General features: G+C 54.5%; 46 protein-coding genes and 2 pseudogenes (1 of these 48 running past the window's edge). 25 read left to right on the top strand and 23 right to left on the bottom strand.

Going from position 1 to position 57671, the window contains the following annotated elements:
- The 3 genes in view from AACY30_RS26575 to AACY30_RS26565 are tightly spaced (at most 15 nt apart) and all read right to left on the bottom strand, a layout consistent with a single transcriptional unit that may run on beyond the window.
- Positions 1–383, bottom strand: the start of a protein-coding gene (locus tag AACY30_RS26575; RefSeq protein ID WP_339541394.1) for a Gldg family protein. Its footprint begins 1348 nt before the window's first position; only the first 383 of its 1731 coding nucleotides appear in the window; it begins with the start codon at positions 381–383; its stop codon lies beyond the left edge, outside the window.
- A 15-nt stretch (positions 384–398) separates the two neighbouring features.
- Entirely contained in the window at positions 399–1124 is a 726-nt protein-coding gene (locus tag AACY30_RS26570; protein WP_339541393.1) for an ABC transporter permease, read from the bottom strand.
- On the bottom strand, positions 1121–2047 hold the full coding sequence (locus AACY30_RS26565; protein WP_339541397.1) for an ABC transporter ATP-binding protein: 927 nt from the start codon (positions 2045–2047) through the stop codon (positions 1121–1123). Before AACY30_RS26565 ends, AACY30_RS26570 begins: the two co-directional genes overlap by 4 nt.
- A gap of 220 nt (positions 2048–2267) precedes the next feature.
- Between AACY30_RS26565 and AACY30_RS26560 the strand changes: the two genes are divergently transcribed.
- The 3 genes and pseudogenes from AACY30_RS26560 to AACY30_RS26550 all read left to right on the top strand — a co-directional run bounded on the left by AACY30_RS26560 (position 2268) and on the right by AACY30_RS26550 (position 5596).
- Complete coding sequence (locus AACY30_RS26560) at positions 2268–3251, top strand: hypothetical protein (protein ID WP_339470443.1); 984 nt, start codon at positions 2268–2270, stop codon at positions 3249–3251.
- A 112-nt stretch (positions 3252–3363) separates the two neighbouring features.
- Positions 3364–3507: pseudogene (gene greB, locus AACY30_RS26555) on the top strand (transcription elongation factor GreB); the annotation flags it as partial.
- Between the two features lie 868 nt (positions 3508–4375).
- The gene (locus AACY30_RS26550; RefSeq protein ID WP_339541392.1) at positions 4376–5596 is read left to right on the top strand and encodes a hypothetical protein; all 1221 of its coding nucleotides are present in this window, start codon (positions 4376–4378) and stop codon (positions 5594–5596) included.
- 217 nt (positions 5597–5813) lie between these two features.
- Here the strand turns inward: AACY30_RS26550 and AACY30_RS26545 are convergent, their stop codons facing one another.
- Positions 5814–6854 (bottom strand): TauD/TfdA family dioxygenase, encoded by a 1041-nt coding sequence (locus AACY30_RS26545; protein WP_339541391.1) that lies wholly within the window; start codon positions 6852–6854, stop codon positions 5814–5816.
- 90 nt (positions 6855–6944) lie between these two features.
- Here AACY30_RS26545 and AACY30_RS26540 point away from each other — a divergent pair, with 90 nt between their 5' ends.
- From AACY30_RS26540 to AACY30_RS26530, 3 genes are all read left to right on the top strand, one after another.
- Positions 6945–8189 carry a hypothetical protein gene (locus tag AACY30_RS26540; RefSeq protein ID WP_339541390.1) on the top strand — a complete coding sequence of 415 codons (1245 nt, stop codon included), beginning with the start codon at positions 6945–6947 and terminating at the stop codon, positions 8187–8189.
- A 1-nt stretch (position 8190) separates the two neighbouring features.
- Positions 8191–11520, top strand: a complete 3330-nt coding sequence (locus tag AACY30_RS26535) for a UvrD-helicase domain-containing protein (protein ID WP_339541389.1) — start codon at positions 8191–8193, stop codon at positions 11518–11520.
- A gap of 82 nt (positions 11521–11602) precedes the next feature.
- Positions 11603–13048, top strand: a complete 1446-nt coding sequence (locus AACY30_RS26530) for a hypothetical protein (protein ID WP_339541388.1) — start codon at positions 11603–11605, stop codon at positions 13046–13048.
- Positions 13049–13942: 894 nt separating this feature from the next.
- On the opposite strand, the gene AACY30_RS26525 is transcribed toward AACY30_RS26530, so the two are convergent.
- The gene (locus AACY30_RS26525) at positions 13943–15499 is read right to left on the bottom strand and encodes a caspase family protein (protein ID WP_339541387.1); all 1557 of its coding nucleotides are present in this window, start codon (positions 15497–15499) and stop codon (positions 13943–13945) included.
- Between the two features lie 219 nt (positions 15500–15718).
- Complete coding sequence (locus AACY30_RS26520; RefSeq protein ID WP_339541386.1) at positions 15719–16174, bottom strand: helix-turn-helix domain-containing protein; 456 nt, start codon at positions 16172–16174, stop codon at positions 15719–15721.
- 225 nt (positions 16175–16399) lie between these two features.
- Here AACY30_RS26520 and AACY30_RS26515 point away from each other — a divergent pair, with 225 nt between their 5' ends.
- From AACY30_RS26515 to AACY30_RS26495, 5 genes are all read left to right on the top strand, one after another.
- Positions 16400–17131, top strand: a complete 732-nt coding sequence (locus AACY30_RS26515; RefSeq protein ID WP_057008419.1) for a metallophosphoesterase — start codon at positions 16400–16402, stop codon at positions 17129–17131.
- A gap of 17 nt (positions 17132–17148) precedes the next feature.
- A complete protein-coding gene (locus tag AACY30_RS26510) occupies positions 17149–17415 on the top strand; it encodes a hypothetical protein (protein ID WP_057008418.1) in 267 nt (88 codons plus the stop codon).
- A 218-nt stretch (positions 17416–17633) separates the two neighbouring features.
- Complete coding sequence (locus tag AACY30_RS26505; RefSeq protein WP_339541385.1) at positions 17634–18131, top strand: hypothetical protein; 498 nt, start codon at positions 17634–17636, stop codon at positions 18129–18131.
- Positions 18132–18206: 75 nt separating this feature from the next.
- Positions 18207–18836, top strand: coding sequence for an HAD family hydrolase (locus AACY30_RS26500; protein WP_057008416.1), 630 nt, complete (start codon positions 18207–18209; stop codon positions 18834–18836).
- 89 nt (positions 18837–18925) lie between these two features.
- The gene (locus AACY30_RS26495) at positions 18926–19309 is read left to right on the top strand and encodes an MbcA/ParS/Xre antitoxin family protein (protein ID WP_339541384.1); all 384 of its coding nucleotides are present in this window, start codon (positions 18926–18928) and stop codon (positions 19307–19309) included.
- Positions 19310–19358: 49 nt separating this feature from the next.
- Here AACY30_RS26495 and AACY30_RS26490 read toward each other — a convergent pair whose 3' ends face one another.
- Positions 19359–19988 carry a hypothetical protein gene (locus AACY30_RS26490; RefSeq protein ID WP_339541383.1) on the bottom strand — a complete coding sequence of 210 codons (630 nt, stop codon included), beginning with the start codon at positions 19986–19988 and terminating at the stop codon, positions 19359–19361.
- Between the two features lie 333 nt (positions 19989–20321).
- On the opposite strand from AACY30_RS26490, the gene AACY30_RS26485 reads away from it, so the two are divergent.
- Both AACY30_RS26485 and AACY30_RS26480 read left to right on the top strand, forming a co-directional pair.
- A complete protein-coding gene (locus tag AACY30_RS26485) occupies positions 20322–22949 on the top strand; it encodes an AAA family ATPase (RefSeq protein WP_339541382.1) in 2628 nt (875 codons plus the stop codon).
- A gap of 327 nt (positions 22950–23276) precedes the next feature.
- Positions 23277–23621 (top strand): hypothetical protein, encoded by a 345-nt coding sequence (locus AACY30_RS26480; RefSeq protein ID WP_151318898.1) that lies wholly within the window; start codon positions 23277–23279, stop codon positions 23619–23621.
- Positions 23622–23682: 61 nt separating this feature from the next.
- Here the strand turns inward: AACY30_RS26480 and AACY30_RS26475 are convergent, their stop codons facing one another.
- From AACY30_RS26475 to AACY30_RS26435, 9 genes are all read right to left on the bottom strand, one after another.
- Positions 23683–24735 (bottom strand): restriction endonuclease, encoded by a 1053-nt coding sequence (locus tag AACY30_RS26475; RefSeq protein WP_339541381.1) that lies wholly within the window; start codon positions 24733–24735, stop codon positions 23683–23685.
- Positions 24736–24858: 123 nt separating this feature from the next.
- Complete coding sequence (locus AACY30_RS26470; RefSeq protein WP_339541380.1) at positions 24859–27762, bottom strand: UvrD-helicase domain-containing protein; 2904 nt, start codon at positions 27760–27762, stop codon at positions 24859–24861.
- Between the two features lie 561 nt (positions 27763–28323).
- A complete protein-coding gene (locus AACY30_RS26465) occupies positions 28324–31020 on the bottom strand; it encodes an ATP-binding protein (protein WP_339541379.1) in 2697 nt (898 codons plus the stop codon).
- 238 nt (positions 31021–31258) lie between these two features.
- Positions 31259–31831 carry a DUF2971 domain-containing protein gene (locus AACY30_RS26460; RefSeq protein ID WP_339541378.1) on the bottom strand — a complete coding sequence of 191 codons (573 nt, stop codon included), beginning with the start codon at positions 31829–31831 and terminating at the stop codon, positions 31259–31261.
- Positions 31832–31901: 70 nt separating this feature from the next.
- Positions 31902–32390, bottom strand: a complete 489-nt coding sequence (gene greB, locus AACY30_RS26455) for a transcription elongation factor GreB (protein ID WP_339541377.1) — start codon at positions 32388–32390, stop codon at positions 31902–31904.
- Between the two features lie 247 nt (positions 32391–32637).
- On the bottom strand, positions 32638–33228 hold the full coding sequence (gene gmtX, locus AACY30_RS26450) for a gamma-mobile-trio protein GmtX (RefSeq protein WP_069665359.1): 591 nt from the start codon (positions 33226–33228) through the stop codon (positions 32638–32640).
- On the bottom strand, positions 33225–38726 hold the full coding sequence (locus AACY30_RS26445; RefSeq protein WP_339541376.1) for a VPA1269 family protein: 5502 nt from the start codon (positions 38724–38726) through the stop codon (positions 33225–33227). The genes gmtX and AACY30_RS26445 overlap by 4 nt, the downstream gene beginning before the upstream one ends.
- Before the next feature lie 63 nt (positions 38727–38789).
- A complete protein-coding gene (gene gmtY / locus AACY30_RS26440) occupies positions 38790–40181 on the bottom strand; it encodes a gamma-mobile-trio recombinase GmtY (RefSeq protein WP_339541375.1) in 1392 nt (463 codons plus the stop codon).
- 679 nt (positions 40182–40860) lie between these two features.
- Positions 40861–42023, bottom strand: a protein-coding gene (locus AACY30_RS26435; protein ID WP_339541374.1) for an IS3 family transposase whose coding sequence is annotated in 2 segments (ribosomal slippage) — positions 40861–41771 and positions 41771–42023 — 1164 coding nt in all. Because the reading frame shifts where the segments join, the coding sequence is not laid out codon by codon here.
- Positions 42024–42189: 166 nt separating this feature from the next.
- Here AACY30_RS26435 and greB (AACY30_RS26430) point away from each other — a divergent pair.
- Positions 42190–42522 (top strand): annotated as a pseudogene (gene greB, locus AACY30_RS26430) (transcription elongation factor GreB); the annotation flags it as partial.
- A gap of 137 nt (positions 42523–42659) precedes the next feature.
- On the opposite strand, the gene AACY30_RS26425 reads toward greB (AACY30_RS26430), so the two are convergent.
- Together AACY30_RS26425 and AACY30_RS26420 are read right to left on the bottom strand one after the other, a co-directional pair.
- Positions 42660–45170 carry an ABC transporter permease gene (locus AACY30_RS26425; RefSeq protein ID WP_339541373.1) on the bottom strand — a complete coding sequence of 837 codons (2511 nt, stop codon included), beginning with the start codon at positions 45168–45170 and terminating at the stop codon, positions 42660–42662.
- Positions 45170–45853 (bottom strand): ABC transporter ATP-binding protein, encoded by a 684-nt coding sequence (locus AACY30_RS26420; RefSeq protein ID WP_005786391.1) that lies wholly within the window; start codon positions 45851–45853, stop codon positions 45170–45172. Before AACY30_RS26420 ends, AACY30_RS26425 begins: the two co-directional genes overlap by 1 nt.
- Before the next feature lie 10 nt (positions 45854–45863).
- Between AACY30_RS26420 and AACY30_RS26415 the strand changes: the two genes are divergently transcribed.
- From AACY30_RS26415 to AACY30_RS26405, 3 genes are all read left to right on the top strand, one after another.
- Positions 45864–46469: an arylesterase gene (locus tag AACY30_RS26415; RefSeq protein ID WP_339541372.1), complete on the top strand. Its 606-nt coding sequence runs from the start codon at positions 45864–45866 to the stop codon at positions 46467–46469.
- Positions 46470–46527: 58 nt separating this feature from the next.
- On the top strand, positions 46528–46821 hold the full coding sequence (locus AACY30_RS26410) for a hypothetical protein (RefSeq protein WP_065872740.1): 294 nt from the start codon (positions 46528–46530) through the stop codon (positions 46819–46821).
- A gap of 72 nt (positions 46822–46893) precedes the next feature.
- Positions 46894–47862, top strand: a complete 969-nt coding sequence (locus tag AACY30_RS26405) for a L,D-transpeptidase family protein (RefSeq protein ID WP_339437445.1) — start codon at positions 46894–46896, stop codon at positions 47860–47862.
- A gap of 134 nt (positions 47863–47996) precedes the next feature.
- Here the strand turns inward: AACY30_RS26405 and oprI are convergent, their stop codons facing one another.
- The gene (gene oprI, locus AACY30_RS26400; RefSeq protein WP_003172710.1) at positions 47997–48248 is read right to left on the bottom strand and encodes an outer membrane lipoprotei OprI; all 252 of its coding nucleotides are present in this window, start codon (positions 48246–48248) and stop codon (positions 47997–47999) included.
- A 611-nt stretch (positions 48249–48859) separates the two neighbouring features.
- Here oprI and AACY30_RS26395 point away from each other — a divergent pair.
- A complete protein-coding gene (locus tag AACY30_RS26395) occupies positions 48860–49141 on the top strand; it encodes a GNAT family N-acetyltransferase (protein WP_049709309.1) in 282 nt (93 codons plus the stop codon).
- Positions 49142–49205: 64 nt separating this feature from the next.
- On the opposite strand, the gene AACY30_RS26390 is transcribed toward AACY30_RS26395, so the two are convergent.
- Both AACY30_RS26390 and AACY30_RS26385 read right to left on the bottom strand, forming a co-directional pair.
- On the bottom strand, positions 49206–50282 hold the full coding sequence (locus AACY30_RS26390; RefSeq protein WP_016975370.1) for a 3-deoxy-7-phosphoheptulonate synthase: 1077 nt from the start codon (positions 50280–50282) through the stop codon (positions 49206–49208).
- Between the two features lie 131 nt (positions 50283–50413).
- Positions 50414–50848, bottom strand: coding sequence for a PilZ domain-containing protein (locus tag AACY30_RS26385; protein WP_339470440.1), 435 nt, complete (start codon positions 50846–50848; stop codon positions 50414–50416).
- On the opposite strand from AACY30_RS26385, the gene AACY30_RS26380 reads away from it, so the two are divergent.
- The 5 genes from AACY30_RS26380 (at position 50847) to cysB (ending at position 54754) form a co-directional block, all read left to right on the top strand.
- The gene (locus tag AACY30_RS26380) at positions 50847–51233 is read left to right on the top strand and encodes a thioredoxin (RefSeq protein ID WP_339414780.1); all 387 of its coding nucleotides are present in this window, start codon (positions 50847–50849) and stop codon (positions 51231–51233) included. The genes AACY30_RS26385 and AACY30_RS26380 overlap by 2 nt on opposite strands.
- Positions 51230–52183 (top strand): putative 2-dehydropantoate 2-reductase, encoded by a 954-nt coding sequence (locus AACY30_RS26375; protein ID WP_339541371.1) that lies wholly within the window; start codon positions 51230–51232, stop codon positions 52181–52183. The genes AACY30_RS26380 and AACY30_RS26375 overlap by 4 nt, the downstream gene beginning before the upstream one ends.
- Positions 52184–52198: 15 nt before the next feature.
- Positions 52199–53104, top strand: coding sequence for a 5'-nucleotidase (locus AACY30_RS26370; protein ID WP_339541370.1), 906 nt, complete (start codon positions 52199–52201; stop codon positions 53102–53104).
- Positions 53105–53176: 72 nt separating this feature from the next.
- A complete protein-coding gene (locus AACY30_RS26365) occupies positions 53177–53677 on the top strand; it encodes a universal stress protein (protein WP_049709304.1) in 501 nt (166 codons plus the stop codon).
- A 102-nt stretch (positions 53678–53779) separates the two neighbouring features.
- On the top strand, positions 53780–54754 hold the full coding sequence (gene cysB / locus AACY30_RS26360) for an HTH-type transcriptional regulator CysB (protein WP_339414776.1): 975 nt from the start codon (positions 53780–53782) through the stop codon (positions 54752–54754).
- A gap of 5 nt (positions 54755–54759) precedes the next feature.
- Here the strand turns inward: cysB and AACY30_RS26355 are convergent, their stop codons facing one another.
- Both AACY30_RS26355 and AACY30_RS26350 read right to left on the bottom strand, forming a co-directional pair.
- Positions 54760–55242, bottom strand: a complete 483-nt coding sequence (locus AACY30_RS26355; protein WP_339470437.1) for a GreA/GreB family elongation factor — start codon at positions 55240–55242, stop codon at positions 54760–54762.
- A gap of 5 nt (positions 55243–55247) precedes the next feature.
- Positions 55248–55616: a hypothetical protein gene (locus tag AACY30_RS26350; protein WP_339470436.1), complete on the bottom strand. Its 369-nt coding sequence runs from the start codon at positions 55614–55616 to the stop codon at positions 55248–55250.
- Between the two features lie 132 nt (positions 55617–55748).
- On the opposite strand from AACY30_RS26350, the gene earP reads away from it, so the two are divergent.
- Together earP and AACY30_RS26340 are read left to right on the top strand one after the other, a co-directional pair.
- Positions 55749–56882: an elongation factor P maturation arginine rhamnosyltransferase EarP gene (earP, locus tag AACY30_RS26345; protein WP_339541369.1), complete on the top strand. Its 1134-nt coding sequence runs from the start codon at positions 55749–55751 to the stop codon at positions 56880–56882.
- 49 nt (positions 56883–56931) lie between these two features.
- Positions 56932–57504: an elongation factor P gene (locus tag AACY30_RS26340; RefSeq protein WP_003172723.1), complete on the top strand. Its 573-nt coding sequence runs from the start codon at positions 56932–56934 to the stop codon at positions 57502–57504.
- The last annotated feature ends 167 nt before the right edge of the window (positions 57505–57671 follow it).

Raw genomic sequence — 57671 nt, 5'->3', positions numbered from 1 at the left:
CCGAGAAACCCAGCGGTGTGGTCGAGTCCGGATAGCCGCGCTTTGTAGGCGTCCTCGGAAAAAGGTGCAGGTTCAATAAGGTGCAGGTTAATCATGCCATTGGCTGTTTTTTCGTACGCCTTGAGCAGTTCCTCAATACGCTTGCTGTAGCGTTGCACGGCGTAGCTTCTTTTCGCGTCGTTGTTCGAGTTGAAGTAATACAGGTCGACGGGGCTTTCCAATATGGTAACTAGATGTTGTGCTGAAGACGATAAAGTGTGGATTTTTTGTTGAGAAAGATCCCACTGGATATCAGGAAGTTTACCTATCCAAACCAGATTGAACGCCAGGAAAAGTAACAAGGTGACGGTGAGTGTCATGCCGGTGCGCAGAGTGGACCGCATTAAGGGTTTCCCTTCTCAGCTGTGTTTGTAGTTGAGTGTGACGGTCGCCGCAGCGAGAAAGGCGAGGATCATGCTAATGAAGTAAAGCGTGTCGCGAAGTGTAAGTTTTCCATCATCAATACTGCTGAATCGTAAAGCCGGGCTGAGGGTGGCCAGGCTGTCGATCAACCCTATCGGGGCTTGGTGCTCAAGCGCATCCAATACAGTAGAGAGTCCACTGGTTGTCAGCAGCAAGACAAGGGTCAGTATGAAAATGACAGTGCGCTGGCATACAAAAGTGCAAATAAAGCAGCCGGCGGACAGGTAGCTACCCGCGAGCAGCCAACTCGCTAAAAATTGTGAAGCAATAACGCTGTTGTCCGCGCTGCCCAAGGAGTTGGCAATGATGACGAGAGGAAACATCAGGAGCAGCGTTGTGCCTGCGACGAGCCAGGCGGCGAGGAATTTCCCGATAACCCATTCAAGGGTCGTGATGGGCATGGTTTTCATCACGCCGAAAAAACCTGCATTGGCCTCATCCGACCATAGTTGCGTGGCCAGGGCGGGAATCAACAATAAGTACAGCCAGGGATGGAACTGAAAAAAGACCTGCAAGTCGTTGTGGTTTTGTTCCGGCCACGAGCTTACGTACATGCCCAATGTCACTGACAGTATCAGGAAGGTCGCAATGCTCAGGTAAATACTGGGCGTGCAGGCAAAGCTGGCAAGTTGACGCTTTAAAATGACAGGCAATAGTTTCAAAGAGACGCCTCCTGGCTCAACTGCTGGACTACATCATTGAGGCGCCCTGGTTCCAGGTTCAGTGAGTTGATTTTCCAGCGACGACTGGCAATCAGCGTGTTGATATGGGGATAGATGGTGTGCCCCGGCATGGCGAGAACGGTCACCGTGCCGGGTGCATGCCGATGCTCTTCGATGCCTGCCACGCCTGGCAGTACGGCGAGGGCCAGCAGATCCAACGGGGCGTCCGCAGCAAGTGTGACGGCCTGGAAGTGACGGGAGTCGCGCTGTAGATCGGGCAGTGGGGTATCGGCCACCAGGCGACCGCCGGCTATGACCAACGCGCGTGTACACAATTGGGACAATTCATCGCAATGACGAGAGGCGATGATCACTGTCATTTCTTGCGTCAGTGATTGGATAAGCGCCCTGAAGGTATGTTTCTGATCAGGTGCGAACCCTTCCGTTGGCTCATCCAGCAGTAACAGGGCTGGACCATGCAGGATGGCTTGGGCAATAGCGACTTTGCGTTTCCAGGCAATGGAGAGCGCGTCGAGGGGGGCATTGAGCACCGGAAACAGTTCCAGTCGTGCAACAACGTGTTCCAACCGTGCGCGCTTTTCGGCGCCATGGAGGCCGCGAACGGCCGCGATAAAACCAAGGAATGTATTGACGGACATTGTTGGATGGCCGAGGTCTTTGGACAGTTGGTAGCCGACGAGTTTTCTCGCTTTAAGTGCATGGGTTTGAGTATTGAAGCCCTGGATATTTATATAACCGCTGGACGGCTGGGTCGAACCGGCTATTAGATTGAGCAGGGCTGTTTTGACCGTATGATCCTCTCCGAATAAACCCAGGCATTCTTGTGACGGGGCGCTAAATGAAAAGTCGCTTATTAGAGTTGTGTTACCCGTGTGTTTTGTCAGATTGCTTATTTCGATCATGTTTTTACCGAATAAGTTTGGCATGACGTAGGGGGCGTGAAAAAAGGGTACGGGTAATGACCGTTTTTGGGAACGCCGATAACTATTAATAAGACAAGTCCTACGTGCGGGGCAGTCAAGCCACTGAAACAATGTGTTGTGTTTTAAAAACGTCAAATTTTCGAATGTTTATTTGTTGTTTATGTAAACTTTCTGCCCCGCATAATGAGGCCTGAATGCCATGATGCTGCTACGTACCCTTGTGCTTGAACGCGACGGTCAAGATGCTCCGGTTAACGGTGCGCTGCTCTGTGGGTTTGCTGTAGGTCAGACGGCGTGCAACTTTCTTGTTTACAGTTTGGATGAGGAGGTAGAGCCGGGAAGTTCCAGGGTCTATATCGCGGCCTTGCGTAAGAAGCTTGATCGGTATTTCCTGGGCGGGGTCGAGTCCAAGGAAGATTTGCAGGTGGCCTTACATGTTTTTAAGCAAATACTGACATTGGCCGCTTCGGGGGTTAAGGCGGGCGGCGTTACTGAGACCCAGGTGCCCTATCATTTTGTTGATTTGAAAGGTTGCAAGCTGCCGCCCGCCAGGCCCGAGGATCATCACTCGGTGATCATCAAGAAAGCGCTGGTGATGAAAGTGATCACCCTGGGCATGTCGGCATCGACACTGCCGGCTATCGAGAGTGCTTCATTGATCGTGCCGTCCATTCGTTTTTCGTCGCAAATGAGCTCCCCGGCCAAAGGGGCAGGCCCCTCAGAGCCACCCCGGCCGATGCATGAACATCTGGTTGAGGAGCCCCTGCCAGCTTCCGTCGAAACGCCCGTGGTCATGGCGCCGCCGCCACCTGCAATCCCACGGGCACCCGTTGCGCCGGCACAACCGCAACCCCCTGCGTCAGGTGACCACAGTACGTTGTTCGAAGTGGACAGTACGTTGACCAACCTTGCCCGTGTCGCCCAGGAGCTGACCCAGCAAAAACTCGCGGCAATCGAGCAGGAGACGGCACTTGAGCAATGGCAGGCGCGGTTGCAGCAGGGGCAAAGCCAGTTGGACGAGAAGGTTCGAGAACTGGAACAACGCACCGCTCAATTGCATGATCAGTCGCTTGCGGTCAGCCAGAGGACCGAAGCCCTGAAGGTGATGACGTCGCAGGTGGCGGGCCTGCGGCAAAGCCTGAGAGGCATGCTGCTTGAGCTGGATCGGGCGTTGGATAGCTAGACTGGCCTGGCTACTTTCCCGCGTTCATTTATCATCAACGCCAGCCAGCCAACGCCGGGGCTGAAACCCAGGCGTATCGGCACCTATGGACATTGCCTGGGGATGCAAGCGTTTGAGTACCAAGCTGATTACCAAAGAAGGCCATGAAGCGCTGAAGAAGGAGCTGGATTACCTCTGGCGTGAGAAGCGCCCGGACACCACGCGCAAAGTGACGTGGGCGGCCTCGCTGGGGGACCGTAGCGAAAACGCCGATTATCTCGAAACTCCCCTCAGGCGGTACTGAAACCAACTGCACCCCTTACCTCTCTTGGCCTCCAGTTTCAGTACCGGTACCAAATCACTAGTACTGAAACGATAGGCGTTTTCCATCTTCGATCAGCTAGATTCTGGTGCGAGATCCGAGATGCTGGGCGGTGACGTCGACGATCAATACAGTCAGCAGAGGGAGATTGACGTCGCTCGTGAGAATGAAATTTTTGCCTTGATCTTTGTTCGCAAAATGCGACTTTAGGAGGCTAGAGATGGCTCCGTCATCCCGCCAAGAAAATGACAGGTATTTGAGAGCGATGGTGTCCCGGACGCGAGGCGTGAGGATTTCCTATCCCACTGCTGCATGCAAAATTTCATTTGCGGCCAGCGTAAGGCTGGCACGTTTTTTGTGCGAGACTGTAAACCCTCGATCCCAAGGCATTACAACCGGTAATTTTTCATACTATCTAGACCCTCCCTGCAACTCCTACTCCCTGAAACGGCGAAAAAGTAATCAACTCCTCTCGTGATCATGAGTTTCCAAGCGAGGTTGCCCTCGCTGCCTCGACCCAATCTCCACAAACTATGTACTATGTACTAACAGTTCCAGCACCCCATTAACTATTACCAGGCTCTCGTGAACGTAATCGCTCAGGGGTACCCCAGGAGCGTATTGCCAGAATAGCTCCAAGCGCTCACTCAGGCAGGCATGGTTCACCCCAGTGAAAATGGTTCATCAAAGAGTAGGTTGGTACCCAACGCCCTCTATGTGTTTCAAAGAGCTCTACCAGTGCGCGCAATACAGACCAAAATTTATCGAGTCATGCATTGATTTTTGCAATAAAATTCTAGGGATTTAAAAGGCTTGAATGGTTATGAAGGAAGCAGAACTGCAGGACGCTGTGGTAAGAATATTGCAAGATCAAGATCTCGCGAGTCGTATAACCAATCTGGGCTATTTCAGGGGTCGAAAGAAAGGCAGCAGGCCAGGCTATAGAGAGTACTCCTATAGAAATATTCTGACAGACCGCTATGACTCGTCAGTTATTTGGATTTGCGATAGATTTGCGAAGTGGGATATTTCTTTGGTGGGGGGTATCAATCCCACCAATATATCGCTGGATAAATCAGATCGACTTTATCCAGATATCATAGCTTACGATGAGTGTAAAAATTTTTTCTTATTCGAGTTGAAAGTTGGATCAAAAACTGAACGGGAAGCGGTGACTGAGCTTTTTGCATATGTTTTTGAACTCCGTACTCTCATGCCGACATTAAATAATCATGAGATATCACTGATAATTATAAGTGATGAATTCGGCGTCTTGCTTTCGCATGCTGTACTACAGGTTTTGAGTTTTTTTGGAATGAAGGTCTTGTGTCTCAGACCGAAAAATAAAATATACTTAAACTTTGAAATCGTTGATCCACTAAAATCCCTAGGGATGAAAGACTATAGGCTGTCGGATAAAGCAATTTCCGTTTATTCTCTTAGTCTATATCAGCATAAGAAAGTCAGTATAAAAGCAAATGAAAATATCGAGATGATTCTCAAAGTCGTCGACGACATGCTGTTGGATAGAGCTAATAGACTCGGGTCAAATGGCTTTTATTTCCTGCATAAAAATGAATACACAGAAAATACATGTGGCCCGGTCGCTACGTACTTTATAACCATCGGTCTGCTTGATCCGTTCAAGCTATTAGATGTGCCATCCTTGCTATCGAGGAAAACCAATATTTCTTCTTTTTTACTCGACATAGCAAGCGACCATGATAGCCATCTTCAGAATCATTTTTATGAACTGGTGAGCGAGGCGGAGCAGTTTCTTAAAAAATTTTACCATGTCACATATGAAACGCCTGCATCCTATCGTCAATTTTCAAGGGCGTTTGAGTCATGGCAAAATGTAAGTGCTGTTTCTTGCAATGTTTGGGGTGAGTTTGGAGAGTTTGTCAGGGAGATATTGTATTCGAATAAAACTGGAGAGGATTTTTTCAATGAGGAACTCGATCACACCAATCCGTTTTGCCTCTGGGAAGCACTGGAGGTAGTGTTTTCGGGTAGCAATGGTATAGATTTTGATGACTCATAAGTTCATGGTCTTTAGAGAAAAGCAGGTTGCTGCAAATATCATCAATGTATATGAACGTTAAGGAATATAGCTGATGCCATTGGCTTGAGGTTTCTACAAAGTCTCGGTGTGCGAACGGCGGCGATTAGCTTCATCAGGATTTCGTATTGAGTTTAGACGTCTAACCCTTTCGCTTCGAAAGGATGCGGGATGCCACACACAGCATCCCGCGCCCAAATCACGGGTAGAGCTTGAAGGAACTATCGGGATAGCGCTGGTCAGCCCGTAGCTTCCGGGTATCCAGGCCGTAGGTACGCAGCAGCCACCGTGAGTCACCACCTGCCTCGCCGCCTACTACGCCGCGCCCATGCAGCCCAATGCGATTGTTTACGAGCAGGATATCGCCAGGCGCAATGACCACCGACGCGGAGCATTCCTGGCAGGCCTGCTCGAAGCGCGTTATCGCTTGGCTCGCAAGCTCGGAGTCAAAATCGGTTTCCGACGCACTGTGGCTGTAGCGAATCCAATATCCATCCTCGGTTTCGAACAGCATTTGGATGCCAGCCATTACCTCCAGCAGCGGACTGTCCTTGCCGAAGAGTTTGCGCAGCCCACGCTTGAAGGTTTTCTGAGGGCGTAGGATGTACTGAGGCTTCGTCAGCTCATTGATCTCCTCGCTTGTCAGCCTCTGCAGGACAGCAGAGAGTGGCATGACCGTGGTGGTAGTGCCGTAAGGATTACGAAGACCACTCAGGCAAACAAAGTCAGGGGAAGGGGCTACGCGCTCGTCAAATTCATGCGGCAGGCCGCGAACCGGGAATGAAACCCCGTCGGTATGGCCGCGCATATCGCCCTTGGACTTTTCCGCAAAGTCATCATCGCCCGGAAGCACTACAAGGTTCACAAATAGGTGGCCATCGTTTTCGGAGCCATAAGAAATGGTGTCCGTATTGAGCGCGGCAAGACAGACCACCGCGCTGGCCCTGGCGGCCACGGTAGTGGGAACGTCAGGCACGGGAATGAAAGCAGTTGGCGTTCCTGGCAGATCGTGAATTTCAAAGACACCGCGCAGATGAATCAACGGATTCGCCCAAGCGCTGTGCTGGAGGTCGTACAGGTCGACGTTGACCTCCGTGAGAGCAGCGATGACTTGGGGTAGCAGGTGCGCGCCAAGCTCAACCGGATTGTCGAGCGCTGCGAGGCAGGATTCGAGCGAATTATCGTACATCCATTGGCTCACTGAATCTCGGATAGCCCTGGAAAAATAAGCGTCGATCAATTGTGTCCCTACCATCGCGAGTGATATAAAGATGATATACAAGCGCCTTCTGGCGCGCCACTGCTTCCGTCACGATGCCCAGAGTCTACCATGAAACGTAATGTCAATTTGCCGTCTCCAGCCCTCAACGCTCCGCTTAGGGCGTGGTCGGATTACCTGGGATGGGTGTCTGCGACAGCGGATTTTCAGATGGTAGGGGGCGCTTGTCAGTGTACGGTTGCTGCGCCGGAGGGGCAGATCCTACAGGTGCAGGCGGCGACCCCAGATCTTCTTGCCAAGCAGGTCATGGCCGCCCTGACTGCCAACTTGGTGGTTCCGCCGACCATTAATGGTTCAGCACTATCATCCCTTCAAGATGCACCGAAGCACCACCCGAACCTGCAATCGAAACAACAGCAACTGCAGCAAGGTAAGTCAGGGCGGGACGAACCCAAGCCCTTGATTCCAGAAGGTCTACAAACCCAAGCGTCGCCACAGGAGGTGTCTATGCGCAGTCATTATGAACCCGCTTTGCCTCGTGCATCGCAGGCGCCGCGATCTGCATCCGTGACCGGCACCAAGGGCACATTGCAGACGGTAGGCGTATATGTGCCGGTCGCTATGCATGAAGCGCTTAAGGCCGTTGCGGAGAAGAAGAGCAAGAAATTCTCAGTGCTCGTTCGAGAGATGGTCGAAAGTGGCTACGAGCGTTTTGAGGATGCGATCGAAAAGCGTAGTGGGAGAAAGGTGCTCGACGGCTATGAGCAGAAGGTGGCGAGCTATGATGGCCAGTCCGAACAATGGATGGCCCGACTTGATCGCAAGCTCAGTCTGGAGCTCAAGTTGACCGCGAAAGAATACGGACGGTCGGCTTCTCAAATCGTGGGTGGGATATTGGCTGAGGAGCTTTCTCATTGTCCACAAGTCCAGACGGTTGCTTCATCCCTCCCTGCCACTGCCCAGGCAGTCTCTACTACTGCTGCCCGAGTAATCCCTGATCCAACTGAAGTGGCACGTGCTCAAGCCGAGATTGCAGGCCTTGTGGGCCCTAAAGCCAACGAGCTGGCCAATCACCTAGGCCTTCCCGGCAAGCGAAGATTGGTCAACGAGGTGCTGGTTGGGATAGTTCGTGCACCGGGTGTCTTGATGAGAAATGTCGCCGAGTATTTCCAGGTTTCGCCAGAAGCGATGAATGAAGCGGTGAGTCTGAATTTCCGTCAGCTAGCGGCACCTTCCTTTAAAGCGCCCAACGGCCAACCAAGGGTGCTAAAAGAGCCTGTTTCTTGGGAGGAGGCGGTGAAAGCGCTCCACTTACCTCATGACGAAGAGGCGCAACTGTTGGCCTTAGGAGACTGATATGAATCCTTTCGACCGTGCACGAATTCAGGCCATCAATGCACGGGCGAAACTCATCGCTGCGTGCGGTGAACAGTATCCGACCAGCCAGCAACTGATCGACGTTGCTGAAGCGACGTTAGGCATTGCGATCGAGTGGGTGGCTCCCGATGACTATGTGTTGGGTGAAGCCGATGCGCTTCTACAGCGGTCTATGCGCACCATCCTGATTCGTGATGACGTTCGACCTGAGGCGAAGGCTTATCTGTTGGCCCACGAATTGGGCCACTGGTATCTCGACTCACCCCAGCCCGCTCGTGGTACTTCTACAGTGTCTTTTATCGCCGACCCCGACGATGAAACTAATACCACCACTGCTATTAGCAACCCCAGCAGCACCAGTCCCGGAAGTGCGGTGGTGGAGGGGTATGGCGCATGGGAGCGCAATGAGCTCCAAGCAAACGTCTTTGCGCGAGAGCTGTTGTTACCCAGGACGGCGGCCAGGGCATTGTGGTCAGCAGGATGGCGTTCTCGATTGGTAGCGACGCACTTTCTGTTGCCGCTAGAAGTCGTAAGGCAGCAATTGGCTGACGCGCTGCTGCTCCCGGATGTCCCTCCAGTTCCTCCGGCTCCCGCACATCCCCCGAGCGATGCCCAGCGTCTTGCGGCTGAGGCCCCAGAGAAGTTTGTCAATGTGGTTGCGGGCCCTGGAACCGGTAAGACCACGACGTTGGTACACCGAGTAGCCCATTTGATCGCCATTGGGGTTCCCGCCAATAGAATTTTGGTGATGACCTTTACCAACCGCGCCGCCCAGGAGCTTGTAGAACGGTTGACGGCAGCCAATGTTCCGAATGCTTCACAGGTATGGGCTGGCACCTTCCATTCGTTCGGACTTGAGCTCCTGCGAAAGCACAACCTTCTCTTCGGTCTGCCACCTCAGATCAAGATCGCTGACACTCTGCAGCAAGTCAGGATGATGGTCGAAAAACTGCCCACCTTGCAGCTCGAATATTTCTTCAGGTTGAGCAACCCGTATGACTGGTTGCCTGATGTGTTGAGGATCATCCATCGTCTGAAAGAAGAATTGGTCACCCCGGACGAATACGCTGCGATCGTTCGAGCATTGCCGGCGGTTGAGCCTGATGTTGAGCGAGAGCGGAACGACATAGTGACCCTCTACAAGGCCTACGAAGCTGTACTACGGCGGGAAGGGTGGGTGGACTATGCAGACCTTCTGGTTCGACCCACCGTGCAGGCTCGTGATGATCGTGCGTCTTTGGCGGCTTTCCTAGAACAGTACGATCACGTCTTGGTGGATGAGTACCAGGACGTCAATCATGTGATGATCGAGTTCGTCAAAAAAATCGGATCGCCGCAACGTTGCCTGTGGGTCGTCGGTGATATTCGTCAGGCTATTCATCATTGGCGTGGTGCGTCGATCCAAAGTTTGCTCAAGTTTGACGAGGCGTACGTTGCTAGAGGACAGGCCGCCTCAATCAGGCGATACAGCTTGGACATCAACCGGCGCAGCTCTCCAGAGATTCTTCGTCTTGTTGAACGGGCTGGAACCGACCATGTGCTGCAGCCACTCGTGCCCCTGGATCCTGTATCACCTTCACGCTCCGTCACCGGGGTTATGCCAGCTTTACTCCACACCCAAAGGGATGCTCAGAGCAGTGTCATCGTCAGCGAGATTGCTCAGTGTCGAGCCGCAGGGTACTCGTACGGCAGTCAGGGCATCATCAGCTCAACGAATGCCCAAGTAGACAAGCTTGCCCAAGATATCGAGGCTGCTGGCATTCCTGTGTTGCACCTTGGTGAGTTGAACCAGAGGGCTGAAGTCAAAGAGTTCATGTGCCTGATGCAACTGCTGACGCAGCGCTCGCCTGGGGCGCTCCTTGGCTTGTTCAGACGTGCAAACTTACGGATGTCGGCAGCAGACATCGAAGTGCTGACGAACCAGTCCAAGCTAGGTTTCAACCACCAGCGTGGTCGTTGGCTGAGCCGTCCCACTGCAGTCCTCTCGGCGCAAGGGCAGCAGGTTGTCCAGGAGTTGAGTGACTTGTTGGAAGGGGCTACGCGAAGTTCTCGCCCTTGGGTTTTTGTCTGTGACCTGCTGTTTGAAAAAGGCTTTGGGTTGGAGTCGCTGGCTGACCAGTCTGCTGCTGCGCAGATCAATCGCCTGGCGTTGTGGCAATTCCTCTACGGGGTTCGCAACAGCGATGGTGTAGGTAGCCAGGCGACGTTATCGAAGTTTTTGGTCAGAGAAGATTTTCGGCGGTATATCGGGCAACGATCAGCGGAGCGCGCGCTTCCACCCGAGGCGGCTGCGATCGACGCTGTGAGGCTCATGACCGTCCATGGCAGCAAAGGACTTGAGTTCGACGTCGTGCACATGGCCAACGTTGAAAAGACCAAGTTTGGCGCAGAGGCATCGCCACGTTTTGATGAGCGCCAGGCGTTGCTGCTGCCCCCTGAAGCGCTACACAGCACGCAAGCCCTGCGGCTCCAAGGTGAGGCCATCGAGCGGAACAATCTGTTGTACGTTGGCCTGTCTAGGGCGAAAGATCGGTTGAAGGTCTACGGCGGCACTGACGCAGCGACGATTCCCGATCCCTTGCGTGATCCTTCAGTAATTCCTGCCAGCGTCGCGCGAGCCTCTGTTCCAGTAGCGGCGCCTGTTTCGCGCGTACCCATGACACCACCTGTGGCGATGACCTTCGCTGCCCTTGATGGGTTCATGACCTGCTCCCTGCAGTATCACTATGCCCAAGAATTGAATCTTCCCATCGAACAGGATTTGGATGTCTCAATTCGGGCTCGTCGAGCAGTGTTGGCAGGGCTTGAATACTTCTACCGGGATGGAATGAAGACCGATGAAGCCTTCCTGCAAGCTTGGGGCGAGAAGTCGCTGCCGACATGGGAGGAGGACAAGATGCTGATGGAGCACGCTTGGATCGCCTTCAATCGAGGTGCTTCATGGCAGCCGGGTAGCGCGTCTTACGTTCCCGAAACAACTGCCAGCGTGAATGGCCAGGCCATTACCATGCCCTGGATGCTTCGCGAGGCGAGTGGTGATGTGATTTGGCTGCGAACGGGAGTTGGCCTCAGTGCTGTAGCGCGAAATGTTCGACCCATCCTGGAGAACTTGGGAGGCAGACGTTGCAACCGAATTTCAATTCATTCGCTCGTCACGGGGCTTTCTGAAGACGCAGTTCCGTCTGCCAGAGCGAGCACTACAAATGTGTTTAAGTCGATCGGCGCATTGCGTGCTGGTGAGCGCAAAGCAACCCGAGGCAAACACTGCAATCGATGCGCCTATTCGACGATTTGTGCTCAGAGGCACTGATTCGAATGTTGCACATAGATGTGCTTAGCCCCTTTTTTCTTAGGTGGTGAGTTGGGAGTTTGACTAAGGTTTTCCAAGACTTATGAGAGCTTTCTGGGTGGCTCTCATTTTTTTAAAATTAATAGCAAGTTTTATATCTGGTAGCTTTATTATGGGCAGAATTTTTGCGACGTCAAATGAGTTGGGTTACTTCGATTTTTACACAAATCTTATAGAGATAAGAAACTACACGGCGCCTGCTAAGAGTGTCCTGGAGGAGGCGCTGAGAGAGACACTCCCGAACAAGTGGGATGAGTATTGGCCCGTGCGGGTTAATTTCCGGTCTCTAGTGGTACATGAGGCTACTCATTTTAATGATTGTGTAACAACATCGTGGGGCTTGGAATTTTTATTCAGAAAGTTAAATCTGATGAAAAGGATTTCAGAGGGTTTGAGCGTTGAGCAGGCTTTGTCCGTATTCTATTTGAACGTATCCGAGTTGCGGTCTCACAAGGAGCTGCTGGAGCTGGGTGAGTTCCAGCTTTCCCGAACGACATCTATGACTCATGAGGTAGTTGTGGATGATCGATTTGGGCCGCTAATATTTGTTATTTATAATTGCGGTGATGAGGTTATTCAAAAAGTCCCGCTTAGTATGTTGGCTGTTCTTGAGGCTAATGCTCTTGCTAATGAGACGCTAGTCAAAATAGTTGCAGCCGAAGCCCTTGAGGCTTGCTCAGAAAAAGATGAGTATCTTGATGAAGTGAATAGGGACTTTCAAAAAATACTGGATGATAAGGAACGTTCAGAATACACAGTGCTGATATCTCTGGTAAAGCTCCACTTTAGGGAGCTTACGCTGAGGGAGCAACTAGTGTTCACTGCTACGCTTTGTCGTTTTACTTTGGATGTAAATATGATTGCATGCTCTGCTATAAGTTCGTATATCGAGAGATTTTTTTTGAACGAATATGCGGGCGCGACACTCTCTCAGGATATGCGGAGGGAAGGGTCGAGGGCAGTGATTTTTTTCAAAACGGCACTATTTATTTATGGGTGGATGCAGACCTCTAACTACTCAACTCGTGTCCATGTCCTTAAGCTTCTAAAAACGAATCCACTGGCTGTCATATTGAAGTTCTGGGCTTCACGTGTTAATGGTTTTTTGATGCATTATGGGATGACTGATAGTTTTATGTTCTCAAGCTCTCTTAAAAATATAACCGAGTTATCCAGCGCAATTGATGAAGAAATTATACGTTCGTGTAGTTTGTATAATCGAAGTGTTTTGAGTGAGCGGCCACTAGGGGTTTGTGACCTTTCAGAGGTTCGGCTCCTTGATGTGTTTCTCTCGGATGAGACTGAGATCTGTGTCCCTAATCGGGTTGATTTTAGTATTTCTGATTATTTGATTGGCAATGTTGATATATTTAATAAGACAGAGGAATACTGTAGGTTGGCGGTTTCTAAGTTCTTTATGCGGCCTGAGGATTTTATTCTTCATGTCAGTTCTCTGGAGGATTTTGGGGAAGAGCCTGAGTTGCATTGAGGTTTCTTATGGTTCGCTTTGAGTGAGTGGTTTATGGAGCGCTTGAGCAGATATAGGCATCGTCTCGGTAAACGAGTGAGTAGCTGCGTATGTAATCAAGTTCAAGGAAGTCAAGTTCAGGCCAATAGTTTTCATACTTAGCGTAGTCAAGTTTTGTGCCAGCTTGCGCTCCGCAGGCGTGAGGTGGCTCCAGGCGAGCGCCATTCGTGCATCCCATCGTTTAGCGTTCAGGAGTGCTTCGCTCTGAATCTTGTTTAATCCGAGATTTAACATGTCAGCAAAAAAATTTTGCCTTCCAAGAATAAGAGTTGTTTGGAACGCCGTAAGCGACAAAATCCGCCATGCTATAGGCCAGACCAATGCGCTGAAAACGGATCGGTTGATTGATTCAGTTTTGCTCGTCGTGTGATTTGCGGAAAAATTTGCTGAGTGGTCAATGTCAACTGAAAGGGGTAGAGAGTGTGTCATCAGCTAGTACCTAAATTCCTTATTGTTATAGTTAAATGATGTCACGGCGTAGAGATCGCGGCGATACTCAGAGCTTTTGACGGCGCTGGTCTTTGAGGTATGTCGGCTTTACCAAGGCGCGAGGGCATTCCCTTTACCTCTATATGCAGTGATTGCCCGGACGACATAGTGTTCACGCCCAGCTTCGGAAATGAGTTGACTGGGCGCAACTAGGATTTTCTGGATAGTTGCCTAGGTTGGACGGCACTCGCATTGCTCTGCGACATATAATATCGTACAGAGCCTAGAGCTGTACGCAGTGCGTTCCAGCTGGCTCCGCAGACCCTAGGCCTTAAGGCGGAGCCCCGCAGGTATCGAGCGGAGCTGCATGTCCCCGACTGCAAGAGAGATTCAAAAAGCCATGCGAGCAGCGGATTGCGAGGATCTCTATTTTAATGGCGCCTCAAGCATAGGACTCGGCTTAGCATTGCCAAGCTGGAAATGCTTCACACCATCTAAAATATCCAGTGCATCAGCTCCAGCAATTTGAATCTCTAGCCTATGCCGCCTCAGATCAAAGGTGAACGCCGCTTCCCCCGTGGAGTATGTGACGCGCATGGTTCTGTCGTCATCATCAATTTCACCTCCGTGAGCATCACGGACGTCCTCCAGGCTGTCCACGAGGTCATCGAAGGAGAGCTTCAGTCGAGCGAAATCAATCACTAGATGATCAAAGTCACGGTCGAAGATATCTTCGATGGCTTCTCGGTGATTGTGCCATCCATCCCTGAGCTGCAGAGTCCTATAGATCACAAACTCCGAGTGATCCTCAGGATTTTGTCCGCTGTTAACCGAATACCTGAAGTACTCGTGCGCTACATCGCCGGCACCGTAGTCTTCACCTTTTTGCACGTCTTTTCGGCGCGCACCGAATGCAGCTATCGTTGCTTGATAAATTTCCTGTATTTCTTCCTTGATTTGTGTGTCTAGCAGCGTTCTGCAAAATTTATCAGCGGATTCGGAAAAGCCGATTGGCTCGCGGTATTTGGAACTAAATCCGGCTAGAGAGCGAATTCGGCCCGTCTCAGCGCTCTCCAAAAATTCAGTATTGTTCTGGAAGATGATCTTCGCCAGTACGTCGCTGGCAGGAGCAGTCGCGATGGAAGGCTCCTCAATATAACGAATGCGAAAGCTACCGCTACCAGAAAGTATTGCCTGAGGTGTTTGGGAAGCCTTGATCGTCATTTCATGCGTGATGTACCGGCGTACCTCGTACTGCAGATAGTCACGAAGACTAGCATCTGTGAGCCATCTGTCACGTAGAGCGCCGTCGGCTCGTCCTTCCAAGGCTTCCAGCAAAAAATGAGTCCAAATACCGTGACCTAATGGCTGAGCCGGGTATGATTTTTCCTGAGGGGAGCAGGAGAGGAACACACCACAGTACCAGTTGCCGTCTAGGAAATTCTCGACTTCCAGCGGCTCAAGATTTGAAATTACGTCGCGACAATTGATCACCTGCGCGAAGTTTGCTGCGCATGCGTCGACAAAGATAAGAGCCTGGCTGCACTCGCTTGCCTCCAAGTGCTCAAGCAAATCAGATTGTAGACTTAAGGTAGTACCTTCAAAGTTGAAACGGTTGGTATCGAACGCACTTAGTCGGTTCTGTCCGGCGCCATGGAAGCCATGCCCGGCATAATAGAAGATGAAAAGTTCATCCTCTTCGAGATTTTGAATGGTATAGCTCACCGCTTGAAGCGCCGACAGCGTTGCGTCTTCATCTTTGATTACGTCGAGGTGAAGGATTTCAGCCGGATAAATCTGGCGAAGCGCGGCAGCGAAGCCATCTGCATCGGCATGCGCAAAATCTACAACCGGCAATTCATCCCTACGATAGTTTTCGAGGGCGACCACGACCGCAGTAACACGCTTCGGTGCTCCGCCAGAGCAAATCTCAGTAGTCTCAATGGCCTTCCCAGCAGATCTTCCCGTAACCTTCTTACCCATCCTTGCTCCCTCCGCAAGCGAGAACCGCCTGACTTTGATAATTGCCAACCCTGCTGCGGGCCAAACTAAGACATGCTAGCGATTAGCTTTCTTTTGCTCAATCGTCGTGGCGGCATGTGCTGCCCCGGCCTTCCTCTACTTGGCTGACCTACTGTCAAGTTGACGCTTCGTTGAGTCCCTACGGACATTCGGGTGCAACGCCGCGCCATGTCGCGAGCATCAAGACAATTTCTTCAGGCGATTACTGACAGTCTGACGAGAAACGCCCAGTATCCTCGCCACCTCGGCCTGACTAAAGCCCTGATCAATCAACTCCCTGATCTGCGCTCTCAGCTCCAAGGACGCTGCCACCACCGGATGCGTCCTTTTAGAAGGCAAGGGCGGTATTTCACTACCGAGCAATCCGGTTGACTCAAGGTCTCGCACAAGCTGATCAACAACCTGTCGGGGCGTTTGTCCTCGCTCTGCAGCGTACGCCAGTGCCAGCAAGGTCAGCGGGTCCACTCCTAGTGCCTTTGCAAGCTCATGACTCACGTCCAGCGTTACTGATCGAGTGCCTGCTTCCAACCGGCTGACATAGCTAGGGTCGACTGCGTCTGCTAGCTCCCGCTGCGAAATCTCTCCTCGCGTACGAAGCAATTGCAGAGCTGCGGCATAGGCGGTACGAAGCGACATTGACGTTCCTGGCAAACGCAACGATATGCTGAATTTGCTCTGTCACATGCAAGTGTCTATAGTCATCGTCTGTCTCGTTTGAGGTGGCGGCCTTGCCTGCATGCTGCTGCCTCAAGCGGTTCTTCAATATATGCAAAAGTCGAAATTCAGTCCGGCAGCGATAGAGCCAGTTCCTGGCTGGGCTAACCGTACCGGCAGTAGCACGACCTGAAAGGCCTACCAGGAATGAAAGTACTGATCTACAGCGACCTTCACATCGAGTTCACGCCTTTCGATCCGCCAGATGTTGCCGCTGATCTTGTCGTGCTCGCCGGCGACATCGGTATCCAAGCAAGAGGTGTTTTGTGGGCAAACGAGACATTCAAAAGCAAGGTGATCTACTGCGCCGGCAACCATGAGCACTACAAGGGCAACATCGACCGTACGGTCGAAAAGATGAAGGCCGCAGCCGCTGTCAATGTCCATGTGATGGAGAACGAATCTGTGATTGTGGGCAATGTGCGGTTCTTGGTTGCAACGGCGTGGACGGATTTCGGTAGCACTGGCGACGCGGTCGCAGCGAGCATGACGTGCGCCCGCGAGATGAACGACTTCAAAGTGATCAGGGCCGACTCCAATTATCGGCGCCTACGGCCAGCCGATGTGATTGCCAAGAACGCAGCCAGCAAGGATTTTCTCAGTCGAGAACTGAGCAAGCCGTTTCCTGGTAAGAGCTTCGTTGTAACACATCACTGCCCAATACCTGAAGTGGCGGGTGACGAACATGATGGGCATGTCAGTGCCGCCTACTTCAACAGATGGCATGGGTTGGTCGAGCAAGCGGATTTCTGGGCATTTGGTCACACGCACCACTCGATCGACAGGGTGCTGGGTGGGTGCCGCTTACTGTCAAACCAGCGCGGGTATCCGCAGGAACAATGCGGGTTCGATCCTTGCAAAATCATTGAAATCGTTTGATGAGTGGAGAGTAGTGAGTGTGTGAATTGACCGAGTTCCCCGTGCGGGTTGTGCGAGCGACCGTGATCGAGTGGGGCGTGACTATCGATGCATATCTTTTGGACGCCGCGATGGTGGGTAACCGCTACACCGGCCTGGTGTATCAAGATCTCTCTGGGGTCAACGCAGACGGCATGACTGTAGTGACACCTGAAGTTCGGTCTGTCCGTCAGCAGGGCGGTTTTACTCTGGTGCGTAGTCTAGGTGGCCACGATCATTACGTGATCGTATCCAAGCTTTCGTAGATCGGGGCAGGGCCTGAACCTCCGTCTAGCCAGGCAAGGTCTCCATGGAAAATCTTATTTGTAACACTGCAGCCAGGGGCGCTGTCGCTGCCTGAATCTCCCTCGGGATAGCAACGGCGCGGACGGTGGAAGTTTATTCGGAGGGGCAGGTATGCCAGCCAGACTTTCGGCTGCTCAGCGCCTCGGGCAAAAGCTCAATTAACTACTGAAGGAAAGGTATGTCTGGCCTGATTAAGAGGACGCTCACTGTCAAGAATTACGATCTGCAGGGCAATAGTGATCTTGATGTTCTGTATAGCATGGTTCGATGTGAAGATGAGGAAGGTAATAGTGTCCACTTTAAGCAAGTGGTAATGCTTGAATACCTGAGAAGGCATGGTGCCAAGAACACCGATACGCCGCGCATTTGGTATTACAAGCATCTTAATAAGAAATCAATCATACTCATTGCAATTGATAAGTCTAACGGGAAAGTTGAGTATGATATTGATCAAGTGCGACGTGTCGCTAGATCCACTATTCTTAAAGGTCTCGTCTATGGAGTTGCTGCAGTTCCTGCGGGTGTGATTATTGCGACTGCTACCTACGGGTTTGGTTTGTTGTTCATCCCTTATGCGTTTTATTTGAGTTACAGGAATATTTTCAAGTTTCCGAAAATGTTGCGTCGCCAAACATTGGTAAATGACCTAGCTGCGCATGGTGTAGTAGTGCGCTAGCCTAATTCACCCATTACAGCTGGCTTTGCCTGATAGCGCGGTGTAAAGCGGACTTCGTCGCGATAGGAGTGAATCATGGTAACGGCGGCGGTGATTTTCGATCTGTTCGGTACAGTCCTTGAAATCCAGGATCGCCAAAACCCCTATCGGCGTCTCCTTCGCATGGGGGCAGAGCAGGGGCGTTCGGCGTCCCCTGGTGACATGCGCGTGATCATGAAGTTGAGCGGTGGGCTCAAGGAGGCCGCAGCGACCCTAGGCATCACGCTGAGCCCTTGGGCACTGGCAGAGCTTGAGCACGCTCTAGAGGTTGAACTGGCATCGGTTCGGATCTTTGATGACGCCTTGGCAGCAATAGATTTGTTAAGGGCCAGTGGCATCAAAATCGCTGTGTGCTCAAACTTGGCTGCGCCTTACTGTGACGTTGCGAGGCGACTGCTCCCCGATCTTGATGGTTATGCGCTTAGTGCTGAGTTGGGGGTAATGAAGCCTGACCCAATGATTTATCGATCTGTGTGCAGTCTGTTAGGACTTGAGCATGCTATCGATACTAAGCAAGGGCAGGTCATCATGGTGGGTGACTCAAAAAAGTGTGATGAGCGAGGGCCGCGTGTTTGCGGGATTCAGGGCTTTCACCTCGACCGCGCTGGTGGAGGGCGCTTTATTAACTTGGTGGAATTCTACAATGAAATAGTCACACAGAACTGAGCCTCATGCCAAGGGTAACCTTGCCAAGGTTAAATAGTGAGAAAAGTCGGGCTGTATATTATCAGCTTACTCCTGCGGAGTTCGAGAAAATGATGGATGACTTCAATCAGGCGCAGGCTTGGATGGTGGAGCAACTGAAGTCTCGCGCTTGTTTAGACCAAGCCGAAAGTTCTAAGTCTCTCAAGACTGACAGGGAGCTCCAAGCAATGAGCGAGCTTGGAATTATTGCATGTTGCGTTCGAGCACCCGTGGCCTGTTGGAGTGTGGAGCACCGCTGCTTCAAGGTGAGGTATGAGCAGATCTCCGTGATCGCCGTGCAAGTGTTTGGCGGAAATGAGCTTGCAGACGGCTGGATGAGAAAGCCCAAAGTTGAGCTAGGTCATAAAGCCCCGTGCGTCCTGCTGTCCCAGCCTTCAGGGTACTCAGATGTCCTTGATTGGTTGATGCGGATTGAGCATGGCAGCTGCATGTAAGCTGAGGTCTCCAGCAGGCCTTACCCGTGAGATAAGGCCCACACCAGGATTAGCGCGCGTTCGTATACCAATTACTGTCACCGGGAGCAATTTGTCCCGGGCGGTACCCGTATCTGGTTTTGAGCTCGGCTTTCAGCTCATCATAGTTGTCGGAGAGCGTATCCTGGATCATAGACACGTAGGCGTCGAACGTCGGATGTTTGCGCCAGTATCCGCGGTGGATCGCGCTGGAGAGGGAACGGTCGAACCAGCCACGTAGTGCCAGTAGTAGCCCTTCGATCCTTGTTTCCAGGTCTCCCGTAGAAAACGCCTGCACACGTCCGTCACGCTTCATCCGTTCGCGATCCATCAAACCAGCCGGGACATATCCCAACGCTTCGCTGACTTCATGGTAGCGCTCATGGATCTCACGATGATCATCACGATCCTGCTTGAGGTCAGCTGAGAAGCTGAACTCACAGAACGAGCATTTGCTAACGCCAGTGTCACCTGGGGGAGTGTGGACATGCTGCATGAGCCATCTGTCATACAGACGCATCGCCTCATGGTAATTCCGGACACCAAGCTCTTGGACAGCAGCGATTTCTTGCCGTTGGCCGAGTTTGAGGGAAGGGTGGGTGTGCTTCAGTTCTTTCGCGACACGCTTGATTTTCTTGATGTGGCTGTAGGTAATCTGCATGGAGCAGCTCCTGAAATGCTTGCTCGGCGTCCACTACAAAGCAACCTGATGAGATTCAGGCTGGGATATTTCCAACGGTCACGATAGTGCTAAAGCTTCACGAGTGTGGACTGCAGGCACCTACCGAGCACCTGGTGCTGACACTACCATCGCCGCTACTGGCTGACAATGCCGCTTGATTGCAACTCTGCTTTTCTTATCACTTCGCACAGTGGTCGCTAACATTCATCGTCTGGGAGTAGCCGCATGCTAGGACCGCATTTTTCCGACTACGCTCTTTGCCGAGCTTCCCAAAGAGGGGGTGCGGTTACTTGATCAACATACGGAGCGGTCATGTCGAGTTTACAGGCGGAATATCAGCGTTTTTTGGTCTATCTGGCCGGCCAGCCAGTGCACGATGACGTCCGGCGCATGGCGAAGCTGGTCATGGAAAATCTTCGAGATCTCGCAGAGGTAGGTACCCAAAGACGCGGGCGCTCCACGAGGCTGGCTCCTCTCGCGATTCAGCAGCTTGCTCAAACGCATGCAGACCTACCCGGGGCCACTCAGCTTACTCAAGCTACCCGCAGTCACTTGCGCCTGGATCGATTGGATGTCGGCCCGTTTCGAGGGTTCATGCAGGCCGAATCATTCGACCTGAGCCATGATATCACCTTGATCTACGGGCCGAACGGGACAGGGAAAAGCAGCTTTTTCGAAGCGCTCGAAATGGCCATGCTCGGCGCGATCAGTGAGGCAGAGGCTAAGCGATTTGATAATCGCGCCTACTGTAATAATGCACGTTTGGGACGCCATTTAGCGCCGCGGTTGATGGGCTCGCTAAACGGTGCGCCCGCGGCTCCCCTGCAGGCAGACGAAGAGAGCTTTCGTTTCTGCTTCGTGGAGAAAAACCGGCTCGATGACTTCGGTCGCATCGCCGCAAGAACTCCAGGTGATCAGCGCCAATTGATCGCCACCTTGTTCGGCGTCGACCAGTTCAGCGAGTTTGTCCGTGGCTTCAATGCCACGCTGGATGAAAACCTTAGTATTTCCAGCATCAAAGCTTTTCAATTGGAGGGAAGGCGCAACCAGGTAGCCGCCTCTCAGCAGACCTTGGATGGCTATCCGCAACGGCTCTTAGGGATTGCTCAGGAAGAGGAGGCGTTGGCCGCCAGAATTTATCCGGGCAGCACTTATCAAGGCTGTGTAGATTGGATTTTTGGCACGCAGGAGAGGCAGGGTCAGTTAGCGTATTTGCACGGTGTCCTGGAGTCACCGTTACCCATCATCCATGGATGCACTGCGGCGAGCCTATCGCAAATGCGCGCACGGGTCTATGAGTGGCATAGGGCAAGCCAAGCGGCGCAGCAGGCGCTCAATGCCAGAGCAGCGGACGTTTCGTTTTCCAACCTCTACGATTCCCTCCTGCAGTTGGCAGAGGGTGCAGCAGCTTGCCCGGCCTGTGGTACGCCACTGGATCGGGTCGCTTACGATCCATTTGAACGCGCGCGAACGGGATTGGTGCAACTCGCCGAGCTTAGAACCCTGCAGCAGCGGTCAGTGGACGCCACCAATAACTGCAATGAAGCCTTGCGGTCGTTGCTCGTTGAAATGCAGCGGGTGTGCGATGTCGCGTCACAGGTATGCCCAAACGAATTCCAGGCAGCTCAATTGCCCGCACTTCCTCCCACTTCTGTCGGTCAGTGGCTGCAGCCCTGGATTAATGACAATGAGAGGGCATGGCAAGCGCTGATGCAACTTATGACGCTCATTGAGCAGGCGGATGCTGCTAACCGTCAGGTCGTCGAGCAAAGACAAACCTTTGCACAGCAACGTCAGACGCTCGATGGGTTCAGAGGTGAAATCGAGCGCTGCAGGCTGATGCGCTCTCAAGCACTTCAAGAGTTCACTCAGGCGCAAGCAACGATCACCCAATTCGAGGCTGATAATCAGCAATTGATCGAAGATGTGGGACGCGAGGCACTGGCGCTTGAGCACAATAGGCGGATCAAGGTGGCCTACGATGCCTATCTGCTCCAGCTGCAGGCTTACCTGGCCGCATTGCCTGCTCAATTGCTGCAGGGGCTGGGTGACAGTGCTCGGGATCTCTACAACCTGTTCAACCGGGAAGATCCACGGCCAGCTCAGATCAATGCGCTATGGCTGCCATTGGCTGAAAACGGTAAAATCGAAATTGAATTCGTAGGGCAGCCAGGTGAGCGCTATGACGCTTTGCTGATCTTGAGCGAGGGACATATCCGGTGCCTGGGTCTGGCGATTCTTCTGGCGAAAAATCTCGCAGAGGACTGCCCAATCGTGATCTTCGACGATGTGGTCAACGCGATTGATGATGAGCATCGAGATGGCATCTGGCGTACCTTCTTTGAGAGTGGTCTGCTCGATGCCAAGCAGGTCATCCTCACCTCGCATGCCGAGGAATTTTTGCACCGAATTCAGCAGGAGATTGGCGCCCAGCGGGCAGCGCAGATTCGTCGGTACCGGTTCCTTCCCCACCATGGCGAACACCATCTGCGTATCGACACCGACCCACCTACAAAGAATTACGTTTTGCTTGCCCATGCGGCGTTGCAAGCCGAAGAGAAGCGCGATGCATTGCGCCACTCAAGGGCGGCAATCGAGAGTTTGACGGATCGGGCATGGACATGGTTTGGAAGGCGTCAGGATGGGCGATTAGAGCTGAAGCTTGGAGGCCCCCGAGCCAAATGGGAGTTGAACAACAAATGTCTCAAGCTTCGAACAGGGCTTGGTAGGATTCCGAATTCTACCCAGGGCCTCCAGGACTTCCTCGCTGGGCTTGACGCGTTGCTTCACGTAAGTGGCGCCTCGATTGAATGGAGCTATCTGAACAGTGGGACACACGACTCTCAGCAAGATCATGAGTTTGATCGAGCCGCCGTCAACACGATCGTTACGGCTGCCTTGGCAATGGATCGGGGTCTTGAAGCACTGAGGAACGGTTGAAGGGGGGATGACCAGCAGGTAATCCTGCTGGCGTCGTTCCGTACCTTTGAGCGGGCCGTCGCCAACCATTGGATTGGTGCTGGCTTATCACCCGGACAATCAAACTCCCGCATTGGAAGCGTTCCGTCATGTTTTCTGAGAGGGCGGCGCTACGCATGTGAGAGATGGCGGGCACAGGAGGGGTGAGAGAATCTCGAAGTTCGCTGTGGCAATCGATATTTTTGGAAATCTGTTTTTCAGAATTTGAGCCTATTACTCACCTTGAACTACCACGTCGCGCCCTCATTAGTATGAGGCCCACTACCGGGTCTCAACGAGAAATGCCCCATGCCAAGGATTACCAAAAGCGACCTGCGTTACGATTACAGCTGGAAGGCAACCGCGGGCGATAATCCGCATCTGATCCAGAAAGATGCGAGCCATCTGAGTCGTAAAGAAGGCTATGAAATGCTCGAATTCCTGAACCACCTGGGCTGGGCGGACGGCAAAAAAACAGTGGTCTACAACAGCGGCGAGGAGATGAGCGCGCAGTTCCGTCTCTACGTGGAGTGGATGCTCAAGGAGAAATTCAAGTCAACGGCTCCTGGCCGCCCCAAGGTTGTTGACTGGATCAACGATAACTGGGAGTCGCTGAAGACCTCCTTCACCACCCTGAAACCTCAGAAAGCTTGAGGCTGAGGTCGATGGTTGAATGTGGGGCTTATAGATAGAGCCCCACGCTTGCCGCCAGCAATTAAGCCGATAGTACTTCATGGTAGAATGAGTCGAATGCCGGGTCAGCTTTTCTCAGCTGATCAATGTCGAGTTGTTCAACTGCTTGGAGATAACGATTCAGGCGAGACGCATTTCGACGCAGTCGACGCATTTCTTCTTCAGAAAGCCCAAGCCATTCTTCTATTTGCGGATCAATGATGATAGGTGCCCAGTTGGTGGGCTCTATGTTGTTTGACAGTAGGAGTTGTGAGCCTGCAACGTCATTATCACTGTCAACTACCGTAAGTACTCGTATGTCGGGATTAGCCATCAGCAAGCTGTTTGCAATCCGTGGTACTGAAATTTTCCCTAGGGCTGAGATGATTTCGATTTTCTTAGCGGTTTTTGATCCGCTCAGGATGCGCTGGACAATATTGGCCAGTACTTCACGGTCAGTGTCGCTTTCGCAGACAATAATCAGATCTGTTGGTGCTGCTGGTTGGGCGCCATTGCGCAGCACTTTCCCTGTGACTCGATCGTAGTGAGCCCTTTCAATGTGCACTGGCTCCGATGCTGAGGTCTTCACCAATTCGGTCACGATCGGGTAAAACGCCAAGCCTTCCTCTGCTGCTTTGCGCAATTTTTCCTTCAGGATTTGCTTGAATCCGATCTCTTGGATGATGGCCGCATCCATGTCTTCTTTGGTGAAGAGAATCAGATTGAGCGATTTGCCGGCGATGAGGGCATCGACCGCGTCAGCAGAGTAGCCGGACATCGAAATGAAAACGCCCAGCGTCCCGACAAGCTTGCCATCGACCTTGCCCTTGAATTGGTACAAGGTGGAGGCCGGGATGGGATCCGCGTGCCATTTCGCTTCTAGGAGAAGGAAGCCTCCATCCAGGTAAAACGAACCGTCGATTTGCTCGCCGGGAGATTTGTAGCTAGAACGGGGCTCCAGGCCCTCTGACTCCAGTAAGCCCTTCAAGACTTTTTCAAAGTCATAGCCGCGGCGGCGTTTCGCGACGGCATCAGCATCTGGAGCAAGCTCTGAAAGCTCTGTGTACCACTGACGAAGACTTCGCTCCTGCTCCATGCCATTTTCCTTGCGGGTAAAATGGCGAAAACCTAACACATCATGCCGGTGTGGGTAATGGATCTTTTACCTGGAACTCATGTCTAGCCCCCTAAGGACGGAGGTTGCGGTGCCGGGACGCTTTCATGTCCCCGGTTTTTTCGGAGGTGCCTGGATGTTGCGCTCCATGTGCCGACAAGAGCCCTCGTCCAGCCCTCGATAATCAGAACACCCCCAACTCTTGGCCTTGTCTCGAAACACCATGCTTCCACCGCTTCTGGGGCAAACGGCGACCCAGCCATTGCAAGAAGGGGAGACGCAGACCCGGTATCTCCCAGAGCGTGTCATGGGGGCATTGCAGCGCCGGCAGCCGCTCTCGATATGGGTGCAGCGCGGCCAGTTTGAACAGGCAATAAAAGGTGCGCGGGTAGTTCTGTTTACACGGTTTACCAGGCTTCCCTGAGTGCAGACAGGGCAGTTTGCGAGGATTGCGTTCACTTGCTCAGGGCTTGCAGCGAGCTCTTCAAGCTCCAAGGGATAATCGCCTTGGATCAGCTCCCGTACGAAAGGTGAGCACCTCATCATGTCGCAGACCAGGTAGACCCTATGTCTCGCCCGCGTTAGTGCGACATAGAACAACCGCCGCTCTTCGGCATGGGGGTAAGCCTCGGCTTTCGGCTGTAGGGCTTCAATGAGGGGGTGATTAACGATCTCTGAGGGGAGGCCGTACTTACCTTTGCTCAGCCCGAGGATGATGACGTAATCCGCTTCTTTGCCTTTGGAGCTGTGGATCGAGTCCTTCTTGAAGACCAGGTTTGGGAACCTTCGACTCACGGGATCAAGGTCGGGCAGGTTGTGTTTGAACCTGGCGAGGAAGTAGACCGAGGAGCCGGGTTTCGCGATGGTACTGAGATGCGCCACAGTGCGCTCAAGCACCTCGTCGATAGCCTTGTCGTCCGCCATCGAAGCGCGGACGAGAGACACGGTCGGTGTGTCAGCGACCGTATGGGATTGGATATCCTTGACGATCTGGCGAGGGTTCTGCATCACGAAACGGCTGGCGACTGCACCGATCTTGCTGTTGAAGCGAAAGGTCTTCCTGAGCTCGCTGGACTCCGTTGGCCCGAATATTTTTTTGAAGTCAGCAGTGAAGCTGATGTCGCTGCCCGTGAATCTGAAGATGGACTGCCAATCGTCACCCACGCAGAACAGTGACCCATCGTCTTGGCCCCTGCGTAGGGCCTGCACGAGATCGGCCCGAGACTTGGCAATGTCCTGGAACTCGTCCACCACGATGTATTTCCACGGGCTCTTGAAGGTGCCGTCGAGGACGTACTGGTTGGCTTTGTTGATCATGTCATCAAAGTCCATCTTCTCTTCGGCCTGCAGCGCATCGACGTACGCATCGACTATGGGGGCCAGCAACGTGATGGCTGCACCGACCTGGCCAGGGTCAGCGCTTCCGGCGATCAATTCGCCTTGCTGCTGATCGGAAAGATTCGCGGCCCTGAGCAATCCCAGCATATCTGTCAGGATGAGCGAGAACTTCGAGATGACACCGAACTCCCGGAGGGTTTCCAAGACGGCTTCGGGAGGAAGAGGATTGAGCACTACGCCGGCGCTGGTCAGGCGTTGCTTCAGCACCTTGAGCAAGACGCCTTCTTGTTTTTCATAGTGGAAGGTTTCGATCAGCGGGATGCCTCGCTCTGCGTGAACCTGGCGTTTCCAGGCCATGTCGGCTTGGTATTTGGCCTGGTCGATGTAGGGAGCGGTGTTGCCTTGCCGATCTGTACCGAAGTGCTCGATGTAGATTCCGAATTCCGGAAGAAAAAAATCGGGCCGATACGTGGCTCGGTCAGGGGATTGCAGTGGGGTTTTAAGCGTAGCTTCGTACTGGTATTCGATACCATTCTTGAAGAGGAAATTCGCGATGTCGCACTCGCCGAAGCCTTTGACTGCCTCGCCCTTCAGCGTGCGAATATCGTTGTCTTCCAAGAAACGGTAGTAATCACCCAGCGTCTGGAATTCGAATGGGTTGCGTACCGGATGCAACCATTGCTCAAAATAGCTGAGCAGCAGCTCTCGGTATTCCGGTTCACGCTGTTTGGCCTCGAAAGCCGTGTTGACGAATTTGGCCTTAGCCTTTTTATCCGTCGCCATGGTGCTGATGTCGATCGACTTGTTTTCTGCTTTCTTCACGATGCACCGGCCTAGCCGGTGGAAGGTTTCGGCTGTTATGCCCTGGATGCCCAGTTTGCTTTCCAGGCGCTCCCTCAATTCGATGGCAGCCTTATTGCCGTACGCCAAGATCAGGATCTCTTCGGGTTTGGCTTGCCCACTTTTAACCAGAAACGCGACTCGCCCGATGACGGTGCTAGTCTTGCCGGTACCGGCGCCGGCGAGAATCAGGTTGTTGTCCTCGTCGATGATGCACGCCTTGCGCTGATCAGTGGTCAGCGGTTGGCTTTCTACCGTTTCGAAGAGATCGTGATAGTCGACCAGCGCTTGATCAACGTAGGATGCACGGGAGTTCGTAAGCCAATCTTCGGGTAGTTGAACAAGCCGCTTCATCTTGACCAACAGCCGGTGGTGCTCTGGAGTGAGAATGCCCTCAGGTGGAATGGGAGGGCAGGTGCTTGCCCAGGACAGCGCTTGCTGCCTATAGGGCTCCCATTTCGATGTCCGAAGGTAGCGTTCCTCCTTGAGGCCTTGTTCGAACATTTCCAGGCGTGCCTTGGTTTCGATGATGCGCGGGATGTACCAAGATCGAACGAGCTCCAGCCAAGCGGCATCGCGTTGCTTAGTTGTTCGAAAGTAAAGGCGCCAAGTGCCCCGGGGCGTCGTGACGTACGCCATGTGCAGAAATACTATGGGCGCACGTTTCGGCGGTTGACCGATGGCCGCCCAGTCAAAGCTCTCGATGCCTTTGGGTGTGCGAATCTGAATGCCGCTACTGGATATACCCAGCGCATACGCTGCTGATGGAAGCCATCGGGCCCACCAGGGTGGATTAATGTCTGTCAACTTCTGTACCAGCACCGGCATCATGAACTGAGCCTGGTGCACTTCCTTTCGAATGATGGGCGGGTCTTGCCCACGACGCTGTCTGGGCCTGAACTGTTGGCGCGTTACGCAGAGCGCTGTATCACCAGTGAAGTGGCATTGTGATATGCCACCTCGATGCTCACAACATTTCAAGACCATGGACGGGATTTCGCTGGATCCCTCAGGAGCGGCGCACGTCGTCGCCAGGCGAGCGGAAGTGCTTGATCAGAGGCCTGGCGATGCGCTTGGAGCCGTATGTCAGACGCCTGGTTGTTCCTGGCATCAACGCCGACTTGCCGTGGAGCACCCGAGACGCCTGCATCTAACGGCTAAAGCTCATGAACGACGCAAACTGTTTACCGGCACGCTTCGCACCTGCAAGCACGCATGACAGAAAACGTGTAAACCAGTTTTTGGTGGTGTAAACCACGCAGGTTTACAGTGTGAAAAAATGGTTTACACGCCGCTGTCGCAGTAGCACGTTAGGTCATCAAGTCATTAGGCTTGGAATGTGACTGAGGCGGACGCGATGCCCCCCAAACGGGAGGGCATCAAGGTGCTGGTCTACCTTACTCGACCCGCTCGAATGTCCTCGATCAAGCTCAGCTGGGAGTCAAACTCATTGCGTTGGGCATCAGTGAGCCCTGCGCGAAACGGTGCGATTGATGCCATCTCGCGGTCGGCGGCTTCGAAGTCTCTGCAGTAGGCCAGGATCACAGCGTAGAAGCTGCGAGCACTGGAGAGCTCGCCTAGTAAGTGTGCTTGCTTGATGAGAGGGATAATGTTGCTGCCCACTATCGTCCGGGCAGCGTGAAAATCACGCATATCCAACATGTCCTGAGCAGCGTCCAGGCCAGTTCTCACAGCCGAACTGAATGACTGGGTGCACACAAAAAATTTCCATGCATACAGACGATAGAGCTGTGGGTTCACCCCTCGTTTTTTCAGTAGGATGGCTTTGACTTCGTAGGCATTTGCAAGGTGGGTTACCAATGCTGCCTCCGGAGATAACTTGCTGAGGTGGTCGACGACTGAGCTGGTCGAGCGCCCCAGGATCCACTGCTCACTTATCTGGAGCAGCTTGAGGTGTTCATTGATGACTTTCTCGATCAGTGCTTCGGCAGCCTTGTTTTCATGGATTCGCCATAGCGCCACTGCGGTGTTGTAATCCAAAGTAAGACGTCGGTCTGGGGTCAGGGCGGGTGATTTTTTGATGAGCTCGATAGCATCGTGAACACCTTTGGCATTTTCTTGTAAGCCCTGCCACTCCATATTTTTTTGGTGATAGGAAAGTACCGCCCGATCTGATAGCTGATGGTTGGCTACCAATTGGGCCATTGAGGACAGATAGATCGATTTCTGTTCTGGGTTCTCCGATCGATTCGTAATGAAGAAGAGAGAGTCGAACGCCCAAAATCTAGTCTCTGCATCAAGATCAGAAGAGGTGGACGCCTTTTCTAGATAATCGATGAGCAGTGGCCCTAGCCCCGTTTCCTGGAAAAGCTCTTCCCCGGCCAGCTCAATGAGAAACTCGCTCTCTTCAAGATCGATCAACGTCTTGATGAGCAGCCTGAGCTTATGGTGGCTACGCGTTTGCTTCAGGGAAGTCAGAAGCAGATCTTTGAGCACCACCTTGGTTGTCAGCAAGCGTGAGTCTGCCACGGCGTGCAACTCGCCCGCTCCGACCAATCGCATGGCATCGTGGAGTTTGATTTCGAGGCTGCCTTGCACTTCCAAAACGCCAAGCGCACGAAGTGCTCGGATGGCCTGATTGACCGCAGCAGGAGGTGTTGTTGCGTAAGCTGCCATCAAGCTCTGCAGCTCGTTTTGAGTGATGGCGACATCGACCATACTCAGAAGGGTAACGATGTGCTGGCTGGTTTCTGGGAGGCCCTGGTACACCTTGGTAAGAATGAGTTCCTGTGCTGTCGTTTCCAGCGTGGCCTGTTGCTCCAGCGCGGTACAAAGCGCGGATAGATCCCCCTCATAGTCCTTGGCTGCGAGTCTGGCGGCGCTTTGGAGATATAGCGGCATGCCGGCTGTCAGTACGCGCACCCTTTCCATGGTCTCAACATTGCCCTTGGCACCCAGGCGAGAGGCCTCTGCCGCCACGGAGTCCAGGTTCCACCCCTGGAGCACTTCCCGACGCACCCCCGACAATTGCTCCACTTCCTGAATCGACCCGACGGGTTGGCAGAGGAGGATGAACCGCATCTGCGTGGTACACCCGAACACGGCTTGTAGATCTGCCGCAGGAATTTCGTGAGCGTTGTCGATGATCACCAATGGCTCTATGCCTTGGATCTCCAGGTGACGACCCAGTGCGGTCATCGAATCGATGCCAGATGCGTCCGGGGCAAAGAGTTCGCCAATTTCATGGGGCTTGTCGACTAGCCCGCCGGCAATCTCCCTCACCAGGGATCGTGCGAAAGCCGGGCCCGCGGTCTCACGTGCGTCGAAGTAGATGCACGATTCCGGGGTATGCATTGCGGCCTGAGCGCACCATGATGTCTTGCCCGCACCGGAGAAGCCGCAGATGATCCGAATGCGCTCACGGTTGATGAGTGCAGGCTCGTCAATCTGCGGGAGATAGTGGGTTTGAAGTGCCGGCAATCTTTGCAGCTGCGTCAGTAGCTGCTCGAACAGGGCAGGTAGCGATTTTGAGTGGAAGGTGTAGCCACCTAGGTTCTGGTGGCCAGTGGCGGCGGCTTGCACCTTTCCCGCCAGCTTCCATACCAGCGATTCGGGTACCAATGCCCCATGAGGAATCGTCTCTGCCAGCTTCACACAGTCGGCCACTGCGCTACTCAGATCAGTCCAGCAACCCGGCAGGCACGCAAGCTCCGCAGGGAGAATCTCGCCCGGATGGATGAACTGCACATCATCACCCAATTCACCCTGCTTGATACGGGCACTAAGTTTCGGGCCAGGGGGCTGGTTAGAGGCAACCACGAAGCGAGGAGTGCCATGTCGAAGGCCCTGCTCGTGTTGCTCACGGATTAGCTGAAACCGATCTAGGGCGGTACCGAGGTCGCTCGGGATTAGGGGATCACTGCGAGTTTTAACCTGGACATAAATCCGGGTATCGGCGAGCACGACTTCGACGTCTTCATCTCGCTCGATCACCACGCTCAGGACGTTTGATGTCTTGGCTTTGAGCAGGCAAGCCACCGCGAACAGATGCTGATACAGGAAGCCTCCATGTACAGCAGCGATCCGCTTTTCCTGGGCTTCATCAAGGGTTGGGTAATCGACTGACATGATGTGTCTTCCTGCTTTCCTTGGCATCAACCGCGGAGTGCGTTATTGCATTCTGCTTGACCAACCGTTTGCATTGCCACCGACCTCTCAATTGCATTCAACCTGACGAGTCGTTTGCACTGGATTAGGCCAGCGCGCTGGGTGTGCATGACCAGACCCCAGCGCTACGGTCATTCATGGTGGGCGACGGTTCGCGCCTTACCATGCAGAGTACTCAAAAAGGCTTACTGCCCAGGCCCTAGAGCTCGTGGATATCCACCTGGTATCGTTTGGCATTCTTGCGAGCTTGGAAAAATTTTGGCTTGAACCCATAGCTCTCAATTGTGTTGATGTGGTCTTTCACGTCGGATTGACTCATGCGCATGCCAAACACGACTTCCTTCAGAGCACTTTGGTTGAAAACCCCTGGCCCAGAACCTTCAGCCGTCACATTACCCACCAGGAATGTGTATTTTTCTTTGAGTTGCTCTTCGGAGTAGTAGGGTGACTGGTTTGGATTCGACCTAAGCACCTCTAGCTCTTGTTCGTAGTGTTCGTCAGGCGCAAAGCTGCTGGTGTACTCCATTTCTGGTTTAGCGACAGAACGCCATTCGCGTTCATATGCCCAATCTGCCGATTTCTGCAGAAGAGAGATCGCGGCGAGTTCAGCTTCAGTGTGCGAATAGTATTCGAGCGTGCGATAGCGGTTCTGGTAGATGACCTCTTCAGCAGGTGGTAAGCCAGTCTCGTCCCACTCGAACCCTAAGCACATTCCGTTGTGGTTGGAGGCGTAGTGAGCCCAGAGCAGAAGATTGTCGGGATTTTCCGCCAACGGTGAAGACTCAAAACGAAGGGGAGCGAAATATGACTCCCCGTCTAGTCATCTAAGGCGGCAGCGGGGATCAATGGGGAGAGTTGTCTTGGTCGTAGGAAATACGTGCGATGAACCAAGTCGCTTCGCCTGTCGGTGTTTGCACCGTGACCTCATCACCTTCCTCTTTTTTCAAAAGTGCACGCGCCATTGGCGAGTCAATAGAGATATAGTCATTGCGTCCGTAGATCTCGTCGTAGCCGACAATTCTGAATCGTTTGCTGTCGCCTTCCTCATTGTCAATTTCGACCCAAGCCCCGAAGAATACCTTGCCTTCCTGCTCGGACGCATAATCCACAACGCGGATATCCTCTAATCGCTTACGAAGGTATCTGATCCGACGGTCAATTTCACGAAGCAGCTTCTTGTTGTATTGGTAATCCGCGTTCTCACTGCGATCACCTAGGGACGCCGCCCAAGTCACTTTTTGAGTGATCTCGGGGCGATAGGTGTGCCAGAGATGATCCAATTCTGCTTTGAGGGCATTGTGGCCTGCGCGGGTGATGATATTGGTTGGCAATACTGGCTCCAAGAATAATCAGGCTGATCAGTGCCGCTAGTCGGCAGGCTATCAGTGCCGGCGGGAGTCCGGCGCCTTCATTGAAGATGGGCTCTTGCCGGCTGGCTTAAGGCTCAGGCTACCATGCATTTGGTTTAAATTTTTTGAGGTTTTGAATCCCGTCCACGGCCTGGTCTGGCGTGGCCCAGGTCGTGGTGACGGTATGGCGAGGAGAGGATTTAGTCTCGCCGCTGGTATCCCCCAGTATTCACAAATGTTTCAAGGATTTTTCCAGGGCATTGAGGGTTCCTGGCCAAAACAGCTGCTCGTCATTTGGCCCAAGGATGTCGCTTCGTGGCCCGCGTTTTAGGTTGTGCTCAATGAGAAACAAATCTGAATTGAGATACTCCAACGCATCTCGTTCACTTTCTGTAAGTTTGAAGGTCGCACTGGGGGCGGAACGCACATCAACCTCATAGACCACATTAGGCGGTAACAACTCTTTCGTCTTTCGTTGTTCGGCTCTCAACTGGGCAAGCAGACCTCTCGCCAGCAGCTGATGTCGACCATTGAGCTCGTCGATCCAGCTGTGAGGGCCACTAACGGGTTTTGGTTTCAGTGGGACTTGATCAGCAAAGGCTCCGATCAGTGTCCGGTACTTCGCACCACCAGAATTCTTGACGGTTTGCAGCGACGGCGCGCCATAGACAGCCCCCAAGCGTGCAATCATTGCTAACGTGAAATCAGTGCTGCCGCGCTTTTTCTGCTCCATGCAGGTTTCATATATGGCGTGAAGGCTTCTCCGCGTGCGTGTTGAGGTTCCTTCGCTCAGTCGTGCCAACGTTTCTTCAGGGGTCACCGCGCCATCTCCTGGTTGTCTTGGTGAGTGTCAATTCCTTGCTGAGAGGTGAGCGTCATTAGGCGAGTATCACGTTGAGGTCTGGAATCATATTCAATGCGCAGCACATCCTGCGCGTTGTCGCCTTTAAGCAGCAATTGAAGCGCTCCGGGAGTCATGCGTTGATCCCTTGGAAGATCTTTCATAAGAATCGTCCCATCCATTACTGCCTCTACTGTCGGCCAACTCATTCGCGCGGTCATGAACTTGACGATTTGGTTACCAATAACCAGCTGGCTATTTTTGTCTAGTTTGTACATGACCGGCGCCATCCGGTTAAGTTCTGCCATCCGGTCTATCATGTTGCTGCGCTCTGGAGTGGCAAGTTCCGCACTGGCGGATGTATATATTTCAGCGTTTTCGCACACTTCGTTAAGCTGTCTGAAAAGTGAAACTTCTTCGAACGCGATAACCGTTTCGTGGCCGGACTTTATGATAAGCTGAGTTGAGTCGTTGCTCTTGTCATTATCGGCTCGTTCCACAATGAGTGCTTGGCATTGCTGCGTGAGCTTGTTAACGATATTCAAGTCTGCAAGGTACATGTCTGCTGTGACTGAAGCCGAGCTAAGCAGGCCATCTAGTGATTTCAATTCAGAGATTGCTGCACCAATCTGAGATTTATAGTCAACATCAGAGCTATCAGATAACTGGGCAGCATCAAATCGCTCAGCGGTCAACTTCTTAATTTTCTGTCTCAATTCAATCTGCTTGTCCTGCATGTCCCCCAGCTTCTCCAAGTGGGAGCGGCAGCATAGCGATATCTCATTAGCAAGGGAGAGCAGTCCGCCTAGGAACACTGGCCCAGTTACGAAGTGTCTGCAGTGGATACAGTTCTCACGCCCTAGATATCCGGCCGGGACGGCGACAAATTTCCCGTTGCTTGACGCGCCATCTCCGCAACGACTTGCTGCTGTCAGGCAGATGCCATAGTCTCGGTATAGAGCACTGCCTGCAGCGACTTGGCCTGCCAAAAGCTTCAGCGCTTCTTCATTATTAGTGAGGAATGCGTGCTGCTTGTCTCGGCCTTCGACAAGTGATTGGTAGGCTCCTTTGGACTGTTCGTGTAGATAACGTTTTTCCGCCTCGTTGAACTTTTGGCGCAAAAACTCTCCGGTCGTTTTTACATAGTAAATGGTCATGATCATGGAGGCATGACCGACAATCTTGACCAGAACGTTTAATGGCAGTCGAAAATCCATAACATACGCCGTGATAAGGCTCACCCTCATCGCATGCGGCGTAAACTCTGAGTGGTAGTCACTGACGTTTTCTGGGGAGCCTGTCATGGACGCCAGCTCTGGCGCAGTGTTGTAGAGTGCGATAGCGATACGTCGATAGAGTCTGCTACCGAAGCTTCCTGCACATTCTTCGGTACCGAAGTCTCTGAACAAGAAGCAGTTACTCCCCTTGCCCAAGCGATCAAGCTCTGAATAATTGGTGTTCTCGCACTCACTCCAAGGCATAGGACGATTGACCGGATTGTACTTTGACTGCCAGTCTCTAAACCGAATCATCCATTTGGCGAGTTCCTCAGGCATCCAAGGGACGTCGTAGCCTGTAATGCCTTCAGCTGTTTTATTGGTCGTGAGACGCATCCCAAATTCATCGTTTGGAAGGCGCTTGATGAAGCCTTCTTCTCCTGTCTGACCTCGCAGTGGTGAAGGGTTATCAATCCACACCAGCTTCCCATTCTTCATAATAGGAATTTTGAGATCGCACTCTCCTGAGTCCGCATACGCAAGCTGCACTCCTCGAATTGGCACTGAAGCTAGTGCAAAGGTGTGCATCCAATATCCTGGGAACCAGATTCGGTAGCGGCCATTGTTCTCTACATATACACAGTCGGGATCATTCTCATCAATGAGTGATTTATCAACATCTACCCAGTCATTCTCGAATCCCTGTATGTGCCTGAGGTCAGAGAAGGAGGCTGCCGCTGGCGGTACTATCCATTTCCTCATGGTGTCGACGTGGTGGTACGCCAGCGGCGGCTTGGTAGTTTGACCAGGAGCGGCGTGCTTAAGAGAGGGTAGAGAAATTTTGAGAAATGGATTTACAGCCCCGGCCATGGGCACGATCTCATTTGTGTCCGGGCAGCGAGCGCTGAGATGCTTCTCAAGAAACCATTCCGAGAACTCCCGAAGCGTGGCCAAGTGCTGCTTTGCTTTCGAGTCCGGCATCGAAAGTATGAACTCTTTATAGTCTTGTCGATCAAAGTCTGGTGTTGTAAAGAATGTTAGAGGGTCTTCGCTCAAGTTGTTGGGCTTAACGTAATCTCTGACAAATTTTACCAAGTGGTGAACTTTGAAGTTACCTTTCGTCGTGCGGAGAAACTCTGCGAAAGCAAAGCGCCATTTTTCGTAAGGTTCTCGCAGGGTGACCAGCGTGTATGGTTCTTCTTTTCCAAGATAAGCTTGCCAGTTGACCCATTCATCTTTATAGACCTTGTCGGGCGTCAATGGGAATTTTTTGTCGCCTGATTTTTTTACATATTTTTTATAGGCCCCACTGGTTGGGAGATTCAACTTGCGAAGGAGGGCGATAGCGTCCTCGTAGCAATAGGGGCGAATGATGTTGCACGTGTCATACCAGTCAAGCCATTCTCCGGCAAAGGCTCGTTCTGGATGCGCTGGCAGGCACGCGTATTTTTTATAGTTGTCGCGATACTCACTGCTGTCTTTGATTCCAATTGCTTTGATGGCAAATTTAACTTCTGCGAGTAAAGTGCATTTGCTTGGGAGGATGAAGTTTAGCCAGGTTGTATAGTTTCCATAAAACTGCCTAGGGCTGGCCGGGAGCCTGGGGTCAAGATGACGCAAATTGTTGTAGTCATTGAGAGTAGCTAACCCAAGTGCGCGAGCCGCAGCTGCAGCTTCTGCAACGGTCTCATAGAGAGGCGTTGCCGTTAAGAATTGAGCCCACCCGCCGGCTGGCCAGCTGCCCTCGTAATAAAGATCGGGCCGCTTAGGCAGCATTGGATCTAAAGCATGTCCATCCTTATACTCTTGGCGAGTGGTGAGCCCCATAGCACACGCTTGCTGACTGGCCAGCTCTATCGAGTCGTACTTTTCTTGATCTGAAAGGAAGTCATCCCAACTGCTCCAGTCGAATTCATAAGCCCGATAGGGATGTTTGGGCAGTCTTGGGTCATCTAGATAGTGGGCCCTATATTCTCTATCCGTAGTTAGGCCGAGCGCGAGTACGGCCTTTTTAGCCTCTCGGTAAGTTTTGTAGGGCGCTTCACGCAGGCCGAGGAAAGTCGGCCAATCAATCCAGTGGTCACGATAAACGAGGCTTGGTGCGGAAGGCAACTTCTCGTGGAATTTGCGAAACGATGTATATTGGCTATGAGTCTGCACATTGTTCTCGCGAACAAGTTTCATGGCCGAATGGTAGTCGATGAACTTCAAATCGTCGTCTAGCCCGAGATAGTCATGCCAGCTTGTCCAGTCTTCATATTTTTTATCAGGCTCAATGCACAGGGAGCTGTCGAGTGCCTTGCAGCGTCGCACATAGTCACGCTTGCTACAGAAATCTAAAGCCCGGGCAGAACTGCGAGCCTCTTCGAAACTTTCGTAATGATCTGGGCGTCGATAAAATCTGTTCCAGCTTTTCCAGATAAATTTATATTCGACTTCTGGTAGGCGAGGAAGCATCGGATCGAGATAGTACCCATTCTCATAATCCAGTTGGGTTGAGAATCCAAGTTTGCGTGCTGCTGTGCTTGCTTCAGTGAGCGTCCTATATTTATGGTTGCGAATGGTATAGTCTTCCCAACCTTTCCAGTCCGCCTCATAAAGGCGATATGGATGTTTAGGAAGCAATGGATCGAGCAGGTAAGCAGTGAGGTATTCTTCTTTCGAGGTAATGTCGAGACGCTTCACTGCTTCCTTGGCATGCTCATAAGTTGAATACGGGTCAAGCCGTTGTCCTAGGAATGTTGGCCAGTCGATCCATTCCTCTTTCCACGTGATCTGCGGCATCCGTGGCAGGCGAGACTCAGTCTCACGAAGTTTGAGATATCCTGAGTTACTCTTGATGCCAAGCTCTTGCATCAAAGCCTTGGCTTCTTCATAGCGTAAGAATTCCGCCTCGACATTAATGCCGAGATAGTCCTCCCAGCCGCTCCATTCTTTGAAATATCGGTCAGGCGCCGTACGAAACCGACTGTCCACTTTCAAGCAGTTGCGTATGTAATGCGATTGCGATTTAAAATTATGCAATCGCGCAGCGGCTCTCGCTTCATTGAAATTGTTGAATTTTCTTCCTTCTGGGCCTGGAGGCTCATTACCCAAGAAGGTGAGCCAGTCGACCCACTGATGGCGATAGACTTTAAGAGGCTGTGACGGCAGTTTTGGGTACTTTGTGCGTAGAGCTTTGTACTGCTGTTGTGATTTAACACCATTTTCTGATAGAAGCTTTCTGGCTTCCTCATAAGTCAGATAGATAGCCTCCAGGCCAAGGTAGTCCTCCCACCCTGACCATTCTGGATAGCAGCGCTGTGGGTCGTGAGGGAGCAGGCGATCTTGCTGATGGTGACTTGCTAAGTAATCCTGTCTGCTGGTGAAACCTAAAGCCCTCGCTGCATGCTTGGCAGCCTCAAAGTTTTCGTAGATTTGATGATGATGCGAAGGATGCGTCGGATCCAAAAGGCACAGCTGGCTCTGTTCAGGCTCTGAAATAATACTGGTATCTCGACCGTTCTTAAATTCACCTACGGCCTGATGCGGAAGGTCGTGAGTAGAGGATGGATCTGCCGCGTGGTGCAGGAAACTAGGCCAGTCGACCCAGTCAACTCTCCATGTGAGTTCTGGGGATTTGGGTAGCAGGGGGGCGCTCTCGCAGCATTTAAGGTATTCAGCTTTGCTCTTAACCTTGCGCTCCTGTATTAACTGCCTAGCTTCTTCATAACTAAGATGCTCCACATTGTCGCTAATACCAAGGTAATCATCCCAGCCTGTCCATTCCGTTAAAAAATGTCGATCTGGTGCGGTGTGCAGGCGATCATCTACCCTCAGGCAGCCTTGGATGTATTGGTGTCGTGAGCGAAAATTGAAAGAGCGAGCTACGCGTCTTGCCTCCTCATAGCTTCTGAACTTTGGATGATGATCAAAGAAATCATTGCAAGACGTCCAGCTGTTGGCGTAAACCAAGCGGGGCTTCGTTGGCAGGCGAGAGTCGGTAACTTGGAGTGTGTGGTATTCTTTCATCGAAGTGATGGCTGCGTCCCGCACAATCTCAGCTGCCTCTTCGTAGCTATAGAACTTACCCCTGGGATCTTCCGGGCAGCCGAGATAGTCGCTCATGCTTACGAAGTCTGGATAGTATCTAGAGGGGTCGCCTATTAACTGCGGGTCACGGCGATAGTTCTTAATATAATCAGAACTATTTTTGAAATTGAGCGCGCGAGCAGCTGTTTTGGCTTCTTTGTAGGTTTGATAGATTTTTCGGCTTTTCATTGTCTACTTTAGCTTTCCGGCTTGCTGCTGAGTTGTTAGTGGTTGGGCGTCAGGATCTTGTTCTTATTGAGTTTCGTCGACCTTCAGAAACTTTGGAGTGGGGGGTGCTGAATTGGGATTCCTACGTTCGGTTTCTCGCATGATTTCGCGAATCTCTTCACCGGTTTTCGAAATATAAACTAGGCAAGAACTGGGGCTTTTGTGGTGCATCATTTTTTGAATGTCCACCATTTCAAAGTCATGCTCGAAGAGTCGATAGCCATAGGCATGCCTGTGTCCGTGCTCAGTAGTCCCCATTAATTTGGAAGGCGTAAGACCAATGCGCCTGACGGCGGCCTGGTGGCGTCGCCTGAAATTTTTTTTAGTTTCAGGTTCGCCATAGATATTTGTGAAGGCGTACGGCTGAGAATTCGTTCGTTGTTCTACGCGCTGGTATTTAAGATATAGCTGAAAAATGGCTAGAAATTCTGCGGCCTTAGAAGGCGGGAAAAATGAAATTTCCATGTAGTTATCGGTGTGATCGAGCAGCGGGCTCTTCCAGCCAGCATGGAGGCTCTCGGTCTTTAAATATGCTGTGCGAGGTTTGAGTCCGTACTTTCTTTTCAGATAGTCCTCGCGATTGCTATAGCCGCGCTCAGGTGCCTTTCCGTCACGAGGATGGTAAATTCTAATCACGGCTTCGTTTCGACTCATATCGATTCCGATGTCGGAAAGGAATATATGAAATAGCTCGCTTTCTCGTACGCCACCGTAATGCATAAGATATGTCATGGCCTGGGATTTGTAGTCCCAGTAATAGGGGCTATTCGGGTCTGAGATTTTAGGACTTATAAATCCTTTTTCGATAAGGTCGTTGAAGCGACTTTCAGGGAACCGCTTCACTTCCTCTAAGAGAGCAGTATCTTCGGAGAATTTGGCGATCTCTCTGGAATATTTGATTTGCTCAAGTGCACTATTGCTTTTTAGATGTTTCAGCAGGCTGTTATTCTTTTTATGGTGATAGGCGCACCAATTTAGCTTCTGTTCATGATTGGTTGCTTCCCGGATTGGGTTGATAATCACACCGCTATGGCCTGGCTGCAGAATTAGCCAGTCGGTATAGTTAGTTAGATAACCAATGATACGGTTTGCCTGCTTCTTACTGCGTGGTCTCCAGAAGAGCTCGGTCGGATCTTCACCTTTCCAGTCAACGGTTCCGTGATCCAATGCGAATCTGAATGCTTTCATCAGATCTACAGCAGAGCTAAACGGTATGTCTGACTGTTCGGTGAACTCCACCAGCATTTTCACTGCGCGATTAATGGCTGCCTGGCCGGAGCTGCTGCTGTCTGTCTCAGTGTGGTACTGAAGGAGCGAGACAAGCACGCCGTGCTTGGTGAGCAAGCCTTGAATCGTCTGGCCGGTATGACCTGTCGTATTGCTTCGGTACATGACCTTGATGTAGGCAACGCTCATCGTTTTGCAGCCCTCGCTTTTTCACTCGCTTGATCAAAGAAGGGGAGGTGGGCAAGGGGTAGGGAGGGTTCGATCACCGATGCGTGATCGAAAGGCAGGATGAGAGTCGTAGGCCTTGAGAGAGGGCTCAGAGGTAATGGGTATCCGAAGGAGAAAGGAGTCAGAGTCATCGCGCGTGCGCGCCCGCTTACGTTGGCATATTCCAAGGGTCGGCCAGGGTTTCCAATTTTTCTGGGGCTGGGTGTTGACAGCATTGGTATACTCAGTGTACTATCTATTTGATTAAGGTTTTAATACTAGCACCGTCCTTTTTTTTAGGGCAAGGTGCTTTTTTCGTTACTGGGCAGAAATAATCGCGGCGCAAGCGCGGTCACTAGGCGCTGATTCTCGCCGCCCCTGTTGGCACCCCCCTCTTTATCTTGCGTCGCCTCCTGACTGACACTCCCTGACTGCATTGTGGGTCAGTGAATCGGGTCTTGCTGAAATGTGATTCACGACATCGTGCTTCGCGGCCTGTACCGGGATGACTTCCTCCTCCGCGATGTGGGTCGCTCTCGGGTTGAATCACTTTTCTCGCTCTCACGCTTCTCGTCAGTCCTGCTCCTCTCTTTCGGTTCTGTAGCCTCAATGGCTGAATAGTCAAATATTGTCAGTGGGCTTTGTCTCGATGATGTAGTGGTCAACTGATCCCGGACACGACGTTAAGTTTTTTCTCAGCCTGAGCCGGTGGCAGCCCACCATTAAATTGGTGCGGTCGAATCCAGTTGTACCGGTGCATCAAAAAATGGCTGATATCCCGCTGAGCTTGTTGGACCGTCGTGTAGCCCATGGTCGGTATCCACTCGGTTTTCAGGCTCCTGAACACCCGCTCCATCGGCGCATTATCCCAACAATTTCCTCGCCGGCTCATGCTCTGACGCATGCGATATCGCCAAAGGCGCTGGCGAAAACTCCGGCTTCCATATTGCGAGCCTTGATCGGAGTGGAATAGCAATCCTTGAGGCTTCCCTCGCTGCTCGTAAGCCATGTCCAAGGCCTTGATGACCAAGTCGGCATCCGGCTTTCCCGACAACGCCCAGCCCACAACACGGCGGGCAAAAAGATCTAGCACAACCGCCAGATACTGCCATTTCCCTTGAGCCCAGATGTAAGTGATATCGCCACACCAGACGTGGTCAGGAGCAGGCACATCAAACTCCCGGTTCAAAATATTAGGGATGTCGGGCCGCTCGACCGTCGCCTTTTTGTAAGCATGCGATCCCGGTTGTTTGCTGACCAACTCCAGCTCGCGCATCAGGCTGCGCACCTTGAATCGCCCGATCTGCTCGCCGTCGTCCTGCATCATAGCCATGATGCTACGGCTACCTGGAGCACTGCGGCCTTGGGTGAACAACTCGTTCACCCGACTGCGCAATCGAAGGCGTTCTACATCCGGTGTGCGGCGCCTGAGATGCCGAGCGTAGTAGCACGAGCGGGTCATTTCAAACACCTTGCACAGCCAATCAACCGGCTCGTGGATGCTCAACTGGTCAATCAGCGCGAACGCTCGAGATCTTCCGACATCAAGAGCGCGGTAGCCTTTTTTAAGATCGATTTTTCCCGCTCAAGGCGAGCAATTCGGGCTTCCAGCTCTTGGATTTTCTGCTGCTCCGGGGTCAGCGCTTTGCTCTGCGGGGTGACGCCCGTGCGTTCTTGCTGCACCTGGTCGACCCATCGGCGCAAAGCCGACTCGCCGACACCAAGCGAGCGGCTGGCCTCAATGAAGCTGTAATCCTGCTTGATAACGAGGTCGGCAGCCTCGCGTTTGAATTCAGGGGAAAAGGTACGGCGTTGTTTGGTCATCTGACACCTCGTTCTGGCGAGCATTCTCGCCTAAATGGGTGTCCGGTTTCATTAGACCACTACAGGTTGGGCAGTGATGGGGAGGGGGATGGATGGAACGTCGGGACGTGAGGCTAGGTGCGACGGGGGGGGCGGGGTTTTAGTACCTTGGGGGTAGGGGAACTAATACCAGTACAACAAGAAGTTGCTGCGCGAGATCGACCGTCGCGTGCGCTACCTGCGCAAGCGCCTGGAAGACATGCGTGTGGTGGAGTACATGCCCGAGCAGGAGGGCAAGGTGTTTTTTGGCGCCTGGGTGGACATCGAAAACGAACAGGGTGAGACCAAGCGTTTTCGTATCGTCGGCTATGACGAGATCTATGATCGGATGGACTACATCTCCATCGACTCACCCATGGCCCGTGCGCTGCTGCGCAAGGAAGTAGACGACGAGGCCCTCGTGCAGACCCCGAGTGGTGAAGTGTGCTGGTGGATCACCGGGATCGAGTATGTGAAGTGAGCGGGGCTGCGAAAACACTAGAGATCAAATGTGAGAGCTGTCGAGCTTTAGCGAGGCTGCGATGCCGGCGCTGCGGTCTGGCAAAGACCGCGCGGTGATCCCTTCGCCGCGTTGCTAAAGCGCTCCCACACAGCGCTTCAACCTTCGCGCAACACAGTCAGCGGGCTGGCGTTCAGTGCACGGCGGGTGCCAAACACACCCGCACCGCCGATCAGCACGGCGCCAATCACCGGCAGCAACAACAACCATGGGTGAGGCTGCCAGGCCAGGTCAAATGCATAGCGGTACAGCACAAAGGTCACCAGTTCAGTCCCCAGTGCCGCCAACAGCCCACTGACGGCACCCAGCAAGCCGAACTCGATACGCCTGGCCTTGACCAGCAGCTTGCGTTCGGCGCCCAGTGCGCGTAATAGCGCGCCTTGGCGGATACGTTCGTCCAGCGTGGCCTGCAGGCCCGAGAACAACACCGCCATCCCCGCTGCCAGGACAAACAGCAGCACGTACTCCACCGCCAGGGTCACTTGGGCGAGGATGCTGCGCAACTGCTCCAGCAGCGCCTCGACCTGCAGGATGGTTACCGCCGGGAACGCCCGGGACAGGTCGACGATTTGCTGGTCATGCCCGGGTGCCAGGTAGAAGCTGGTCAGGTAGGTGGTCGGCAGGTCCTTCAAGGTGCCTGGCTGGAAAATCATGAAGAAGTTGGGCTGGAAGTTATCCCAGTTGATGGTCCGCAGGCTGGTCACCCGCGCTTCACGATTTTCGCCGCCCACCGTGAACACCAAGTGGTCATTGAGCTTGAGCTTGAGGCTTTCCGCTACCTTGGCTTCTACGGAGACGCCAGGGATTTCATCGGTGGGCGGCTGTGACCACCATGAGCCCGCCGTCAGGGCATTACCCGGTGGCAGGTCGGCAGCCCAGGTCAGGCTCAGGTCGCGTTGTACCGCACGATCGCCGCTTGAGTCCTTGCTGACGATTTCCTGTACCGGTTCACCGTTGATACTGATCAGGCGACCCGGCACCACCGGATAAAGCGGCGCGGATTGCGCTTGCAGTTCCAGCAGGCGGGCGCCAAAGGCGTCCTTGTCGGCCGGCAGGATATTCAACGCGAAATAGTTGGGCGCATCCTTAGGCAGCTGGTTTTGCCAGGTGTCGAGCAACTCGCCGCGCAGCAGGGCGATCAAGCCCATGGACAGCAGGATCAGGCCAAACGCCAGGGATTGACCGGCCGCCGCCAACGGGTGGCGCAGCAATTGGCCCAGGCCCAGGCGCCACGGCAGGGAGGCGCGTGCCAGCAGGCGGCGCAGGCTTTGCAACAGCAGCAGGAGCAAGCCGCCGAGGACCAGCGCAGCCACCACGCCACCGCCCAGCAGGGCGAAGGTCAGCACCAGGTCGAGGCTCAGGCGCCACATGATCAGGCCCAATGCAAACAATGCTGCACCGTAGACCATCCAGGTGCTGGAAGGAATCGGCAGCAGGTCGCGACGCAATACCCTTAGTGGGGGCACACGACCCAGGGCGGCCAAGGGCGGCAGGGCGAAACCGGCGAGGGCGACCAGGCCGGTGCCGATGCCCGCAATTGCCGGTAACAGCCCGCCGGGAGGAACGTCCGCCGGCAGCAGGTCATGGAGAAAGTAGAACAGGCCAAACTGCGCCAGCCAGCCGAGCAGGGCGCCGGTCAGGCTTGCCAGCAGCCCCAGTACGCTCAGTTGCAGACTGAACAGCAACATGGCTTCGCGCCGTGACAATCCCAGGCAGCGCAGCAAGGCACTGGCGTCAAAACGCCGGGTGGCGAAGCGATTGGCCGACAGCGCCACGGCCACACCGGCCAGCAGCACCGCGACCAGGCTGGCCATGTTCAGGTAGCGTTCGGCCTTGCCCAGCGCGCCGCCGATCTGTTGGTTGCCGTCCCGTGAATCCTGCAGCCGCTGGTTGGCGGCGAGTCCTGGCTTGACCAGGTCACGATAGGTTTGCAGTACCGTGCTGCCCTGTGGCCCGCGCCACAGTTCGCGATAGCTGACGCGGCTGCCGGGCTGGACGACGCCGGTGGCGTCCAGGTCCGCCAGGTTGATCATCACCCTGGGCGTAAGGCTGTAGAAGTTGCCGGCGCGGTCCGGCTCATAGGTGAGCACGCGGGTCAGGCGCAGGGTTTTCATGCCCACATCAATGCTGTCGCCGACCTTGAGGTCCAGTGCTGTCAGCAGCCGGGCTTCAACCCAGGCTTGCCCGGGTTTGGGCCCGCCGCCAGGGGTCTCCTCGCCGAAGGGCGCAGCAGCGCTTTTCAGTTCGCCGCGCAGCGGGTACTGCTCGTTGACCGCCTTGATGCTGGAGAGCTGGATGCCGTTATCAGTGGCTATAACGCTGGAGAACTCCACGACGCGAGCGTGACCGAGGCCCAATTCGGTGCCTGACTGGATTTGCTCGGGGCGGGCCGGCGAGCTGCCTTCCAGCACCAGGTCGGCGCCCAGAAACTCGGTGGCGCGCAACAACATGGCGCCATTGAGGCGAGCGCCGAAGTAGCCGATGGCGGTACTGGCGGCCACGGCCACCAACAGGGCGAAGAACAACACACGCAATTCGCCCGCGCGGGCATCGCGCAGCAATTGGCGCATGGCAAGGCTGAATAGGCGCAACAGCGGCAAACGTGCCATCAAGGCTCCAGGGGCGCGACCATCAGGCCGGCTTCAAGGCGGATCAGACGTCGGCAACGGTGGGCCAGGCGCTCGTCGTGGGTGACCAGCACCAGGGTCGTGCCGCTCTCTTTATTGAGTTCGAACAGCAGGTCGCTGATGCGCTCGCCGGTGTGGCTGTCGAGGTTGCCGGTAGGTTCGTCGGCAAACAGTACGTCCGGTTCGGCGGCAAAGGCGCGGGCAATCGCCACGCGTTGCTGCTCGCCACCTGAGAGTTGGCGTGGTGAGTGGGTCAGGCGCTGGCCCAGGCCGACACGTTCGAGCAGGTGCCGGGCGCGCTCGCGGGCGTCTTTGCGGCCGTCCAGCTCCAACGGCAGCATGACGTTCTCCAGCGCGTTGAGGCTGTCGAGCAGTTGGAAGGACTGGAACACGAACCCTACGTGCTCGGCACGGATGCGCGCGCGCTGGTCTTCGTCGAGAGTGCTCAAGGCTTGCCCGGCGAGGGTGACTTCGCCGCTGCTGGGCAGGTCGAGGCCGGCCAGCAGGCCGAGGAGGGTAGATTTGCCGGAACCGGAGCTGCCGACGATAGCCAGGCTATCGCCCTTGTTCAGTTCCAGGCTCAGTTCGTGCAGGATAGTCAGTTCACCTTCCGCGCTGGGAACCACTTTGCTAAGGTTCCGCGCGGTGAGAATGCTTGCGCCCATGGAGAATCCGATGCGAATGTGGTTTTTGAGTGCTGGCCTGGCCTTGATGTGCATGGCCCAGAACGCAGCGGCGGGTACAGTCCTGATCGTTGGCGATAGTATCAGTGCCGGTTTCGGCCTGGATACCCGCAAGGGGTGGGTTGCCCTGCTGGAGCAACGGCTCAAGCAGGAAGGTTTCGACGATAAAGTGATCAACGCCTCCATCAGCGGGGATACCAGTGCCGGGGGCTTGGCGCGGCTGCCGGCGGCGCTTGCAGAGCATAAGCCAGACGTGGTGGTGATCGAGTTGGGCGGCAATGATGGATTGCGTGGACAACCCCCGGCGCAATTGAAACAAAATCTTGCGTCGATGATTGACCAGTCCAAGGCCGGTGGTGCCAAGGTGTTGTTGTTGGGGATGCAATTACCGCCCAACTATGGCCCGCGCTACACCACGGCATTTGCCGAAGTCTTTGGCGCACTGGCCAAGGAAAAAAACGTCCCGCTGGTGCCGTTTTTCCTCGACGGCGTGGGTGGGCACCCGGAGCTGATGCAGGCCGATCAACTGCACCCGGCCGTCGGCGCCCAGGGCAAGTTGCTGGAAAATGTCTGGCCGACGCTAAAACCGCTGCTTTGACGCTTTTCTACCGGCAGGCTTTCGGCTAAGGTGGCGCCCCCCCGATTTGGAGCCCCTGATGTCGCGTCCTGCCTGGTCCCTGTTTAATTACCAACTGATCGAGCCGGACGAGCAGCTGGATCTGTTCGCCTGCCAGGAAGTGCGGGTGCATCTGGTGACGCGTCAACTGGAACTGGGCGGCACCATCGATCGTACCCTGTGCGGCACGCTGCTGCCGGCGCAACCGCGTTGGTCGCGGGTTGATCGCTCGATCTTCCAGGACCAGCGCCTGTGCCCGTTGTGTCGTGCGATCCTGGAATCCCAGAAGCGTGGCACGCCGCCGATCTGGCCGGAGCTGCGTTTCGAGCTGTAAGGGGCAGCTAGAAGCGCGCTTCACGTATACAATCTATCTTTATCTCCCGTCGTTCTGCGAAGGATTTTCCGGATGTTGTCGCGCCTTTCCGTCGTCACCTGCTGCCTGTCTCTCGCCGCACTCTGTGCGGCCGGTTCTGCGTCAGCTTTGCAGTTGCCCTTGCCACCGCCGGGTGAAGACATCGTCGGTCAGGTCCAAGTGATCAAGGCCAAGTACGAGGACACCTTTGCCGACCTGGGCACCACCTATGACCTGGGCTATTCGGAGATGGTCGCGGCTAACCCGGGCGTGGATGCCTGGTTGCCGGGGGCGGGCACCGAGATCGTGCTGCCGACGCGGTTCATCCTGCCGCCGGGCCCACGCGAAGGTATTGTGATCAACCTGGCGGAGTACCGGCTCTACTACTACCCCAAGGGCCAGAACGTGGTCTACACCTTTCCGCTGGGCATTGGTCGTGAAGGCTGGGGTTCGCCTATCGCCCATACCAGCATCATTGCCAAAACGCCGAACCCGACCTGGACGCCGCCCGCCTCGATCAAGGCCGAGCACGCCGCCAACGGTGACCCGCTACCCAACGTGGTCCCGGCCGGCCCGGATAACCCCTTGGGCCCGTTCAAGTTTACCCTGGGTACTCCGGGTTACCTGATCCACGGCTCCAACGCGAAGTTCGGCATCGGCACCCGCACCAGCCACGGCTGCTTCCGTATGTTCAACAACAACGTGCTGGAGATGGCCGGCATGGTGCCGGTGGGCACGTCGGTGCGCATCATCAGCGAGGCCTACAAGTTCGGTCGCAGTGGCGGCAAGGTCTATCTGGAAGCGCATACGCCATTGAATGATGACGGGACGCCATCGGTGGTCGACAAGCACACGGCAGTGATCAACGCCTTGCTCAAGCGTGAAGACTTGGCCAATCAACTTCGAGTGAACTGGGATCAGGTGCGTGACGTCGTCGCGGCGGAAGACGGTTTGCCGACGGAAATCGGTGTGCCGGGCCCGGCACCGATCGCCTCCAGCGCGCCGATCGACCTGCAGCAATAAGGCGTTCGTTCAAAAGCCCGTCAAGGCCTTGCGCCTCGGCGGGCTTTTTATTGCGCGTTATTCAGGTACACATCCCAGGCAATAAAAAAGCCGACCCATAAATGGATCGGCTTGATAACAACCCCGAAGGATTATTACTTGCGGCTAGCTTTTTCAAGCATACGCAGTGCGCGCTCGTTAGCTTCGTCAGCAGTCTGTTGTGCTTTTTGAGCAGCAGCCAGCGCTTCATCAGCTTTACGGTAGGCTTCGTCTGCACGAGCCTGGGAGCGAGCTGCTGCGTCTTCAGTTGCAGTCAGACGAGCTTCGGTTTCTTTGGAGACGCTGCTGCAACCGGTAGCCAGAACTGCGGCCAGAGCCAGAGCAGAGAATTTCAGAACGTTGTTCATCGTGTTCCCCTTCAAGGACTTTCTATTAGATGGCTAGTTCGCCCAGAGTGAGCTAATAGCCGGCGTACATACTACCCATTACTTGTAGTAAGTAAACTGACGTAGCGCAAGAAGCAAAAAAAATTCTCGTGCCGAATCTATTTTGGCTAACCTTTTGAAGGTTTGTATAAAAAGCGTCCAATTTTTTTCAATCAGGCGACAATTGGATCCAGGCTGGAAAGGCCGGCCGGCATGTGTTAAGCGCTGTAAATAGATGAAAATTTATATATACAGCTGACACTTTCGTTCAGCACGGCTTTGCGTTGCCCGGCATCTTTTGCGCATGTAGAGGTGACTTTAAGAGCGCCTGTTCGTCTCAAGGTTCAACTGCCGGCAATGTACAGGCTTTCGATCATCGGTTGATCGAGGCCCTTTCTATATCTACCAGCGGCAGGGGATGGCAGGTGCGCCTTGAGCAATCTCAGGATTGGTGCCTACTATTTCCTGCGTGCTGGTTGTGAGCGCTCAGGGTTTTCTCGTTGTCGGAACCGGCACGGGGTGGCGTAGATGTTCCTTCGCCGGAAAAACATCGGTAAGGTAGGGTCAGAAACCAAGACCCGCGAGGAGTAGTGATGAGCGAGGCGTTGTCCATCCACCATGACCAGGCTGGTCATCAGTTCGAGACCAATGTGGACGGTCATCGTGCCTATCTGACCTACATGGACCTCGGCAAACAGACCCTGGATATCTATCGGACCTTCGTGCCCAACGCACTGCGGGGCCGTGGTATTGCGGCGGCATTGACCGAGGAAGCCTTGAAGTTCGCCGAACAGGCAGGCTATACGGTGATCCCGTCCTGCTCCTACGTCGAACGCTACATGGAGCGCCACCAGCGTCATGCCGCGAAGCTGTAAGGCATAAATAGCACCATAAAAAACGCCGGGCTCAGCCCGGCGTTTTTGTGCGCGCAGTGTTGTGTCAGGTGCGTTTGCGTTTCGGCAATACGTCCTTGAGCTTGGCGTGCATGCTGCGCAGGGTGTTTTCAGTGGCGGCCCAATCGATGCAGGCATCAGTGATCGAAACGCCATATTGCAAGTCGGCCAGGTCTTTTGGAATCGCCTGGCAACCCCAGTTCAGGTGGCTCTCGACCATCAGGCCGATGATGGACTGGTTGCCTTCGAGGATCTGGTTGGCGACGTTTTCCATCACCAGTGGTTGCAGGGCCGGGTCCTTGTTGGAGTTGGCGTGGCTGCAGTCGACCATGATGTTCGGCTTGATCTTGGCCTTGTTCAGCGCCTGTTCGCACAGCGCAACGCTGACCGAATCATAGTTGGGCTTGCCGTTGCCGCCGCGCAGCACCACGTGGCCGTAGGCGTTGCCCTTGGTGGTGACGATGGACACGCCACCTTCCTGGTTGATACCCAGGAAGCGGTGCGGGCTGGAGACCGATTGCAGCGCGTTGATCGCCACGGTCAGGCCACCGTCGGTGCCGTTCTTGAAGCCCACGGCCGAGGAAAGGCCGGACGCCATTTCTCGGTGAGTCTGGGATTCAGTGGTGCGTGCGCCGATGGCCGACCAGCTGATCAGGTCCTGCAGGTACTGCGGGGAGATCGGGTCCAGGGCTTCAGTGGCGGTGGGCAGGCCCATTTCAGCCAGGTCCAGCAGCAATTGACGACCGATGTGCAGGCCATCCTGGATCTTGAACGAGTCGTCCAGGTACGGATCGTTGATCAAGCCTTTCCAGCCGACGGTGGTACGCGGTTTTTCGAAATAGACGCGCATCACCAGGTACAGGGTGTCGGACACTTCCGCCGCCAGTACTTTGAGGCGCTCGGCGTACTCGTGGGCAGCCTTGAGGTCATGGATCGAGCAGGGCCCGATGACGACGAACAGGCGGTGGTCGGTGCCGTCGAGAATGTCACGGATGACTTCGCGGCCCTTGGTGACGGTCTGCAGGGCAGCGTCGCTCAAAGGGATTTCGCGCTTGAGCTGATCAGGTGTGATCAGGGTCTCGTTGGATTCGACGTTTAGGTCATTGATCGGTAAATCAGCCATCGTGTTACTCGTCAGGGTCACGGGTGCCGGCCGCCAGCCATCCCCGTGCGGCGGAGCACAGCATGATTTGGATGCAGGGGGAGGGAACCTTAGCGCGTAACACCGGCCCGCGACAATGGGCAAAGCCCGCTTTAATCCAGCGTTGGCGCCATAAACGCTTCATGGGAGAACTCACAGGCATGGCGCGATACCCACTCGCGGGCCAGTGCTTCGAATTGCTGGGCGGTGGGTTCTGCGTTGTCGTGCTGGCGGCAATAGCGCTCTATCCGGCATGCTTGCTCACCCATTCGCGCACCGAACAGCGCATGTTCATCGGTAAACGAGACGCCGACGCGGTAGCCGTTTTCCACCTTGCGGCACCACGCCACATAGCCTGGATAACGCGCGCTGGCGCCCAGGGAAGGGATGTGCAGATCAACCGCCGTGCCTTCGCGCCAGGCGCGTGGCCAATGGCAGGCAACACCGCCCAGGCCGATAGTGTGCAGGCGTTGGCGGGGGATGGCAGGAGAGGGGCGTTGGATTAACTCGACAGCGACATCATCAGGGTGAGGTAAAAAACGACCCATGTACACGGACTCCGAGTACCGTCCAGTTGACGGCGGCAGCAGCAGTATAGTGAAGGAACTGGAATTGACCGACCTGGATATTGACCAGCAATTGCTGGGATTGCCAGGTATTTCGCTTGTCGTGTTCACAAGCGTAGGGTGTTCCAGTTGTCGTTGGGCGCGCCAGCAATTGCCAGGCTGGACGTTGCCGCTGGACCGGGTGTGCTGGGTGGATGCCGGGCACAACGGCGGTGCGGTCGAACGCTACCAGATCTTTCATTTGCCGGCGTTGTTCGTGGTGTGCGAGGGTCAATTCCTCGGGCAATTACAGACGCGTCTTACACCTTCTGACCTTGCTGACTCTATAAAACATGCGCTTACCCGCACTCCAGAGGATCTGCCATGACCGCACAATCAACCCGCATTGGCATCATCGGCACCGGCGCCATCGGTGGTTTCTACGGTTTGATGCTGGCACGCGCCGGTTTTGATGTGCACTTCCTGTTGCGCAGTGAGTACGCAGCGGTCAGCGAGACCGGCCTTCACCTTAACAGCAGCGTGCATGGCCCCTTGCACCTGCACCCGGTGCAGGCCTACGCCCGGGCTGCCGATATGCCACCGTGCGACTGGCTTCTGGTGGGCACCAAGTCCACCGGCAACGTCGACCTGGCCCCGACCATCGCCCAGGTTGCGGCGCCGGATGCCAAGGTGGTGTTGCTGCAAAATGGCCTCGATGTGGAAGACAGCCTGCGTGAGCACCTGCCCGCATCGCTGCATTTGCTCGGCGGCCTGTGCTACATCGGCGTGCATCGTTCTGCCCCCGGCGTTATCGAGCATCAGGCGTTGGGCCGGGTCAACCTGGGTTATCACAGTGGCTCGGCGGCCAATGATGAAGCCCGCCAAAAGGCGATCGTCGAAGCCGGCGCCGCGTTGTTTCACAAGGCGGGTATCGAGTCCCAGGCCATGGCGAACGTGCATCAGGCCCGTTGGCATAAGTTGGTGTGGAATGTGCCCTACAACGGCCTCTCGGTGTTATTGGGCGCGGGCACCACGGCGATGATGGCGGATGAATCCAGCCGCGAGCTGATTCAGGCGTTGATGGCCGAAGTGGTACAAGGCGCCCACGCCTGCGGCCATGAAATCCCCAAGAGTTACGCTGAGCAGATGTTCGCTATGACCGAAACGATGGTCGACTACCTGCCGAGCATGTACCACGACCACGTGCACAAACGCCCGCTGGAACTGGCGGCGATCTATGCGCGGCCACTCGCAGCGGCAAAAGCTGCCGGTTGCGAACTGCCGCGGATGCAGGCGCTGTACCAGGCCTTGAGTTTTATTGATCGGCATAACCGCTGAGTCGGGGGACACACCATGGCAAAGGAATTGGGCGACAAGCTGGTGCTGGCGATCTCGTCGCGGGCCCTGTTCGACCTGAGCGACAGCCACAAGGTCTACCTCGCTCAGGGCGTCGAGGCCTACCGCAAATACCAGATCGAACACGAAGAAGAAATCCTCGAAACCGGCGATGCCTTCCCGTTGGTCAAGAAGCTGCTGAGTCTCAACGCCAGCCTGGGCCGTGCCCGGGTCGAAGTGGTGCTGGTGTCGCGCAACAGTGCCGATACCGGCCTGCGCGTATTCAACTCGATCCAGCATTACGGCCTGGATATTTCCCGCGCCGCTTTCGTAGGCGGGCGTAGTCCTTATCCTTATTTGGCGGCGTTTGGCTGCCATCTGTTTCTGTCGACCCATGCTGAAGATGTGCGCAGTGCCTTGGATGCCGGTTTCGCGGCGGCGACGATTTTGTCCGGCGGTCCAAACCGTGCCTCCAGCGAAGAGCTGCGCATCGCCTTCGACGGTGACGCCGTGTTGTTTTCCGATGAGTCGGAGCGTGTTTACCAGGCTGGTGGGTTGGAAGCGTTCCAGGCCAATGAGCGCGAGTCGGCGCGCCGGCCTTTGCACGGCGGTCCTTTCAAGGGTTTTTTGGCGGCGCTCAACCTGCTGCAGCGCGAGTTTCCCGATGAGTCCTGCCCGATCCGTACGGCCTTGGTCACCGCGCGCTCGGCGCCGTCGCACGAGCGAGTGATTCGCACCTTGCGTGAGTGGGATATCCGCCTGGACGAGTCGTTGTTCCTCGGTGGCCTGGAAAAATCCGCGTTTCTGGAGGCGTTTGCTGCCGATGTGTTTTTCGATGACCAGGCCGGGCATTGCGAGAAAGCCAGGGAGTTTGTAGCGACCGGGCATGTGCCCCATGGCATCAGTAATGAGGTGAAGATCTAAGCTAATCGTATTCGCCCGGGCACTGCTAAGCTCATTTCATCTCCGCCATCCTGGCAGTTCCGGGGGGGTTCTATGATTCGTTCGATGCTGTACGCCACTGACCTTGGTCTGTACGCGCCTTATGTGATGCAGCACGCGCTGGCGCTGGCCCGAACGTTCAAGGCAGATTTGTATGTGATCCATGTGGTCGAGCCCATCGGGTTGTTCGCCGAATCGGTGTTACAGAGCTACCTTGATGAGAAGGCCCTGAGTGAATGGCAGAGTCAGGGGCTGACCACGGTGATGGCGACGATTGAGCAGCGGGTACTGGACAGTTTTCGCGAGGAGTTGGGGGAAGGGGAGCAAGACCTGAAGTTGATCCGTTCGGTGCGGGTGATCCAGGGGGACCCGTGCGAGGTGATACTCGACCAGCTGCGCAAACTGTCCGTAGACCTGTTGATTGTAGGCAGTCATAGCCACGCGATCGCGGCGGCCACCCCGTTGGGGCGCACTGCTGCACGGGTGCTTCAGTTGTCTACGGTGCCGGTGTACCTGGTGCCTTCGTTACAACGTCGACGCAGTGATGATGCGTGATGGGTAAACCAATAAAAAGTTCTAGATTTATCCATAAAACCTTTAATATAGTTATATACCGTCGCTGATACCCGTGGCGTCTATCTGCTTTGAGGGACACATATGAAGCTTCAACAACTGCGCTACATCTGGGAAGTGGCGCACCACGACCTCAACGTTTCCGCTACCGCTCAAAGCCTGTACACCTCGCAACCTGGTATCAGCAAGCAGATCCGCCTGCTCGAAGATGAGTTGGGCGTCGAAGTGTTCGCCCGCAGCGGCAAGCACCTCACCCGTGTTACCCCGGCCGGTGAACGCATCATCACCACCGCTGGCGAGATCCTGCGCAAAGTCGAGAGCATCAAGCAGATTGCCCAGGAATTCTCCAACGAGAAGAAGGGTACCCTGTCCATTGCAACCACCCACACCCAGGCACGTTATGCGTTGCCGCCGGTGATCCGTGACTTCATCAAGCAGTACCCGGACGTGGCCCTGCACATGCACCAGGGGTCGCCGATGCAGATCGCCGAGATGGCCGCTGACGGCACCGTCGATTTCGCTATCGCCACCGAAGCCCTTGAGTTGTTCGGTGACCTGGTGATGATGCCGTGCTACCGCTGGAACCGCTGCGTGGTCGTGCCGCAAGGTCACCCGTTGGCCAAGCTGCCGAAACTGACCCTGGAAGCCCTGGCTGAATACCCGATCGTGACCTACGTATTCGGTTTTACCGGCCGTTCCAAACTCGACGAAGCCTTCAGCCATCGAGGTCTTACGCCGAAAGTGGTGTTCACTGCGGCCGACGCCGACGTGATCAAGACTTACGTGCGCCTGGGCCTGGGCGTCGGTATCGTCGCCAAGATGGCGGTCGACACTGCCCTCGATAAAGACCTGGTGGTGCTTGATGCGAGCGAGCTGTTCGAGTCGAGTGTGACCAAGATAGGTTTCCGTCGCGGCACTTTCCTGCGGGGGTTCATGTGCGATTTCATCGAGAAGTTTGCGCCGCACCTGACCCGTGACGTCATGGCCAAGGCGATCCAGTGCCACAACAAGCAGGAACTGGAAGAGCTGTTCGACGGCGTTGAACTGCCCGTTCACTGAGTGGTTTATTTGGCCTCGGTAACCGTAAACAGTTGCCGAGCGCCTGCCACCAGAATCTCTACCTCATCACCTTCAAACTTGCCCAGCAGGCTTTTGCCCAGCGGCGAGCGCGGGGTGATGACGGTCACCGGTTGCCCCACCACGTCCACTTTCAAACCCGCCGCGTCCGGCGCCAGGAACAGCCACTGCTGGCGACCGCTCTCATCAGCCAGGCCCAGTAGCGCGCCGATTTCTATGCCCCGCTGATCATCGTAGGCACGCAGTGCCATGTTCTGGCACTGCGCCAGTGACTGCTTGATTTCCTCGACACGCTTGGCTTGCCCGGCTGCCAGGTAGGACGCCTCCAGCCCCAGAGTGTCGTATTTGTTTTCGGCGATGTTTTCTTCGTGGGTCGCAGTTTCGTAGGCGGTCTGCGCGGCACGTTGGGCAATGTCGAGGTCGACGCTGAGCTTTTCCAGGACCAACGAGTGGACGGCGTGTTTATTCATAGTGATCAATCGCAGAATTGCAGGACATTGGCCCGAGTCTTTTCGTTGGGAGCGTTCTGGTCCTGTTGCAGCCAGAACTGGCATTTGGGGTTGGACAGGTTGCGTGCATTGCTGCGGGCCTGATCCAGGGGTTGCTGCTGTTCCTGCTTCTGCAGGTTCTGCTGATATTGCTCGAACAGGCGGTTCGGCGGATCAGGTTCCACAACCGCAGGCTTGCCCAATTGCTGGACCGCCTGGGCCACCGGCGCCAGGCTCTGCGGAAACAGATAGCGCGAAGCCAGCCAAGTGGTCAGCACGATGGCGATAAACCCCAGCCACACGCCAAACGCGATAGAAACACTGAGCTTGAGCAGCGATAACGAACGATCAGACATGGCGGCCTCCTGGCAGGCATTTGCGGCGTGGTGGCGATTGTCGCACAGCCACTGTGCAGAATAATCGCGATCAAGCCTTCTGCATCGGTGCATTTATGCGGACAATCGAGCCTTTGATCGTTGGAGCCCGGAATGAAAGCCCGCTGGGATATTTTTTGCAGCGTTGTCGACAACTACGGCGACATCGGCGTGACCTGGCGCCTGGCCCGGCAATTGGTGGCGGAGCATGCTTGCGCTGTGCGTTTGTGGGTCGATGACCTGCGCGCCTTCGAGCGCATGTGCCCGGAAATTGATGTGCAGCAAGACGTGCAATGGCAGGAAGGCGTCGAAGTGTGCCATTGGCCGGCCGAGTGGGTGGGGGCGCCAGCGGCGGATGTAGTGATCGCCGCCTTCGCCTGCCAGTTGCCGCCCGACTATATGGAGGCCATGGCCGAGTGCGAGCGTACGCCGTTATGGATGAACCTGGATTACCTCAGCGCGGAAGACTGGGTGGTGGGGTGTCACCGGCTACCGTCGGTGAAATTCAAAGGCGTGCAGAAGTACTTTTTCTTTCCCGGGTTTCGTCCCGGCACCGGCGGCTTGTTGCGCGAGGCCGGGCTGCTGGAGCAGCGTCGGGCCTTTCAACAGGATGCCAGCGCGCAGCGAGACTTCCTGCAAGCCTTGGGCATATTTCCCGCAGCCGATGCGCGGCTGATCTCACTGTTTGCCTACGAAAATCCCGGGCTGGCCAGTTGGCTGGACGTGTTATCGACGGATGGGCGTGCCACTCATCTGTTGGTTCCGGAGGGCCGGATTCTGGGGGATGTGCAGCGCTGGCTGGGCCTGGACCGGCTGGCAGCGGGGGACATCCAGCAACGCGGAGCGCTGACGGTGCAGGTCATCGCGTTCGTACGCCAAGAGCAATATGACCGCCTGCTGTGGTGCTGCGACTTCAATGCCGTACGCGGCGAAGACTCGTTCGTGCGCGCCCAATGGGCCGGCAGGCCGTTGCTGTGGCACATCTATCGCCAGGACGAAGACATCCATCTCGACAAGCTCGATGCCTTCCTGGCGCTGTACACGGCCGGCTTATCAGCGGCGGCAAAGGCTGCCTTGATCGGACTCTGGCAAGCCTGGAACACGGAGGGCGATATGGCACAACCGTGGAAAATGTTGCTGGAACACGGGCCGGAGGTGAGCCAGCACGCCGAAACATGGTGTCTGGAACAAGGCTTGCAGGCCGATCTTGCGACGGCGCTGGTGAAGTTTTATGAAAGTTGGATATGATACGCCACCTTGAATTTTGTAAATCCCATCCAAATTTCGGATATATGCAATGAAAACTGGTAAAGAACTGAAACCCGGTACAGTGATCCGTCTCGAAAACGACCCTTGGCTGGTTCAGAAAGCTGAGTTCACCAAGTCTGGTCGTAACAGCGCAATCATGAAGACCAAGCTGAAGAACCTGCTGACCGGTTACAAGACCGAGATCGTCTACAGCGCCGATGACAAACTGGACGACGTGATCCTCGACCGCAAAGAAGCGACCCTGTCCTTCATCAGCGGCGACACCTACACGTTCATGGACACCACCGACTACACCATGTACGAGCTGAACGCTGAAGATATCGAAGCCGTTCTGCCGTTCATCGAAGAAGGCATGGAAGACGTCTGCGAAGCTATTTTCTTCGAAGAGCGCCTGGTTTCCGTAGAGCTGCCGACCACCATCGTGCGTAAAGTGGCCTACACCGAAGGTTCCGCTCGCGGCGACACTTCCGGCAAGGTGATGAAGCCTGCCAAGCTGAGCAACGGTACCGAACTGCAAGTGGCCGATTTCATCGAAATCGACGACCTGATCGAGATCGATACCCGCGAAGGCGGTTCGTACAAAGGTCGCGCCAAGAAGTAATTCTGGCCCAGCCGATACGAAAAAAAGCCCGACCTTGTGTCGTAATGCTGTTCACTTAAGCGGAGCAGCCCTACGATCCACCGGAAACCGGGTCTTTGATATCTTCACCGTCCTGGGTCTCGAAGGCCTTGGACGGTGGTTCAGAAACATCCCTCCAACACCCGCCC

It is taken from the genome of Pseudomonas sp. RA_5y_Pfl1_P24, from assembly GCF_963970945.1.
GTDB classification, from domain to species: domain Bacteria; phylum Pseudomonadota; class Gammaproteobacteria; order Pseudomonadales; family Pseudomonadaceae; genus Aquipseudomonas; species Aquipseudomonas tritici.
This window is presented reverse-complemented; position numbering and strand designations above follow the sequence as displayed.

Bases quoted from the DNA above. Each gene is read 5' to 3' on its own strand.
- AACY30_RS26520 (WP_339541386.1), bottom strand. From the start codon at position 16,174: ATGTCGCTTCGTACCGCCTATGCCGCAGCTCTGCAATTGCTTCGTACG.
- AACY30_RS26500 (WP_057008416.1), top strand. From the start codon at position 18,207: ATGGTAACGGCGGCGGTGATTTTCGATCTGTTCGGTACAGTCCTTGAA.
- AACY30_RS26445 (WP_339541376.1), bottom strand. From the start codon at position 38,726: ATGAAAAGCCGAAAAATCTATCAAACCTACAAAGAAGCCAAAACAGCT.
- earP (WP_339541369.1), top strand. From the start codon at position 55,749: ATGAAAGCCCGCTGGGATATTTTTTGCAGCGTTGTCGACAACTACGGC.
- gmtY (WP_339541375.1), bottom strand. From the start codon at position 40,181: ATGAGCGTTGCCTACATCAAGGTCATGTACCGAAGCAATACGACAGGT.
- AACY30_RS26465 (WP_339541379.1), bottom strand. From the start codon at position 31,020: ATGTCAGTCGATTACCCAACCCTTGATGAAGCCCAGGAAAAGCGGATC.
- AACY30_RS26365 (WP_049709304.1), top strand. From the start codon at position 53,177: ATGATTCGTTCGATGCTGTACGCCACTGACCTTGGTCTGTACGCGCCT.
- AACY30_RS26405 (WP_339437445.1), top strand. From the start codon at position 46,894: ATGTTGTCGCGCCTTTCCGTCGTCACCTGCTGCCTGTCTCTCGCCGCA.
- AACY30_RS26350 (WP_339470436.1), bottom strand. From the start codon at position 55,616: ATGTCTGATCGTTCGTTATCGCTGCTCAAGCTCAGTGTTTCTATCGCG.
- AACY30_RS26390 (WP_016975370.1), bottom strand. From the start codon at position 50,282: ATGGCTGATTTACCGATCAATGACCTAAACGTCGAATCCAACGAGACC.
- oprI (WP_003172710.1), bottom strand. From the start codon at position 48,248: ATGAACAACGTTCTGAAATTCTCTGCTCTGGCTCTGGCCGCAGTTCTG.
- AACY30_RS26540 (WP_339541390.1), top strand. From the start codon at position 6,945: ATGAAACGTAATGTCAATTTGCCGTCTCCAGCCCTCAACGCTCCGCTT.
- AACY30_RS26375 (WP_339541371.1), top strand. From the start codon at position 51,230: ATGACCGCACAATCAACCCGCATTGGCATCATCGGCACCGGCGCCATC.
- AACY30_RS26525 (WP_339541387.1), bottom strand. From the start codon at position 15,499: ATGGGTAAGAAGGTTACGGGAAGATCTGCTGGGAAGGCCATTGAGACT.
- AACY30_RS26340 (WP_003172723.1), top strand. From the start codon at position 56,932: ATGAAAACTGGTAAAGAACTGAAACCCGGTACAGTGATCCGTCTCGAA.
- AACY30_RS26550 (WP_339541392.1), top strand. From the start codon at position 4,376: ATGAAGGAAGCAGAACTGCAGGACGCTGTGGTAAGAATATTGCAAGAT.
- AACY30_RS26495 (WP_339541384.1), top strand. From the start codon at position 18,926: ATGATGGATGACTTCAATCAGGCGCAGGCTTGGATGGTGGAGCAACTG.
- AACY30_RS26420 (WP_005786391.1), bottom strand. From the start codon at position 45,853: ATGGGCGCAAGCATTCTCACCGCGCGGAACCTTAGCAAAGTGGTTCCC.
- AACY30_RS26565 (WP_339541397.1), bottom strand. From the start codon at position 2,047: ATGATCGAAATAAGCAATCTGACAAAACACACGGGTAACACAACTCTA.
- AACY30_RS26370 (WP_339541370.1), top strand. From the start codon at position 52,199: ATGGCAAAGGAATTGGGCGACAAGCTGGTGCTGGCGATCTCGTCGCGG.
- AACY30_RS26355 (WP_339470437.1), bottom strand. From the start codon at position 55,242: ATGAATAAACACGCCGTCCACTCGTTGGTCCTGGAAAAGCTCAGCGTC.
- AACY30_RS26380 (WP_339414780.1), top strand. From the start codon at position 50,847: ATGTACACGGACTCCGAGTACCGTCCAGTTGACGGCGGCAGCAGCAGT.
- AACY30_RS26410 (WP_065872740.1), top strand. From the start codon at position 46,528: ATGTCGCGTCCTGCCTGGTCCCTGTTTAATTACCAACTGATCGAGCCG.
- cysB (WP_339414776.1), top strand. From the start codon at position 53,780: ATGAAGCTTCAACAACTGCGCTACATCTGGGAAGTGGCGCACCACGAC.
- AACY30_RS26505 (WP_339541385.1), top strand. From the start codon at position 17,634: ATGTCTGGCCTGATTAAGAGGACGCTCACTGTCAAGAATTACGATCTG.
- AACY30_RS26470 (WP_339541380.1), bottom strand. From the start codon at position 27,762: ATGATGCCGGTGCTGGTACAGAAGTTGACAGACATTAATCCACCCTGG.
- AACY30_RS26535 (WP_339541389.1), top strand. From the start codon at position 8,191: ATGAATCCTTTCGACCGTGCACGAATTCAGGCCATCAATGCACGGGCG.
- AACY30_RS26490 (WP_339541383.1), bottom strand. From the start codon at position 19,988: ATGCAGATTACCTACAGCCACATCAAGAAAATCAAGCGTGTCGCGAAA.
- AACY30_RS26395 (WP_049709309.1), top strand. From the start codon at position 48,860: ATGAGCGAGGCGTTGTCCATCCACCATGACCAGGCTGGTCATCAGTTC.
- AACY30_RS26530 (WP_339541388.1), top strand. From the start codon at position 11,603: ATGAGAGCTTTCTGGGTGGCTCTCATTTTTTTAAAATTAATAGCAAGT.
- AACY30_RS26485 (WP_339541382.1), top strand. From the start codon at position 20,322: ATGTCGAGTTTACAGGCGGAATATCAGCGTTTTTTGGTCTATCTGGCC.
- AACY30_RS26425 (WP_339541373.1), bottom strand. From the start codon at position 45,170: ATGGCACGTTTGCCGCTGTTGCGCCTATTCAGCCTTGCCATGCGCCAA.
- AACY30_RS26475 (WP_339541381.1), bottom strand. From the start codon at position 24,735: ATGGAGCAGGAGCGAAGTCTTCGTCAGTGGTACACAGAGCTTTCAGAG.
- AACY30_RS26560 (WP_339470443.1), top strand. From the start codon at position 2,268: ATGATGCTGCTACGTACCCTTGTGCTTGAACGCGACGGTCAAGATGCT.
- AACY30_RS26385 (WP_339470440.1), bottom strand. From the start codon at position 50,848: ATGGGTCGTTTTTTACCTCACCCTGATGATGTCGCTGTCGAGTTAATC.
- AACY30_RS26515 (WP_057008419.1), top strand. From the start codon at position 16,400: ATGAAAGTACTGATCTACAGCGACCTTCACATCGAGTTCACGCCTTTC.
- AACY30_RS26480 (WP_151318898.1), top strand. From the start codon at position 23,277: ATGCCAAGGATTACCAAAAGCGACCTGCGTTACGATTACAGCTGGAAG.
- AACY30_RS26415 (WP_339541372.1), top strand. From the start codon at position 45,864: ATGCGAATGTGGTTTTTGAGTGCTGGCCTGGCCTTGATGTGCATGGCC.